Origin of the sequence: Streptomyces orinoci, from assembly GCF_003121295.1 — a bacterium.
GTDB classification, from domain to species: domain Bacteria; phylum Actinomycetota; class Actinomycetes; order Streptomycetales; family Streptomycetaceae; genus Streptomyces; species Streptomyces orinoci.
Map to the genome: position 1 here is coordinate 1 of NZ_PHNC01000003.1, position 57,444 is coordinate 57,444.

Genomic DNA, 57,444 nt, shown 5'->3' on the forward strand with positions numbered 1-57,444 from the left:
AAGTAAGTGGAGCATCTCAGTACCCGCAGGAAGAGAAAACAACCGTGATTCCGGGAGTAGTGGCGAGCGAAACCGGATGAGGCCAAACCGTATGCGTGTGATACCCGGCAGGGGTTGCGTATGCGGGGTTGTGGGATCGCACTTTCATGGTCTGCCGGCCATGAGGCGAGTCAGAAACCGTTGATGTAGGCGAAGGGCATGCGAAAGGCCCGGCGTAGAGGGTAAGACCCCCGTAGCTGAAACATCAGCGGCTTGCTTGTGCGACACCCAAGTAGCACGGGGCCCGAGAAATCCCGTGTGAATCTGGCGGGACCACCCGTTAAGCCTAAATATTCCCTGGTGACCGATAGCGGATAGTACCGTGAGGGAATGGTGAAAAGTACCGCGGGAGCGGAGTGAAATAGTACCTGAAACCGTGTGCCTACAAGCCGTGGGAGCGTCGCCGTCAAGCTTGCTTGGCGGTCGTGACTGCGTGCCTTTTGAAGAATGAGCCTGCGAGTTTGCGGTGTGTTGCGAGGTTAACCCGTGTGGGGAAGCCGTAGCGAAAGCGAGTCCGAATAGGGCGATTGAGTAGCGCGCCCAAGACCCGAAGCGGAGTGATCTAGCCATGGGCAGGTTGAAGCGGCTGTAAGAGGTCGTGGAGGACCGAACCCACCAGGGTTGAAAACCTGGGGGATGACCTGTGGTTAGGGGTGAAAGGCCAATCAAACTCCGTGATAGCTGGTTCTCCCCGAAATGCATTTAGGTGCAGCGTCGTGTGTTTCTTGCCGGAGGTAGAGCACTGGATAGGCGATGGGCCCTACCGGGTTACTGACCTTAGCCAAACTCCGAATGCCGGTAAGTGAGAGCGCGGCAGTGAGACTGTGGGGGATAAGCTCCATGGTCGAGAGGGAAACAGCCCAGAGCATCGACTAAGGCCCCTAAGCGTACGCTAAGTGGGAAAGGATGTGGAGTCGCAGAGACAACCAGGAGGTTGGCTTAGAAGCAGCCACCCTTGAAAGAGTGCGTAATAGCTCACTGGTCAAGTGATTCCGCGCCGACAATGTAGCGGGGCTCAAGCGTACCGCCGAAGTCGTGTCATTGCAGCATGTACATCTAACGGTGGCTGTGATGGGTAGGGGAGCGTCGTGTGCCGGGTGAAGCAGCGCCGGAAGGTAGTTGTGGACGGTTCACGAGTGAGAATGCAGGCATGAGTAGCGATACAAGAGTGGGAAACTCTTGCGCCGATTGACTAAGGGTTCCTGGGTCAAGCTGATCTGCCCAGGGTAAGTCGGGACCTAAGGCGAGGCCGACAGGCGTAGTCGATGGACAACCGGTTGATATTCCGGTACCCGCTTTGAAGCGCCAGCGCTGAACCAGGCGATGCTAAGTCCGTGAAGCCGCCCTGATCTCTTCGGAGTTGAGGGGAGTGGTGGAGCCGACGGACCAGACCTGTAGTAGGTGAGCGATGGGGTGACGCAGGAAGGTAGTCCAGCCCGGGCGGTGGTTGTCCCGGGGTAAGGGTGTAGGACGTCACGTAGGCAAATCCGCGTGACACATAGTCTGAGACCTGATGCCGAGCCGATTGTGGTGAAGTGGATGATCCTATGCTGTCGAGAAAAGCCTCTAGCGAGTTTCATGGCGGCCCGTACCCTAAACCGACTCAGGTGGTCAGGTAGAGAATACCGAGGCGTTCGGGTGAACTATGGTTAAGGAACTCGGCAAAATGCCCCCGTAACTTCGGGAGAAGGGGGGCCATGTCCGGTGATGAGACACGCTCTCTGAGCTGGGTGTGGCCGCAGAGACCAGCGAGAAGCGACTGTTTACTAAAAACACAGGTCCGTGCGAAGCCGTAAGGCGATGTATACGGACTGACGCCTGCCCGGTGCTGGAACGTTAAGGGGACCGGTTAGCTCCATTTCGGTGGGGCGAAGCTGAGAACTTAAGCGCCAGTAAACGGCGGTGGTAACTATAACCATCCTAAGGTAGCGAAATTCCTTGTCGGGTAAGTTCCGACCTGCACGAATGGCGTAACGACTTCTCGACTGTCTCAACCATAGGCCCGGTGAAATTGCACTACGAGTAAAGATGCTCGTTTCGCGCAGCAGGACGGAAAGACCCCGGGACCTTTACTATAGCTTGATATTGGTGTTCGGTTCGGCTTGTGTAGGATAGGTGGGAGACTGTGAAGCATGCACGCCAGTGTGTGTGGAGTCGTCGTTGAAATACCACTCTGGTCGTGCTGGATGTCTAACCTGGGTCCGTGATCCGGATCAGGGACAGTGTCTGGTGGGTAGTTTAACTGGGGCGGTTGCCTCCTAAAGGGTAACGGAGGCGCCCAAAGGTTCCCTCAGCCTGGTTGGTAATCAGGTGTTGAGTGTAAGTGCACAAGGGAGCTTGACTGTGAGACCGACGGGTCGAGCAGGGACGAAAGTCGGGACTAGTGATCCGGCGGTGGCTTGTGGAAGCGCCGTCGCTCAACGGATAAAAGGTACCCCGGGGATAACAGGCTGATCTTCCCCAAGAGTCCATATCGACGGGATGGTTTGGCACCTCGATGTCGGCTCGTCGCATCCTGGGGCTGGAGTCGGTCCCAAGGGTTGGGCTGTTCGCCCATTAAAGCGGTACGCGAGCTGGGTTTAGAACGTCGTGAGACAGTTCGGTCCCTATCCGCTGTGCGCGTAGGAGTCTTGAGAAGGGCTGTCCCTAGTACGAGAGGACCGGGACGGACGAACCTCTGGTGTGCCAGTTGTCCTGCCAAGGGCATGGCTGGTTGGCTACGTTCGGGAGGGATAACCGCTGAAAGCATCTAAGCGGGAAGCCTGCTTCGAGATGAGGGCTCCCACCCACTTGATGGGGTAAGGCTCCCAGTAGACGACTGGGTTGATAGGCCAGGTGTGGAAGACCGGTAACGGTTGGAGCTGACTGGTACTAATAGGCCGAGGGCTTGTCCTCAGTTGCTCGCGTCCACTGTGTTGGTTCTGAAACCACGAACAACCAAAGTGCCGGTTGTCTGTTTCATAGTGTTTCGGTGGTCATTGCGTTAGGGAAACGCCCGGTTACATTCCGAACCCGGAAGCTAAGCCTTTCAGCGCCGATGGTACTGCATGGGGGACCGTGTGGGAGAGTAGGACGCCGCCGAACAATCATTCAGTAGGCCCTGGTGGAAACCCAGTTTCCACCAGGGCCTACTTGCGTTTACCGGCCCCTCCTTCATGGGCTGTGGAACGCTACGGGTAAGGTCGGATGGAATCAGCAGACCCCGTTTCCCACAGGAGGCCCCCGGGTGGAGGTCCAGGAGACGCGCGTTCAGACGGACCGTGTCCTCACCATCCCGAACATCCTCAGCATGGCGCGCCTGGTCGGTGTGCCCATCTTCCTGTGGCTCATTCTCTGGCCCAAGTTCGGCGGCCCCAACTGCGACCTCTGGGCGCTGCTGGTGCTCGCTCTCAGCGGCGTCAGCGACTACCTCGACGGAAAGCTGGCCCGGCGCTGGAATCAGATCAGCAGCCTCGGCCGGCTCCTGGACCCGGCGGCGGACCGGCTCTACGTTCTGTCCACTCTCGTCGGCCTCACCTGGCGGGAGATCCTTCCTCTTTGGCTGACCGCGGCTCTGCTGGCCCGGGAAGCGATGCTGCTGGTCATGGTGTGGATTCTGAGGCGCCATGGCTATCCGCCGCCTCAGGTGAACTTCCTGGGCAAGGCGGCGACTTTCAACTTGATGTACGCCTTCCCCCTGCTGCTTCTCAGCGATAGGACGGGCTGGGTACACGAGGTGGCCGCGGTTTTCGGATGGGCGTTCGCCGGATGGGGTACAACCCTCTATTGGTGGGCAGGAATCCTCTATGTGGTTCAGGTCCGCCGACTGGTCAAGGCGGACGCCACCGCCGACTGATCCCGCCGGGGCGCAGGTCCCTTTGGCGGACAACGGCTGCTCCGCGGACCGTGGGGCCGCCGGATGTTCTTCAGTCGGCATGACCGTCGTCTCGCAAGGAGGACGCTTCCGACATGAAGGCCGTCGTGATGGCCGGTGGCGAAGGCACTCGGCTTCGCCCCATGACCTCGAGCATGCCCAAGCCGCTACTACCGGTCGCCAACCGCCCGATCATGGAGCATGTGCTCCGGCTGCTGAAGCGGCACGGACTGCATGAGACCGTGGTGACCGTTCAGTTCCTGGCTTCCCTGGTGAAGAACTACTTCGGGGACGGCGAGGAGCTCGGCATGGAGCTCACCTACGCCAACGAGGAAAAGCCACTCGGCACGGCGGGCAGCGTCAAGAATGCCGAAGAGGCGCTCCGGGACGACACCTTCCTGGTTATCTCGGGAGATGCCCTCACCGATTTCGACCTCACCGACCTGATCCGGTTCCACAAGGAAAAGCAGGCGATGGTCACCGTCTGCCTCACCCGGGTGCCCAACCCGCTGGAATTCGGCATCACGATCGTCGATGAGGGAGGCCGGGTCGAGCGCTTCCTGGAGAAGCCCACCTGGGGCCAGGTCTTCTCGGACACCGTCAACACCGGCATCTATGTGATGGAGCCCGAGGTCTTCGACTATGTGGCCGCCGATGTGCCGGTGGACTGGTCGGGAGACGTCTTCCCGCAGCTGATGAAGGAAGGCAAGCCCATCTACGGCTATGTCGCCGAGGGCTACTGGGAGGACGTCGGCACCCACGAGAGCTATGTCAAGGCCCAGGCCGACGTCCTGGAGCGCAAGGTCGATGTGGAGATCGACGGGTTCGAGATCTCACCCGGTGTCTGGGTCGCCGAGGGCGCCGAGGTGCACCCCGACGCGGTGCTGCGCGGACCGCTCTACATCGGTGACTACGCCAAGGTCGAGGCCGGAGCGGAGCTGCGCGAGCACACCGTGGTCGGCTCCAATGTGGTGGTCAAGAGCGGTGCCTTCCTGCACAAGGCCGTCGTCCACGACAACGTCTATGTCGGCCAGCAGAGCAATCTGCGCGGCTGCGTCATCGGCAAGAACACCGACATCATGCGCGCCGCGCGCATCGAGGACGGGGCCGTCATCGGCGACGAGTGCCTGGTCGGCGAGGAATCGATTATCCAGGGCAATGTCCGGGTCTACCCCTTCAAGACCATCGAGGCCGGTGCCTTTGTCAACACCTCGGTCATCTGGGAGTCCCGGGGCCAGGCCCATCTCTTCGGTGCCCGCGGAGTGTCCGGCATCCTCAATGTGGAGATCACCCCCGAGCTGGCGGTGCGGCTGGCGGGTGCGTATGCCACCACTCTCAAGAAGGGCGCCACCGTCACCACGGCGCGCGACCACTCCCGTGGCGCCCGGGCGCTCAAGCGGGCCGTGATCTCGGCGCTCCAGGCCAGTGCGATCGAGGTCCGCGATCTGGAGAACGTACCGCTGCCGGTGGCCAGACAGCAGACCGCACGCGGCAGCGCCGGCGGCATCATGATCCGTACCACCCCCGGCGTGCCCGACTCGGTGGACATCATGTTCCTCGACGAGCGCGGTGCCGACCTCTCCCAGGCCGGACAGCGCAAGCTCGACCGCGTCTACGCCCGTCAGGAATACCGGCGGGCCTTCCCGGGCGAGATCGGCGACCTGTCCTTCCCGTCCAGCATCTACGACACCTATGCCGGCGGCCTGCTGCGGTCCGTGGACACCAGTGGGGTGGCCGAGGCCGGCCTGAAGGTGGTGGTGGACACGGCCAACGGAAGCGCCGGCCTGGTGCTGCCCAGCCTGCTCGGCCGGCTGGGCGTGGACGCCCTGACCATCAACTCAGGGTTGGACGAGGCCCGTCCCACCGAGACGGCCGAGTCCCGGCGGTCCGGCCTGGTGCGGCTGGGCGAGATCGTCTCCTCGGCCCGGGCCGCCTTCGGAGTGCGCTTCGACCCGGTGGGCGAGCGGATCTCGCTGGTGGACGAGCGGGGGCGGATCGTCGAGGACGACCGGGCCCTGCTGGTGCTGCTGGACCTGGTGGCGGCGGAGCGGCGCAGCGGCCGGGTGGCGCTGCCGGTGACCACCACCCGTATCGCCGAGCAGGTGGCCGCGTACCACGGTACCCAGGTGGAGTGGACCACCACCTCGCCCGATGACCTGACCCGGGTGGGCCGGGCGGACACCACCATCTTCGGCGGTGACGGGCGTGGCGGCTTTATCGTCCCGGAGTTCAGCAGTGTCTTCGACGGTACGGCGGCCTTTGTCCGGCTGGTCGGCCTGGTGGCCCGGACCCAGCTCACGCTCAGTCAGATCGACGCCAGGATTCCGCGGGCTCATGTGCTGCGCCGTGATCTGGCGACGCCATGGGCGGTCAAGGGCCTGGTGATGCGCCAGGTGGTCGAGGCGGCCGGTGACCGCTCGGTGGACACCACCGACGGTGTCCGGGTGGTGGAGGCCGACGGACGCTGGGTGATGGTGCTGCCGGACCCGGCCGAGGCGGTGACCCATCTATGGGCGGAGGGGCCGGACGACGCCTCCGCGCAGGCGCTGCTGGACGAGTGGTCCGCGGTGGTGGACGGCGCCGGACGCTGATCCCGGGCGAGGCCGAGCCATGGCCCCGCCGGTTTGCCGGTTACGATCCGGCACGCCGGTGGGGCCATTGGGATACATCGCTCCCGACGTGCGACGATGTGCGACATGCCGCAGCAGCCCCCCGTTCGGAGGACACCAGCTCCGCCGTCCCGTCCCGATGCCTCCATGTCGCTGCTGACCAATGTGATGGATCACAGCCTGGACGACGGCTATGCGGAGGCGGCGGCCAGACGGACGGCCGGCGGCAAGGGCCTGCCGGGCAAGCTACGGGCCAAGCTGGGGCTGGCCGCGGCGCTGCTGCTGGCCGCACTGGTGGTGACCCTGGGAGCCGCCCAGGCGCGGATATCGGCGCCGACGCTCGCCAAGGAGCGCCAGCAGCTGATCAACCGTATCGAGAGCGAGACCTCGACGGCCGACTCGCTGCAGAAGAATGTGGACGGGCTGCGTGACTCGGTCAGCGCCACCCAGCGTGAGGCGCTGCACAAACGCGGCGGTGACAAGGCGGAGTTGGTCTCGCTGCTGGCCGGGGCCACCGCGGTGCACGGACCGGGCCTGAAGGTGGTGGTCGATGACGCCAAGCAGGCCAGGACCAGCGGCGGCGGCCCCCGGGAGAGCAGCGGCTTCTCCGACACCGGCCGGGTACGGGACCGGGATATGCAGCGGGTGGTCAACGGGCTGTGGCAGTCGGGGGCGGAAGCGATCTCCATCAACGGCCAGCGCCTGACCGCGCTTTCGGCCATCCGGGCCGCCGGGGACGCCATACTGGTTGACAACAGGCCGCTGGTGCCCCCGTATACGGTGCTGGCGGTCGGGAACGGCAAGCGGATGAACACCACATTCCAGGACAGTGCGGACGGTCAGTACCTGCATGTGCTGGAGCAGAACTACGGGGTCCGGGCGGCCATTTCCGTCGAGGACGACATCCGGCTGCCGGCCGCGCCGAGTCTGATTGTGCGTACCGCGCGGGCACAGCAGGGCAACACAGGGAAGGGCACATCGTGATCGCCGTTTTGGGCCTCATCGTGGGAGTCGTGGTCGGGCTGGTGGTCCGTCCCGTGGTGCCGACGGCGGTTGAGCCCTATCTGCCGATCGCCGTGGTGGCGGCACTGGACGCGGTGTTCGGCGGCCTGCGGGCGATGCTGGACGGGATCTTCGACGACAAGGTCTTTGTGGTGTCCTTCCTGTCGAACGTGGTGGTTGCCGCGCTGATCGTCTTCCTGGGCGACAAGCTGGGGGTGGGCGCTCAGCTGTCCACCGGTGTGGTGGTCGTGCTGGGCATCCGGATCTTCTCCAACGCCGCCGCCATCCGGCGGCATGTCTTCCGGGCGTGAGGCCGATGAGCAACGACGACACTCCCGAGAAGCCCGCCGGTCAGCAGCCGGGCGAGGAGGGTGAGCGGCCGGCCGGGCGCCCCGGGCCGTCCGGAGAACCGGCCGCGCGGCCGGAGCCATCACCTGAGCGCGAGCCGGAGCCCAAAGCTGAGCCGGAACCCGAACCTGAGCCCGAGCCGCGCTCCGCGCCGGAGGGCCGAGGGCCGGAGGAGCCTCCCGCCGGTCCCACTGAACTGACGGGCCGTCAGCGGCTGATGAAGGGCCTCTGGCCGCCCCGGCTGACCCGGGCGCAGCTCACCGTGGCGCTGCTGCTGTGCGTACTCGGCCTGGGCCTGGCCATCCAGGTCCGTACCACCAGCGAGAGCAGCGCACTGCGCGGGGCGCGCCAGGAGGATTTGGTGCGGATCCTCGATGAACTGGACAACCGCACAAAGCGTCTTGAGGACGAGAAGCGGAAGCTGGAGAGCCAGCGGACCGAGTTGGAGAGCAGTTCCAATCAGGCCGCCGAGGCACGCAAGCAGACCGCGCAGAAGGAACAGCAGCTCGGGGTGCTCGCCGGAACGGTGGCCGCCCAGGGGCCCGGCATCATTCTCACGGTGAGCGACGGAAAGGGGGCGGTCGAGCCCGACATGCTGCTGGACGCCATCCAGGAGCTCAGGGCTGCGGGGGCCGAGGCGATCCAGATCAATGACATCCGGGTGGTCGCCAACACCTACTTTTCGGGAGGGGCGGGGAACGTGCAGATCGACGGCAAACAGGTCTCCCAGCCTTATAAGTTCAAGGTCATCGGCAGGCCGCAGGACCTGGAGCCGGCGCTCAACATCCCCGGCGGAGTGGTGCAGACTCTGCAGAAGGAACAGGCCGGAGTGAACATCGAGCGGTCTGAGAAGATCGTTGTTGACGCCTTGCGCCCGGCGAAGCGGCCTGACTACGCTCGGTCGTCATCGCAGTGAGACGGGGTACGCAGGGGCTCTGCGGGGAGGGGCGGCGAGTTGCGGGGGGTCGGCGCACCAAGTTGGGGGTGCGTGATGGAAACTGTCTGTTGGCCATGGACGTTGTAGGGATGTCCAGGTCGGACGGTGTGTGCATCGAGGGTTTGTCCTGCCCCACGGGCGGGTCTGTTTCGGTCAAGGGGAATCGCCCGTGAAGTTGTTTGCGAAGTTGTTCGGCAAGAGCGCACGCCAGAGCGGCGGCGGTTCCGCCCGCCACCGGGCCGCGCACCCGGAGGGGGAGGAGAGGGGCCAGGAGGGCCGCCCCCTGTTCCGGGATCAGAGTGAGGGCGGTCAGAGCTTCCCGGCCGACCCCGCGGCACCGGGCCGCATAGGCGTCGGGACACCACCGACCGCTAACTCGGGCGGAGGGGCTGCCGTGCAGGTGTGTACCAGGTGTGGCCATCAGAACGGTCAGAGCAGCCGCTTCTGCTCCAACTGCGGTGCTCCGCTGCGGGCGGGTGCCGTCGCCGAGCGGGCTTCGGAGACGACCTCCACCATCTCCATCTCCGGCCTTGAGGCCTATGACTCGGAGACCACCGGCCAGACGGCGATTCCCGCCCTGTCGCCGGAGGCGCAGGCGGCCGTCGAGGCGCTGCCGCAGGGTTCGGCCCTGCTGGTAGTGCGCCGCGGACCCAACTCCGGCAGCCGTTTCCTGCTGGACAGCGAGGTGACCACGGCGGGCCGGCATCCGCAGAGTGACATCTTCCTGGACGACGTCACCGTCTCCCGGCGGCATGTGGAGTTCCGCCGGAACCACGACGGTGGCTTCACCGTCACCGATGTGGGCAGCCTCAACGGCACCTATGTCAACCGGGAGCAAATCGACTCGGTGGTGCTCTCCAACGGTGACGAGGTGCAGATCGGCAAGTACCGGCTGGTCTTCTTCGGCAGCCAGCGGGGCTACTGACCCTCTCCCGGACTCCGTCAGCGGGGGACCCAAGGAAGGCCCATGCTTCACACACCGTCGGGCGGCACCGGATCCTCCGGTGCCGCCGGTACGGAAGGCCGGCTGGTCAGCATCGGCACGGTGCTGAATCTGCTGCGCGAGGAGTTCCCCGAGGTCACCATCTCCAAGATCCGCTTCCTGGAGGCGGAGGGTTTGGTGGAGCCGCAGCGCACGCCGTCCGGCTACCGCAAGTTCAGTACGGCGGATGTCGAGCGGCTGGCCCAGGTGCTGAGGATGCAGCGCGACCACTATCTGCCGCTGAAGGTCATCCGGGAGCATCTGGACGCCCTGGCCAGAGGAGAGCGGGTGCAGCTGCCCGCTCCGGGCCAGCCCAGGGACGTACTGGACTTGCCGGAGACCCAGGTTCCGGGAGCACCGGAGCCGGAGACTTCCGGGGCTGCCCGCACGGACCGGGAGGAGCTGCTGGCCACCACCGGGGTGACCGAGGGCGAACTGGCGGAGTGGGAGTCCTACGGCCTGGTCACCGCCCACCCGGACGGCGGATTCGACGCCGATTCGGTGGCCGTGGCCAGGCTGGTCGCCGACCTCGGCCGCTTCGGCCTGGAGCCCAGGCATCTCAGGGCCATAAAGGCGGCGGCGGAGCGCGAGGCAGCGCTGATCGAACAGGTGGTGGCCCCGCTGCGCCGCCACCGGAATCCGCAGACCAGGGCCCATGCCGAGGCCACCGCCCGGGAGCTGGCCGCGCTGTCGGTGCGGCTGCACGCGGCCCTGGTCCAGTCGGCGCTGCGCATCCGCGGCCAGTGACAGGGGCGGCCCGACTACCCAAACCTGCCGAGCACGGCCTAGGGTTGCTGTGTGAACGAGCTCGATGTCGTGGGTGTCCGGGTGGAGATGCCCTCCAACCAGCCGATCGTGCTCCTGCGCGAGGTCGGAGGCGACCGTTACCTGCCGATCTGGATCGGACCGGGTGAGGCGACGGCCATCGCCTTCGCACAGCAGGGCATGGCTCCGGCCAGGCCGCTGACCCATGACCTTTTCAAGGATGTGCTGGAGGCGGTGGGTCAGCAGCTCGCCGAGGTCCGCATCACCGACCTGCGGGAGGGCGTGTTCTACGCGGAGCTCGTCTTCGCCAGCGGGGTGGAGGTCAGCGCCAGGCCGTCCGACGCCATAGCGCTGGCGCTGCGCACCGGAACGCCCATCTACGGCAGCGACGGGGTGCTGGACGACGCGGGTATCGCCATCCCCGACGAGCAGGAGGACGAGGTCGAGAAGTTCCGGGAGTTCCTGGACCAGATCTCGCCCGAGGACTTCGGCACCAGCAACCAGTGAGGCACGCGCCGAAACGGTCCGGCGCATTCGAGTAGCCTTTCCCGCTGCGGAGATACGTAAAACCACTCTCTGGGTGATTATCACTCGGCGTGCCGAGTGTGGCGATCGTTGACGCACCCCGAGCGACTGCCTACCGTCGAGAAGGCAGGTCAAGGACGGAGGTCGGCGTGAGAAGCACGGGCGACGGTACAGCGGTCGGCAGTCCGTATCCGCTGCATGGGGGAACGGTCGAACCGGTGACCCTCCCGCAGAGCCTGAACGGCATGGGTGGCACCCCCGTCCCCGCCGCGGCGGCGGTCACCGCCCCGCGCGGGCACGACTCCAGCACGGCTTCCGGCGCCGACAAGGCGGCCGGCGGCAGCGAGAACATCGGATACCGCGGCCCGACCGCCTGCGCGGCGGCCGGAATCACCTACCGGCAGCTGGATTACTGGGCGCGCACCGGCCTGGTGGAGCCCAGTGTGCGGCCCGCCTATGGCTCGGGCAGCCAGCGGCTGTACAGCTTCCGCGATGTGGTGGTCCTCAAGATCGTCAAGCGGCTGCTGGACACCGGGGTGTCCCTGCAGAACATCCGCACCGCGGTGCAGCATCTGCGCGCCCGGGGCATGGCCGATCTGGCGCAGATGACGCTGATGAGCGATGGCGCCACGGTCTATGAATGCGTCTCGCCCGACGATGTGGTCGGCCTGCTGCAAGGCGGCCAGGGCGTCTTCGGGATCGCCGTCGGTGTGGTGTGGCGGGATGTGGAAAGCGCCCTGTCACAGCTGCACGGCGAGCGGGTGGACACCGGTGAGACCCTGATCGGCCACAACCCGGCCGACGAACTGGCCCGGCGCCGCAACCGCGCCGGCTGACCGTCCCGTTCGCGCGACTGCGCGATTGTCAGTGGTATGCGGCAGCATCGATCTTGTGAGAGGTGCCCCGACCATCCTGCATCTGGACATGGACGCTTTCTACGCTTCGGTGGAGCAGGCGGCCAAGCCCAGCCTGCGCGGAAAGCCGGTGGTGGTCGGCGGCATCGGCCCGCGCGGCGTGGTGGCCACCGCCTCGTATGAGGCCCGGGTGTTCGGAGTGCACTCCGCCATGTCCACCGCGCAGGCCAGACGGCTGTGCCCCAACGCCGCCTACCTCACCCCCCGGTTCTCGCTCTACCAGCAGATCAGCGCCACCGTGATGGAGCTGCTGCGCGAACTGTCCCCGCTGGTGGAGCCGCTGAGCCTGGACGAGGCCTTTGTGGATCTGGAGGCGGGCGGCATCGAGCCCACCTCGGCGGCCGCCCGCGCGGTGGGCGAGCGGCTGCGCCGGGACATCAGGGCGGCGACCGGGCTCAGCGGGTCGGTGGGGCTGGCCGGGGCCAAGATGTTCGCCAAGATCGCCTCCGAGCAGGCCAAGCCGGACGGGCTGGTGATGGTCGAGCCCGGCACCGAGCTCGAACTGCTGGGGCCGATGCCGGTGCGGACCATCCCCGGCGTGGGCCCGGCCACCGCCGAGGTGCTGCGCAAGGCCGGCATCCACACCGTCGGCGAGACCGCCGAGGCGGGCGAGGCGGAGCTGGTGCGGCTGCTCGGCAAGGCGCATGGCGCCGGGCTGTACGCCCTGGCCACCGGGCACGACGACCGTCCCGTGGTGGCCGAGCGGGACGCCAAGTCCATCTCCGTGGAGGACACCTTCGAGGAGGACCTCACCGACCGCACCCGGGTGCAGCTGGAGCTGGCCCGGCTGGCCGACCGCTGCGTCCGGCGGCTGAGGGCCGCGGGCAGATCGGGCCGGACGGTCGTGATCAAGGTGCGGCGCTATGACTTCTCCACCCTGACCCGCTCGGAGACCCTGCGCGGCCCCACCGACGACCCGGCCGTGGTGCGGGAGGCGGCCATCCGGCTGCTGGACGCGGTGGACACCACCGCCGGGGTGCGGCTGCTGGGCGTGGGCGTCAGCGGCCTGGCCGACTACACCCAGGAGGACCTCTTCGCCCAGGCGGCGAGCGAGGCGGAGGCGGCGATACCGGAGCCCACGGAGCCAGAGGTTCCGGAGGGCGCCGCAGTGCCCCGCCCCCGCCGCTGGCTGCCGGGGCTGGATGTCCGGCACCAGGTCCATGGGGCCGGCTGGATCCAGGGCAGCGGGGTCGGCAGGGTCACCGTGCGCTTCGAGGAGCCCTGGTCGGAGCCGGGCCGGGTACGGACCTTCGCAGTGGACGACCCGGCGCTGGAGCCCGCCGACCCGCTGCCGCTGATCCGGCCCGCCGGCGGTCAGCCGGCCGGGGATCCGTCCCCGGACGGGCGGGAGGTGTCCACCGGCAGGTCGAGCCGGTAGTGCTGGTAGAGCCGCAGCTCCTGCTCGGGGGAGAGATGGCGGCCGACGCCCAGGTCCGGGGCCTCCCTGATGAGGGCGCGCTCATAGGGAATGCGCAGGGTGTCACCGACCACCTCGCTCGGTTCCAGCGGTACAAAAGCGTCCCGGCCGAACAGGCCGGTGCGCACCGCCGCCCACTCCGGCTCCCCGGTCGCGTCGTCGAGGTAGACCTCGTCCACCGTGCCGATCCTCGTCCCGTGACGGTCGTATGCCTTGCGGCCGATCAGGCTGCGGGGGTCGATGCCGGTCTGCATGAGTATGTGTCCTCCCATGAGTCACGCCTGCCCCCTGGGGTATCTCGGCGGACGCCGCAAACACCCCTGGACACCCCGAGAACCACAAAAAGCGACAAAGCGTTGTATGGCCACTTGGGAGATCCGGCTGCGCAGACCCGCTGGTAGGCTGGCGATTGGCCGCAGAACCCGTGCGGGAGAGTCCTTCGGAAGGGGCCTTGACGGCACCCACGGAGGCGCCGAAGGAGCAAATCCTCCCCGGAATCTCTCAGGCACCCGTACCGCACGGACGAGGTCACTCTGGAAAGCAGGGCGGGCCCCGGCCAGGCACCATGCGGAGCCCCTCCTCACCGACGGTGAAAGCCGGGCGTGCTCACGTCCGGTGAAGCTCTCAGGTTGAGATGACAGAGGGGGAGGCCGTCCGGGTACCCGCGCCGTGGTACCCCTCGCAGGTCGCAATGACCAGGAGGCCCCCGCAGATGACCGCCCACCGCATCTCCCTTTCCGACCTGGAGCGCGGCACTCCGTTCGCCGACCGCCATATAGGGCCCGATGCCGAGGCCCAGGCCAAGATGCTCGCCCAGGTCGGCTTCGGCTCGCTGGACGAGCTCACCGCCGCCGCCGCGCCCGATGTGATCAAGAGCGTCGAGGCACTCCGGCTGCCCGGGCCCCGTACCGAGGCCGAGGTGCTGGCCGAGCTGCGCGGCCTGGCCGGCCGCAACCAGGTGCTCACCTCCATGATCGGACTGGGCTACTACGGCACCTTCACCCCGCCGGTGATCCTGCGCAATGTCATGGAGAACCCGGCCTGGTACACCGCCTACACGCCCTACCAGCCGGAGATCTCCCAGGGCCGGCTGGAGGCGCTGCTGAACTTCCAGACCGTGGTGGCCGACCTGACCGGACTGCCCACCTCCGGTGCCTCGCTGCTGGACGAGGGGACCGCCGCCGCCGAGGCCATGGCGCTCTCCCGCCGGGTCGGCAAGGTCAAGGACGGCGTCTTCCTGGTGGACGCCGACACCCTCCCGCAGACCATCGCCGTGCTCCGGACCCGCGCCGAGCCCACCGGGGTACCGGTGATGGTCGCCGATCTCGGTGAGGGCATCCCCCAGGAGGCCGCCGAGCGCGGGGTGTTCGGCGTGCTGCTGCAGTACCCCGGCGCATCCGGCGCGGTGCGCGACCTGCGCCCGGTCATCGAGCAGGCGCACGAGCTGGGCGCGGTGGTCACCGTCGCCGCCGACCTGCTCGCCCTCACCCTGCTGGCCCCGCCCGGCGAGCTGGGCGCCGATATCGCGGTGGGTACCACCCAGCGCTTCGGCGTGCCCATGGGCTTCGGCGGCCCGCACGCCGGCTTTATGGCGGTGCGCGAGAAGTTCGCCCGCAGCCTGCCCGGCCGGCTGGTCGGCGTCTCGGTGGACGCGGACGGCGACAAGGCGTACCGCCTGGCCCTGCAGACCCGTGAGCAGCACATCCGCCGGGAGAAGGCCACCAGCAACATCTGCACCGCCCAGGTGCTGCTCGCCGTGATGGCCGGCATGTACGCCGTCTACCACGGGCCGGAGGGCCTGGCCGCCATCGCCCGCCGCACCCACCGCTATGCCGCCGTCCTGGCCGAGGGCCTGCGGGCCGGCGGAGTGGAGCTGGAGCACGAGCACTACTTCGACACCCTCACGGCAAGAACTCCCGGCCGCGCCGCCGAAGTTGTCCGGGCCGCCCGTGAACTCGGCGTCAACCTGCGGCTGGTGGACGCCGACCGGGTCGGCATCGCCTGTGACGAGACCACCACCCGGGACCATCTGGCCGCCGTCTGGGCCGCCTTCGGGGTCCGGGCCGAGGTGGCGGAGCCGGCCGAGCGGGTCGCCGACGCGCTGCCCGGGGAGCTGCTGCGCGAGGCGGACTACCTCGCCCACCCTGTCTTCCACCAGCACCGCTCCGAGACCGCCATGCTGCGCTATCTGCGCCGCCTGGCCGACAAGGACTACGCGCTGGACCGGGGCATGATCCCGCTGGGCTCGTGCACCATGAAGCTCAACGCCACCACCGAGATGGAGCCGGTCACCTGGCCGGAGTTCGCCGCCCTGCACCCCTTCGCCCCCATCGAGCAGGCCGAGGGCTACCGCACGCTGATCGGCGAACTGGAGGAGCGGCTGGCCGAGATCACCGGCTATGACAAGGTCTCCATCCAGCCGAACGCCGGTTCCCAGGGCGAGTTGGCGGGCCTGCTGGCGGTACGGGCGTACCACCGGGCCAACGGTGACGACCGGCGTACCGTCTGCCTCATCCCCTCATCCGCGCACGGCACCAACGCGGCCAGCGCCGTGATGGCCGGGATGAAGGTGGTGGTGGTCAAGACCGGTGAGGACGGCGAGGTCGATGCGGCGGACCTGCGCGCCAAGATCGAGCAGTATCGCGACGAACTGGCCGTGCTGATGGTCACCTACCCCTCCACCCATGGGGTGTTCGAGGAGCACATCAGCGAGATCTGCGACCTGGTGCACCAGGCGGGCGGTCAGGTGTATGTGGACGGCGCCAACCTCAACGCCCTGGTCGGAGTGGCCAAGCCGGGCGAGTTCGGCGGCGATGTCTCCCATCTGAACCTGCACAAGACCTTCTGCATCCCGCACGGCGGCGGCGGTCCGGGTGTCGGCCCGGTGGCGGTCCGCGCCCACCTGGCCCCGTACCTGCCCAATCACCCGCTGCAGCCCGCCGCCGGTCCGGCCACCGGTGTCGGCCCCATCTCCGCCGCCCCCTACGGGTCGGCCGGCATCCTGCCCATCTCCTGGGCGTATATCCGGCTGATGGGCGGCGAGGGCCTCAAGCGGGCCACCCAGGTCGCGGTGCTGGGCGCCAACTACATCGCCAAGCGCCTGGAGCCGCACTACCCGGTGCTCTACACCGGCCCGCACGGCCTGGTGGCGCACGAGTGCATCATCGATCTGCGGCCGCTCACCAAGGCGACCGGGGTGAGCGTGGACGATGTCGCCAAGCGCCTGATCGACTACGGCTTCCACGCCCCGACCATGTCCTTCCCGGTGGCCGGCACCCTGATGATCGAGCCCACCGAGAGCGAGGACCTGGGTGAACTCGACCGTTTCTGCGCGGCGATGATCGCAATCCGTGCGGAGATCGACAAGGTCGGTTCCGGCGAGTGGGACAAGGACGACAACCCGCTGCGCAACGCCCCGCACACCGCCGCCTCGGTGGCGGGGGAGTGGCAGCACTCCTACAGCCGGGCCGAGGCCGTCTTCCCGGACGGGGTCACCCCGGCCGAGAAGTACTGGCCGCCGGTGCGCCGGGTGGACGGGGCCTATGGCGACCGCAACCTGGTGTGCTCCTGCCCGCCGTTGGAGGAGTACGAGGGCTGATCCCCTGACACCGGACACCCTTGGGGGCCGGCTCGGCGAAGCGCCGGGCCGGCCCCTGGTGTTGGTGCGGCGCCCCTTCTTGGTGCGGCCCCTGTTCTTGGTGTGGCCCCGGTTTCCGGAGTTGAGGTGATGCCGTCAGGCAGCGGTCATCACTTGCCCGGTGCCCAGCGGCCGGTGCGGAGCGATGATGCGTCCGTCCGGCAGCAGCTCACCGGTGTCCTCGAAGCAGAGGACACCGTTGCACAGCAGGCTCCAGCCTTGCTGGGGGAAGTGCGCCACGAGCTGGGCGGCTTCCCGGTCGGCGGAGTCGGCTGACGGGCACGCGGGCTGGTGCTGGCACATGGGAGGGTTCTTTCGCTGGGATGTCGGTGATGCTGTCGCTGTGCTGCGGCTCGATGCGGTGGTCATGCCGCCCCCCGTTGCGATTCGTCTTGTGGTTCCCAGTCTTGCCCTACCGGCGTGATTCCGCAGGGATTTCACGTCAGCGGTCCTCACCCGGGGAAGACGCATCACCCGTGCGGGCGGTTGCCCTCAACCACACTGTCCCTTCGGGGGGTTGTGCCCCCGCCACGGACTAGCCCGAGCGGGTGAGGACAGCGTCGGGCGCCCCGCGGCGGGTGCCACGGGGCGCGGTTTCCGGTTGTCTCTCAGGCGGAGGTGCGCAGCAGTGGCGCGGGGGTGAGCCGGAGGGTGAGCACCGGCAGCAGATCGGCGAAGCGGTGCGGGCGGTGGGCGGCGATGCCCGGTGGTGCGGGGGCGAGTGGTACCAACAGGTCCCCGGGGGCGGGCAGTCCGGAGGCGGGGTCGGCGTTGAGGTCGCCGTGCAGCCAGAGGGTGAGCATATAGAGCCCGGGTACGGTCAGCAGCCGGGGCTGGTAGGGGGTGCTCAGTGACTCGGCCTGGCGCAGGGCCAGTTCGGTGGAGGCGACATAGGGTCCCTCGAAGAAGTGCGAGAAGGCCCAGCCATCGGGGGTCAGCATGCTCTCCCCGGCGGCCACCGCGCGGCCGTCCTCCTTCTTGATCAAAAAGCGCCAGCCGGTGAGGCGGGTACGGGGCGTGCTGCCGCCCGCCGCGCCCTGCTCCAACACATGGACGGGCAGCGGAAGTTCGCAGGTGAGCTGGGTCTGGGCGGACTTCAGGGCCGGGGTGCGGGTCTCGCGGACCGCGGTGGGGGAGCCGAGTGCGGTGACGATGCTGCGGAGGGCAGGCGCGGGGGCAGGGGGGAGATGCAGCGGCATGATGGGTCGCCTCTCACTTCGGAGACACGTTTGGTGCTGGGCAGGTGACGACGACGCTGTCGGCGTACGGGGTCAGAGGGGAGCCGGACCGACTGCCGGGGCGCCTACTCTCTGCCTCACCCCGGAGTTTATACGACAGGTGTTCACATGGTGTTTCGGCTAGCTGTCGCCGGCATTACCGGCAAGGGGAAATCCGGGCCGAGTGCGCGGCGGATTTCGGTGATTTCGTGCCCGGCGGGGACGCCTGACCTCAGATTCTTTCCCGTCAGCGGTAGGCCGAAACTCGTCGGTGTTTATCACCAGCGCAATGCGGCAGGCTCCCGATGCACCGTCATGCCATCGGAATGTGCCGGAGTGCACGCGGGTAAGAGCCTAGCGGCAATGCGCGGGGCGTGAGGCGTTTCGATCGCCCCGCCTGGGCATCATCGACCGTGACGAGAGCGGACGGCGCCGCGGGCGGCCCGCTTGAGGAAGGACGCTTCCATGGGTGAGAAGGTCGCGGCCGAGGGGTTCGACCTGGCCGACCGGCACCTCCACCGGGACAAGCTCCGGCAGTGTCTCCAGGCGCTGGCGCGGCTGCTGGAGGAGAAGCGTTTCGACCGGCCCCGCAATCTGGTGGGATTGGAGATCGAGCTGAATCTCGCGGGCTTCGACGGCATGCCGAGCATGATGAATGCCGAGGTGCTGGAGCGTATTGCGAGTCACGATTTCCAGACCGAGCTCGGCCAGTTCAACCTTGAAGTGAACATTGTTCCGCACCGGTTGTCCGGCCGCGTTCTGGATCAGCTCGCCGAAGAGTTGCGCACCGGTCTCGCCTACGCCGACCGAAAGGCCCGCGAAGTCGGTTCCGGAATTGTCATGATCGGTATTCTGCCCACGATCACCCAGGAGCACCTGGTCCCCGCGAACTTCTCCGCCGCCGACCGCTACATGCTGCTCAACGAACAGGTGGTGGCCGCGCGTGGCGAGGACTTCGTCATCGACATCGCGGGAGTGGAGCGGCTGCGGTTCACCGCCGGTTCCATCTGCCCCGAAGCCGCCTGCACTTCGGTGCAGTTGCATCTTCAGGTGACCCCGGGCCGGTTCGCCGCGGTGTGGAACGCGGCACAGGCCGTGGCGGCCGCGCAGATCGCGGTGGGCGCCAACTCCCCCTTCCTGTTCGGCCGGGAGCTGTGGCGGGAGTCCCGTCCGCCGTTGTTCGTCCAGTCCACCGACACCCGCCCGCCCGAACTCCAGGCGCAGGGCGTACGGCCGCGTACCTGGTTCGGGGAGCGCTGGATCGATTCGGCGTATGAGCTGTTCGAGGAGAATCTGCGCTACTTCCCGCCGCTGCTGCCCATCTCCGGGGACGAGGACCCGCTGCGGGTGCTGGACGACGGCGGGGTGCCCTCGCTGGAGGAACTCACCCTGCACAATGGCACGGTCTACCGCTGGAACCGGCCGGTGTACGGGATCGCCGACGGGGTGCCCCACTTGCGGGTGGAGAACCGGGTGCTGCCCGCCGGGCCCACGGTGACCGATGTGATGGCCAATACCGCCTTCTACTACGGCCTGGTCAGGGCGCTGGCCGAGGAGCCGCGGCCGGTGTGGACCCGGCTGCCGTTCGCCCTCGCCGCGCACAACTTCGACCTGGCCTGCCGCCATGGCATCGACGCGGTGCTGCACTGGCCCAAGGCCGGGCGCAATGGAACGCCGGTTCCGGTGCCGGCCGTCCGCCTGGTCTGCGAGGAGCTGCTGCCGCTGGCGGCCGCCGGGCTGGACGCCTGGGGTGTGGAGCCGGCCGACCGCGACCGCTATCTGGGCGTCATCGAGGGCCGCTGCCGACGAGGCGTCAATGGGGCGTCCTGGCAGGCCGCCACCTATCACCGGGCGCGGGCGCGGGGGCTGGACCGGGGCGGCGCACTGGCCGCCACCACGCGCCGCTACTGCGAGCTGATGCGCACCGGAGAGCCCGTACACACCTGGCCGCTGGGGATCACCGACTGACGCCGCCCACCCCGCTGTCGTACCCGTCCCCGGTGGTGCGGCAAGCTGGTCCGGTGCGAAGCGACACCGACTCCCGGTCCGGATCCCAGGCCCTGCCGCCCGTCGGTACCGGGCTGTCGCGGCGGACGCTGGGCAGCGAGGCCCTGCTGGTGCTGGCCCTGTCCCTGGGGGCCAGTGCCGTCTCCGCTCTGATCAGCTTTGTGGGATCGGTCACCAAGCCCGGCGGGCTGAAGCATCAGGCGGCTCATCTCAATGCCTCGCACGCCCCCGGCCGGCCCTGGCTCGACCTGGCCTGGCAGCTGTTCGGCATCGCCACCGCACTGGTCCCGGTCTTCCTGGTGGCCCATCTGCTGCTGCGCGAGGGCTCGGGCCTGCGGGCCATCGGCTTCGACCGCCGGCGGCCCGGCTTCGACCTGGGCCGGGGCGTCGCGCTGGCGGCCGTCATCGGCGGCACCGGGCTGCTGTTCTATCTCGGGGTGCGGGCCGCCGGATTCAATCTGACGGTGGTGCCCGAGTCGCTGCCGCCGGTGTGGTGGAAGTTCCCGGTGCTGATCGCCTCCGCGGTGCAGAACGCGGTGCTGGAAGAAGTGGTGGTGGTCGGCTATCTGCTGCGCAGACTGGGGCAGTTGGGCTGGTCCCCGGCGGCCGCGCTGGGGGCCAGCGCGGTGCTGCGCGGTTCGTACCACCTCTACCAGGGCATCGGCGGCCTGCTCGGCAATATGGCGATGGGCGTGGTCTTCGTCCTGCTCTACCGGCGGTGGGGGCGGGTCGGGCCGCTGGTCGCCGCGCATGCGCTGATCGACACGGTGGCCTTCATCGGCTACGCGCTGCTGGCCGGCAAGGTGGGCTGGCTGCCCACGGCCTGACCCGCGCCCCTACGGGCTGACCCGGGCCTCCTCAGACCAGCAGCTCGCCCTCGATCACCGTGACCGCGGAGCCGGTCAGCAGGGTGCGCTCACCGCGCACTTCGGTACGTACCAGGCCGCCGCGCGCCGATGCCTGAAACCCCGTCAGCTCGGTCCGGCCGAGGCGGGCGGACCAGAAGGGGGCCAGCGCGGTGTGGGCGCTGCCGGTCACCGGGTCCTCGTCGATGCCGGCGTTGGGAAAGAAGCACCGCGAGACATAGTCATAGCCGCGGGACGGGTCCGCGGCCTCGGCGGTGGCGATGACGCCGCGGCGCGACTGCCGGGCGAGAGCCCGCAGATCCGGCGCCAGCCCGCGCACCGTCTGCTCGTCGGCCAGCTCCACCAGCAGATCACCGACGTGTTCGCTGGTGTGGTGGACGGTCAGCGGACGGGCGCCCAGAGCCCCGGCCACATCCTCGCCGGCCTCGGCCGGGGTGAGCGATGAGGTGGGGAAGTCCAGGGTGATGGGGCCGTCCGGGCGGGCGGTGGCGGCCAGTACGCCGCAGCGGGCGGCGAAGCGGACGGTGCCGGCGGTCCGGCCGGTGCGGTGCAGCACATGGGCGGTGGCCAGGGTGGCGTGACCGCACATGTCCACCTCGATGGCCGGGGTGAACCAGCGCAGTGCCCAGTCGGCCCCGGAGGAGTCCGGCAGCGGGTGGGCGAAGGCGGTCTCGGAGAGATTGACCTCGGCGGCGATCTTCCGCAGCCGGTCGTCCTCGGGGAAGGGCCCGTCGTCCAGGAGTACGACTCCGGCCGGGTTGCCGGCGAAGGGGCGGTCGGTGAAGGCATCGACGATTCGGATACGCATGCCTGCACGCTAAGCAACGGGAGCCCTCGGCGGCAGGTGCCAATCGCCGGAGGGTGGACACGAATTGCGTGGGGAACCCTCTTGCCAGCCGATCGGTTCCGATATATCGTCGAACCATCGTGATGGATCGACGATGGAGGTAGTGACTATGCACTCCCATGGGTATGAGCACCACCGGTCCGACCGGCCGGGCTGGGGCGAGCGCGGCGGACGGCGGGCGTTCGGCCCGTTCGGTCCCCCCTTCGGGCGCGGCGGGCGCGGCGGCCCGGGCGGCCGGGCGCGGCGCGGCGATGTGCGCGCCTCGATCCTGGCCCTGCTGGCCGACGGTCCGATGCACGGCTACGAGATGATCCGCGAGATCGCCGACCGCAGCGGCGGCACCTGGCGGCCCAGCCCCGGCTCGGTCTACCCCACCCTCCAGCTGCTGGAGGACGAGGGCCTGATCACCAGCGCCAGTGAGGGCGGCAAGAAGCTGTTCACGCTGACCGAGGAGGGCCGGGCCGAGGCCGCCGCCGGGCCCAAGGCCCCCTGGCAGGAAGCCGGTCGCGCGGGCGACTGGGAGACCATGCAGGAGATCCGGCAGGCGGGCGTCGGGCTGATGGAGGCCTTCAGCCAGGTCTGGCGGACCGGCAGCCCCGAGCAGCGGGAGAAGGCGCTCGCGGTGGTCAATGAGTCGCGCAAGAAGCTGTATCTGATCCTCGCCGAGGAGGGCTGAGGGGCACCCCCCTCAGGCGCCTGGGCTCAACGCGCGGACGCCGCCGCCTGTTTGGCGGCGCCCGCGCGCCCGGCGTCCCTGATGCCGGTGTTGGGGGTGGCTCCTTCTCAAGGATGACTGCTTGGGTCTCATGCCCGACTCGCGCGGTACAGGCGAATGGTCCCCGCCGGGGATGCGGGTGAGGGGCGGTGGCTGATGGGGTGGGAGGGTGCAGAGCAGTACATCCGACACCGGGCAGGTGGACGCCGCTTACGAGAGACCGCTCAGCGCGGAGCTGTCCTCGGTGCTCGCCGGTGCCCGCAGACGTGCGCTGCGCGATGGCGACCGGCAGATCGACACCGCCCATCTGCTGCACAGCCTGCTGGAAGCCGACCCGGCGGTACGGGCGGCCATCCCCGGCGGCGAGGGGCAGCTCGCCCGGCTGCTGGGCTATCTGGTGCAGCGCTCCATCGGCTACGGGCTGCGCTGGCGGGGCTCGGTGGAGGACTCCCCGGCCGTGCCGGCCCGGCGTGCCGGCTGGTCCCCCGCCGCCGCGACGGCCATGGCACGGGCCCGGCTGCGGTCGGGCGAGCGCCGGGGCGAGCGGGTGGAGGGGCTTGACCTGCTGGCCGCGCTGGTGCGTGACCACCGCTGCCGGGCGGCGGATGTGCTGCGCTGGGCGGGAGTGGACGCCGACGCCCTCTTTATGCGCCTGGACGCTCCGGACTCCCCGCCGCCACCAGGTCGTTGAGATAGGACGGGACCGGGATGCCCGGCCGGAGGGACTCGGCCGGAACCGGGGCGCCGTAGTGGGGGTGCACCGGTATGACGCCGGTCCAGTAAGGCAGGGCGAGGTCGTCCGGGTCGTCCTCCGGGCCGGCGTCGCGGACCTTGGCCGAGACCTCGGCCAGATCAAGGCGGAGCACGGCGGTGGCGGCCAGCTCCTTGGCGGTCGGCCGGCGGGAGTCCGCGGAGCGGCCGGGCACCACCTGGTCCACCAGGGCGTCCAGAGCCTCGGTCAGCTCCTGGGGGTCGGTGACCGTACGGGCCGTGCCATGCACCACCACCGAGCGGTAGTTGAGGGTGTGGTTGAAGGCGGAGCGGGCGAGCACCAGCGCATCGACATGGGTGACGGTCAGGCAGACCGGCATTCCGGGATCCTCGGCGCGGGCGGCGGCGTGCAGCGGGCGGGAGCCGGTGGAGCCGTGGACGTACAGCCGCTCGCCGAGCCGGCCGTAGAGGGTGGGCAGCACCACCGGGGCGCCGTCCCGGACGAAGCCGAGGTGGCAGAGGTAGCCGTCGTCGAGGATGGAGTGGACCAGCTCACGGTCGTAGGAGGTGCGGTCGCGGTAGCGGGTGGCGGTGGTGCGCTCGGTCCGCGCATAGGACCCCTGGCCCGCCCCGCCGGCCCGGCCGGCCTGGTCCGTCGGCAAAGACATTGCACCCTCCATTGCACTAGTGCATACTTGGTTTTGTGTCAGGAGGATATCGGATCGAAGGTCGTCGCGCAGCAGAGATCTCGGCGAGCGTGGAACGCGCGGTGGGCGCGGGCAGGCTGGCCCCGGGTGAACTGCTGCCGCCCATGCGGGAGTTGGCGGTGGAGCTGGGCGTCAACCCCAACACCGTCGCGGCCGCCTACCGCACTCTGCGCGACCGCGGAGTGATCGAGACGGCGGGCCGCCGGGGCAGCAGGGTGCGCAGCCGTCCGGCCAGCACCCCGCGTGAGTCGATCGCCGTGCAGGTGCCCGAGGGGGTGCGGGACGCCGCCAGCGGCAACCCCGATCCCGCGTTGCTGCCCCCGCTGGAGCAGGCCCTGGCCGCCGCCGTCGCCGAGCAGGCGGGACGGCCCGTGCTCTATGGCGCGCCCGCCATCGACAGTGAGCTGGAGCGGATGGCCCGGGCCGCCTTCGCGGCCGACGGGGTGCCGGACGGGCCGGTGGCGGCCGCCTCCGGTGCGCTGGACGCCATGGAGCGGGCCCTCTTCGCCCATCTGCGGCCGGGGGACCCGGTCGCCGTGGAGGATCCGGGCTGGGGCAGCCTGCTGGACCTCGTCTCCGCGCTGGGGCTGCGCGCCGTGCCCGTCCCGGTGGACGACGACGGCCCGCTGCCCGAGGTCACCGACCGGGTGCTCGGCCAGGGGGCCAGGGCCCTGGTGGTCACCGACCGGGCGCAGAACCCCACCGGCGCGGCCATCGGCGAGCAGCGCGCCCGCGAGCTGCGCACGGTGCTCTCCCGGCACCGGCGAACGCTGCTGATCGAGGACGATCACGGCCATGGCATCGTCGGTTTCCCGCTGCACCCGCTCGCCGGCGCCACCGATCACTGGATGCTGGTGCGCTCCTTCGCCAAGGTCTTCGGCCCGGATCTGCGCCTCGCCCTGTTCACCGGTGACGCGCTGACGGTGGACCGGGTCCGCGGCCGGCTGCGGCTGGGGCCCGGCTGGGTCAGCCATCTGCTGCAGGACGCCGTGCTGCACCTCTGGCGCACCGGCACGGTGGATTACGGCGAGGTCGCCGCCTCCTACAACCGCCGCCGCCAGGCGCTGATCCGCGAGCTGGCGGAGCGGGGGCTCACCGCCCGGGGGCGCAGCGGAATGAATGTATGGCTGCCGGTGGCGGACGAGACCGGAGTGGTGGCCGGGCTGCTGCGCTCGGGCTGGGCGGTGGCCCCGGGCGCCCGCTTCCGCCTGGCCGCCCCGCCCGGGATCCGGCTGACCGTCTCCGCGCTGGCCATGGAGGAGATACCGGCCCTGGCGGACGCGGTGGCGGCTGCCACCGCGCCACTGCAGGCCGGGCGTTATGCCTGACCGGCCTTGGCCCGGGGCCGGCTCTGGGTGAGGGCCGCCCCGGCCAGCACGATCACCGCGCCCACCGGGGTGTTCCAGGCCAGCCGCTCCCCCAGCAGGACGGCACCGGCCGCGGTGGCGATCACCGGGATGAAGTAGGTGGTCAAGGTGGCCGTGGTCGGGCCCACTTCGGCCACCAGACCGTACTGGACCAGCATGGCGAATCCGGTGCCCAGCGCCCCCAGGGCGAGCACGGCCAGCACCGGCACGGCGTGGAAGGAGGTGGGCAGCGGGCTCGACAGCGGGGCGGCGACGGCCAGTTGGAGGGTGCCCAGGAGCAACTGGGTGCTGGTGAGCGACAGATGGGAGTCACCGGTGCCGGACAGGGTGCGCCGCACATAGATCCAGCCGACCGCATAGCTGGCGGAGGCGGCCAGCGCCATCAGGGTGCCGGCCGGGTCCTGACCGGAGAAGCCCTGCCAGGCGCCCAGCACGGTGAGCACCCCCAGAAAGCCGAGCCCCAGCCCGGCCAGGCGGCGCCGGGTCGGCCGGTCCTCGGAGAGCGCCACCAGGGAGAGCACCATCCCCCACAGCGGGGTGGTGGCATTGCAGATACCGGCCAGGGTGGAGGAGATGGTCAGCTCGGCATAGGCGAAGAGGGTGAAGGGGAGCGCGTTGAGCAGGAAGGCGGCAACCGCCAGATGGGCCCAGGTGCGCGGGCTGCGCGGCAGCCGGCCGCGCTTGGCGGCCAGCGTGGTGAGCAGCACCAGGGTGCCGAAGAGCATCCGGCCGAAGGAGACATAGGCCGGTGCATAACCATCCGTGCCCAGCTTCATAAAGAGGAAGCTGAACCCCCAGATAAGGGCCAGCGCGGCAAAGCGCAGCCGCCAGTCCACCGCGCGGCGCCGCCGGTCGGAAGGCCGGGCCTCGGGCTGGGAACGAAGGGTGGGGGAGGGCGGCGCTGAGGGCCGGGACGCAGTGGTGCTCATGGTCATCCACCATGCCGGGTGCCCACTCATTAGGGCAAGCAAATAAATCTATGGAGGATCGCGTAGCATCGCTTACATGTTGAACTTGGAGCGCCTGAGGACCCTCAGTGCGGTCGCCCGTCATGGCTCGGTCAGTGCCGCCGCGGACGGGCTGCATGTGACGACCTCGGCGGTCTCCCAGCAGCTGGCCAAGCTGGAGCGGGAGACCGGCCAGCAACTGCTGGCCAAGCAGGGGCGCGGGGTGCGGCTGACCGACGCCGGGCGGCTGCTCGCCGATCATGCCTCGCGCATCCTCTCCCAGGTCGAACTGGCCCAGGCCGACCTGGAGGCACAGCGCGGCCAGGCCGTCGGTGAGGTGCTGATCAGTGCCTTCCCCACCGCCGCCCGGGGCATGCTGCCCGAGGCACTGGCCGGGCTGCGCCGGACACACCCCCAACTGCGTTCCCGCCTGGAGGAGTTGGACCCCGATGACGCGGTGGTCCGGGTGCTGCGCGGTGACCTCGATGTGGCGGTGGTCCTGGACTGGAGCAACAAGCCGATGCCGCTGGCGGACGGGCTCTGCCGGGTCCGGCTGCTGGACGACCCGGCCGATGTCGCCGTGCCCGCCGGGCACCGGCTGCAGGACAGGGCGGAGGTCGCGCTGGAGGACTTCGCCGAGGACGACTGGGTCTCCTGGCCGCGGGGTGCCTTCTGCCACGACTGGCTGGTGTCCACCTTGCGGGCCAAGGGAGTTGAGCCCCGTATCGCGCATATGGCCGATGAACACCACACCCAGCTCGCCCTGGTCGCGGCCGGCCTCGGTGTGGCCGTGGCGCCCCGCCTGGGCCGGGGTCCGCTGCCCGAGGGGGTACGGGTGGTACCGGTCCAGGACGCCATGTGCCGCCATGTCTATGCGATCTGGCGCCAGGACGCCGACCGCAGGCCCTCGGTGAGGGCGGTGGTCGAGGCGCTGCGCCGGGCGGGCGGTGCGGTGGCGGGCTAGGTTCTGTCCGGCGGATCATGTTCGGAGCCAGAGCCGGATCGCGGCGACGGTGACGGTTCCGTGGAAGACGTAGGCCCGTTTGTCATAGCGTGTAGCCACGGCCCGGAAGTGCTTTAGCCGGTTGATGGTCCGCTCGACCTCGTTGCGGCGCTTGTACATCTCCTTGTCGAAGCCGGCGGGCCTGCCGCCCTTGCTGCCACGGCGTTTGCGGTTGGCCCGCTGGTCCTTCGGCTCGGGGATGGTGTGCTTGATCTGCCGCCTGCGCAGGTAGCGGCGGTTGCGGCGGGAGCTGTAGGCCTTGTCTCCGCCCAGATGGTCCGGGCGGGTGCGCGGATGCCCGCCGACCGGGCGCGGGACGCGGATGCGTTCCAGGACGGGGATCAGCTGTGGTGAGTCGCCCCACTGGCCCGGCGTGACCAGCAGGGCCAGTGGTCGGCGCCCGCCTTCGGCGGCGAGGTGAATCTTGCAGGTCAGCCCGCCCCGGGACCGTCCGAGTCCCTCATCGGGCCTGTGCTGCCGGGGCGTTGATCTTTTTTCGGGACACGAGGTGCCTTCTTGTGGGCCCCGGCGGCATGCTGGTGAGCGCGGCACGAGGTCGAGTCCACGCTCACCATGCTCCAGTCGATCCGGCCGTCCGCGTCGGCCTCGGCCTGGACAGCCCGCAGGATCCGGTCCCACGTGCCGTCCGCCGACCAGCGACGGTGCCGCTCGTAGACGGTCTTCCACGACCCGAAACGCTCCGGCAGGTCCCGCCACGGGACACCAGTCCGCTCACGGAAGAGAATCCCGTTGATCACCCTGCGATGACTGGCCCACCGGCCGCCCCGCTGCCCGGACTTGGGCAGATGCCGCTCCAGCCGGGCCCACTCGTCATTCGTCAGATCACCCCGCCCCACACAAGACCTAACGTCCCGAACGCAGAGCGGTCACATGATCCGCCGGACAGACCCTAGGGTCCGCCCGGCGCACCGGTGCTGCCGTCGGGGTGCGCCGCCTTGCGGAAATCCCAGGAGACCACCGACTCCGGGCGCAGCCGAAGCCAGGCGTGCCGCCCGTCATGCGGCAGCGCGGAAGTCCCGAAGTACTTTTCCGCGAACAGCCGCTCCACAAAGGTGAGTCGGTCATGGCAGGCACCGGTGCGTGGTACCTCGCCGACCGTGCCGACCGTTCCCGACAGTTCCGCGCCCCGGAGCTCTCCGTACGCCACTCCGTCGTCCACCACCGCCGCCGCCCGGGCGTCCTGCCGCAGATCGGCCCAGCGCCGGCTACGGGTCAGTGAATAGAGCCACAAGGACCCGTCGTGCCACAGGAACCACAGCGGGCTGATATGCGGCCGGCCATCCGGGCCGGTGGTGGCCAGCCGGCAGACGCGCTGCGCGGTGAGGAAGGCGTCCAGCTCCGGCCCGGACATCATCAGCCGGCGGCCGCGCCGCTGACTCTTCACCATGTCTGACGTCACGTCAGAAAGCGTCAGCCCCGGGGCCGGAATGGCGCAAGACGGATGCTGCGGCTTATCGGCCGCTCATTCCAGCAGCAGCGAGTCCCCGCGCTGGGAGACATTGTGCGGGGGCAGCGGCTTCCGGGCCGGGCCCTGTCGCACACTGCCGTCCTTGATGTCGAACTCACTGCCGTGGCAAGGGCACTTGATCACCCCGCCGGTCACCGACCCCACCACGCATCCCTCATGGGTGCAGACCGCCGAGAAGGCCTTGAACTCGCCTTGGGACGGCTGGGTCACCACCACCTTGCGGTCGGCGAAGACCTTTCCACTGCCCACCGGGATCTGCGCCGCGGGGACCGCGTCCGCCCCCGAGGGTGCCTCACTGGCCGGCGCCCTGTCGGTGGGAGCCGCGGTGGACGCTGTCCCTCCGGTCGCCGACGGCCGCGGTCCGGCGGTGGTGGCGCTCGCGCTTCCCTTGCTCTCCTGGCCGCCGCCGGAGTCGCCGCATGCTGCCAGCAGAGCGGCCAGCGAAGCCGCGCCCGTTGACAACACCATGGTCCGCCGGGTGGCGCCTTCCCGTTCTCCCGAGGCCGGTGAAACGGACATAAATCCTCCTTGGGGTTCCGGCCGGTTGTACAGCCGGTCATACGCACTGGGACCTCCCTGTGTTCAACGACCGCTGCGGCTTGTGGGCGGACACCCTTGAGGCGCGGAGTCACAAGTTCCGAATAGTTGGCCGAGCGTGTATGCCTGTACCAGCCAACTCGGTACGTTGTGCGCATGGATCAATCGAGATCAACAGGCGGGATCGACAGGAAGGCTCTCCTCGCGGCCTCCGTCACCGTGGTGTTGTGGGCATCGGCCTTTGTTTCCATTCGTGGTTCGGCGGACTGGTTCGGCCCCGGAGCGCTGGCGCTGGGGCGGCTGCTGGCGGGCTCGGTCGCCCTGGGCCTCATCCTTTTAATACGGCGTGGCGGTCTCCCGCCCCGTGCGGCATGGCCCGGCATCCTGGGCTCAGGAATCCTGTGGTTCGGCGTCTATATGGTCGTGCTCAACTGGGGTGAGCACGGGGTGGACGCGGGCACCGCGGCCATGGTCGTCAATGTGGGCCCCATGGTGATCGCGCTCCTCGGCGGCTGGCTGCTCAAGGAGGGCTTCCCGCCCATGCTGCTCGCGGGGATGGCGGTGTCGTTCGCGGGGGCGGTCGTCGTGGGCATCTCACAGTCCGACGGCGGCGGTTCCTCGCTCGGCGGCGTGCTCCTGTGCCTGCTGGCCGCCGTGGCCTATGGCGGGGGAGTGGTCAGCCAGAAGCCCGCGCTGAGACATGCCTCGCCGCTGCAGGTGACGACCTTTGGTTGCATGGTGGGTACCGTCATGTGCCTGCCGTTCTCGGGGCAGTTGGTGTCCCAGGTGTCCAAGGCGCCGGTCTCAGCCACCCTGAACATGCTCTACCTGGGCGTCTTCCCGACCGCCATCGCATTCAGCACCTGGGCGTACGCACTGGCCCGGACGACCGCGGGGAAGATGGGGGCCACGACTTACGCCGTTCCGGCGCTGGTTGTGCTCATCTCATGGGCCACGCTGGGTGAGGTTCCCGGGCTGCTGACGCTCTTCGGCGGGGCGCTGTGTCTGGGGGGCGTGGCCGTCTCGCGCATGCGCGGCACGCGGCGTGCGCAGGTTGCGGCAGCCGTACCGGAACCAGCCGGGATGCCGGATACGGCGGCGCCGATGACGTCCCTCGACTGAGCCCTGTCCGGCGGCAGTACGGCTCGTACCCGGTGCGGCTGCGGCAGCGCTTGGAGTCGGCGAGAGGGTGCTCGGCGTACCTCGCCGGGCTTCGTCGGCCGGCCCGCTGCCGCCCGGGCTGGTGGGGCTGGTGATGTCCCGGGGCCCGGAGCAGATCACCGGAATCCTCGCCACGGTGCTGGCGGGCGCGGCCTACCTGCCCATTGACGCCGGCCTGCCCGCCGAGCGCCGGCAGTACATGCTGCGGGACGGCCGCGTCCGGTGCGTACTCACCGACACCGCCCGGCCCGAGGACCACGGGGACCGGAACGTCCTCACCCTGGACGCACCGGGCGAGCCGGACGCGCTGCCCGGCGAGGCCCCGGCGGCGCTGCCCGGCGCCGGTCCCGACGACCTGGCCTATGTGCTCTACACCTCCGGCACCACAGGCGAGCCCAAGGGCGTCATGGTCACCCACCGCAATGTGGCCAATGTCGTCGCCGACTGCCGGGACCGCTTCGGCATCGGCCCCGCCGACCGGTTCTTCGCCATCAGCGCCTTCAACTTCGACCTGTCGGTGTGGGACGTCTTCGGCGCCCTCTCGGCCGGCGCGGCGCTGGTGATGCCGGACCCGGACAAGGCCGTGGACCCCGCCCACTGGCTGGAGTTGAGCACCGCGGCCGGGGTCACGGTCTGGAACTCGGTGCCGGCCATCGTCTCGCTGCTGCACGACCAGGCGCTCGCCGAGACCGGCCTTCCGCCGGCGCTGCGACTGGTGATGATGAGCGGCGACCGGATCCCGCCCGCCCTGCCGGCCGCGCTCCGCCGCCTGAAGGACGACCTGGAGGTCATCTCCCTGGGCGGCCCGACCGAGACCACGATCTGGAACATTCTGCACCCGGTGGGCCGCCATGAGGACGGCAGCGAGTCCATCCCCTATGGACGCCCCAACGCCAACAACCGGGCCTACATCCTGGATCAGGACGGCCTGGACGCGCCGGACTGGGTCACCGGCGAGATCTGCGCCGCCGGCACCGGCCTGGCCCGGGGGTACTGGGGCGACGAACAGCGCACCGCCGAGCGGTTCTTCCACGACGCCCACCGGGGCGAGCGGCTCTACCGCACCGGCGACCTCGGCCGCTATCTGCCCGACGGCGAGATCCAGATCATGGGCCGCAGCGACTTCCAGATCAAGGTGAACGGCTACCGCATCGAGGCGGGCGAGGTGGAGACCCGGCTGGTCGCCCATGACGCGGTCCGCCAGGCCGTGGTCACCAAGGCCTCCGGCGCCCGGGGCGACCTGCTGGTCGCCCACCTGGTGCCGGCCGGCGACGCCCGGCCCGGCCAGGCCGAGCTGCGCCAGGCGCTCCGCCGTGACCTGCCCGACTATATGACCCCCTCGGCGGTGGTCTGGCACGAGGAACTGCCGCTGACCCGCAACGGCAAGGTGGACCGGACCAGGCTGACCACCATGGCGACGGACGCCCCGGCGGCCGCCGCCGGCCCGGCCCCCGCGCCCGGCGCCGCGCCCGCCTCCCCGCTCGAGAGCCAGGTTGCCGGGATCTGGTCGGCGGTCCTCAAGGGCACCGAGGTGGGCCTCGACGACAACCTGCGCGACCTCGGCGGCGACTCCATCTCCGCAGCCCGCATCCTCACCTCGGTACGCAAGGAGTTCCGCACCACCATCCCCCTGGACGCGATGTACGAGATGGGGACCGTACGGGCCATGGCCGGCCACCTCGCCGCAGTACTGGCCGAGCGAGCCGAGAAGGAGAGCGCCCCATGCCCCAGTCGGTGATCAACGACATCGTCTCCGCGCCACCCGCTCACAATGGGCGGATCTCCTTCGCCCGCCTGGACGGGACCGAGACGCTGACCCTGGCCGAACTGTACGAGCGGGCCGGGCGGGTGGCATCCGGGCTGCGCCGGATGGGCATCGCGCCGGGGGACCGGATCGGCATCCTGGCCGCCAACTGCCTGGAGTGGGTGCTGCTCGACCTCGCTGCCCTGCGCCTGAAGGCGGAGACCGCCGGCTTCGAACCCGGCAAGTTCCGGCCGGACGCCGAGCTGCTGGCCCGCTATGACATCAAGCTGCTGTTCAGCGACCGCCCGTCCGAGGCCTCCGGCGTGGTGCCGGTCGCCGAAGTCCGACTGCTCTCCGAGCAGCACGACGACGAGCCGCTGCCCGTGGTCCACTACGGACCGCAGGACACCACCACGGTGAAGTTCACCTCCGGCAGCACCGGAACGCCCAAGGGGCTCGCGGTGACCGCCGGCAGCATCGACAGCTCCCTGCACGCCGTGCAGGAGATCTTCGCGCACCGCCCCGGTGACGACCTGTTCGTCTTCCTGCCGCTCTCCCTCCTCCAGCAGCGCTACTGGATCTATTCCGCACTGCGGCACGGACATGACGTCACCATCAGCACCTATGAGGCCGCCTTCGCCACCCTGGGCAGGGTCCGGCCCACGGTCGTCATGGGGGTGCCGGCCTTCTTCGAGACCGCCAAGCGGCACATCGAGAGCCGGGCCCGCCGTGCCACAGCGGCGTCCTGCCCCGAGGACGCCGTCAAGGAGGCCGCCCGCCGCCTGTTCGGCGACCGCATCCGCTATCTGTGGACGGGCTCCGCGCCGGCCCGCGCCGCGATGCTGCGCTTCTTCGACGAGGCCGGGCTGCCCATCTACGAGGGCTACGGGCTCAACGAGACCTGCATCGTCACCAAGAACCACCCGGGAGCCAGCCGGGCGGGCAGCGTCGGCAAGGTCCTCGCCGGCAAGCAGGTACTGATCGACGAGGACGGCGTCATCAGCGTCCGGAGCGACCATCCGGTCAACCGTCGCTACGCCTACGCCGCACCCGGTGACTCCGAGCGCGTCTTCGGCGCGGACGGCACCGTACGCACCGGCGACCTCGGCCATCTCGACGAGGACGGCTTTCTGTTCATCCGCGGCCGGGCCGATGACGTCATCGTCCTGGACAACGGCAAGAAGGTCATCGTCCGGCCCATCGAGGAGCAGATGAAGAGCGACCCGGCGATCGCCGAGTGCGTCCTGTTCTGCCCCGCGCAGACCGACCTGGTGGCCGTGGTCTCCCCGGCGGCCCTGCCCGCCGACACCGAGGCGATCGCGGCCCGCCTCGCCGATACCAACGCCGGTGCCGAACCGGACGAGCGGATCCGCCGAGTCGTGGTGGCACGCGAGCCGTTCAGCATCGACAACGGCCTGCTCACCTCACAGTTCAAGCCCAAGCGCAAGCAGATCCTCGCCGCCTACGAGCGGGAGATCCATGACATCAAGGAAGGCATCCATGCAGCCTGACACGGAGACAGCGGTCCGCGAGAACCTTTCCGCGGTGCTCACCACCGAGATCGCCCCCGAGGATCTCGACCCCGACCTCGACATGGCCGGGAGCTATGGACTCACCTCCCTCAACAAGGTCCTCTTCCTCACCTCGGTGTGCGAGGAGACCGGGGTGGACCTGGGGCACTTCACCGAGCACGACCTCGCCGGCATGCGCACCCTGCGCGATGTGGCAGCAGCCCTTTCCCGTTACACCGACAAGGCGGTATGAGATGAGCTGGGCACAGAACGCTCCGGCGGTCCTGGAGAACGAGCACCTGGTGCTGCGGCCGGTCTCCCCCGGGGACCGCGAACGCGTCCGTGAGATAGCGATGGCGCCGGAGATCTGGCGCTACTTCGTCTCGGTGATCGAAACCGACGCCGACTTCGAGGCGTTCTTCGACGCCACCCTCGCCGACCACGAGGCCGGGCGGCGCGCGGTCTTCGTCATCACCGACAAGTCCACCGGCCGCACCGCCGGCAGCATGAGCTTCGGCAATATGGCCGAGGCCGACCGGCGCCTGGAAATCGGCTGGTCCTGGCTGGGCCTGGACTTCCAGGGCAAGGGCATCAACCGCTGGGCGAAATACCTGCTCCTGGAGCACGCCTTCGAGACCCTGGGCGCCGAGCGTGTCGAATTCAAGACGGACATCCTCAACAAGCAGGCGCGCAGCGGACTGCGGAACATCGGCGCCGTGGAGGAGGGCACGCTGCGCAGCTTCAACTTCATGCCCGGCGGCCGCCGCCGTGACGCCGTCTTCTACAGCGTGCTGCGTGCGGAATGGCCGCGGGTGAAGCGGGAACTGGCCACCAAGCCCAAGGTCTCGCCGCTGGACACGGCCGGATGACCGCCGGCCGGGACATCCGCTTCATCCGTGCCGGCGGCGATCCCTTCGCCATCGGGCACGCGCACGGCGAGGCCCTGGCCACCCCGCTCAGGGGCTTCCTCGACGACTCGCTCTGCCGGCTGAACAAGGTCATGCAGCCGCCGGTCTCCATGGACGCCCTGCTGCCGACGATCGCCGCCTACCGGGCGGCGGTCGTGGCGGCCACCCCGGACCTGGCCGAAGAGGTCCGCGGCCTGGCCGCCGGAGCGGGGATCGGGGAGGACGAGGCCTGGCTGCTCCAGCTGCGCCGGGAGATCATGGGCTACCGCAAGGTGCCCACCATGGGCGACTGCACCACCTATGCGCGTACCGGGGCCGCCGCCAACGGCCACCCGGTGCTGGCGCAGACCATCGACCTCAATGGGGACCTGGACGATCACATCAGCGTCCTGGAGATCGCCCGGACCGGCTCCGGCCGCCGGTCGCTCGTCCTGTCCTTCGCCGGTCTGCTCGGCTATCTCGGCATCAACAGCGACGGTCTCGCCATCGGCCTCAATCTGGTGCTGGGCGGAGAGTGGCGTCCCGGTCTGCCGCCCTACCTGGCGATCCGTCACCTGCTGGACAGCGCGGGCAGCGTCGCCGAGGCCCTGGAGATCCTGCGGGACTTGCCCCTGGCAAGCTCCCGCACCCTGATGCTCTGTGACCCCGAACGGGCCGCCTGGGCCGAGGTCCTCGGAGACGAACTGCGCATCACCGAGGCCGGGCAGGCGGTGCACACCAACCACTTCCTCCACCCCGACTTCGCGCCGTCCGACGAGATCAATGTCTTCGCCCGCAACTCCTCGTTGCGCCGGCTGAAGGCGGGCACCGCCGGTCTGGACGGGCTGCGGCCCGAAGCGGACCCGGAGGAGCACTTCGCCCTGCTGTCCCGGGCACCGATCTGTGTCCCCGACCGCGGAGACATCAGGAGCGAACGCACCGTCGCGGCCGTGGTGATGCGGCCCGCACTCGGTGAACTGCATGTGCGGCCCGGAGACCCCTCGCTCTCCCGGACCCGGACCTTCAGGCTCCAGCGGGGGAGAAAGACGCCCATGGCGGTTCCCACAGTGAGGAATTGACGACAGTGAACCCGGACCACCGCACCGTCCCGCTCCTGCGCCTGCACGCGATCGCACCGCATCTGACCACCGATGAATTGCTCCGGGCGGTCTCCCGCGTGCTCACGGGCGGCGACACCCCGCCCGGGGGATGGCGGGCGGCGGGGTCCGGCCGGGCGCTGAGGCACGACGGCTTCTCGGCCGTGGTCACCAGTGCCTGGGACGGGCCGGAGCTGCGACTGCGCTGGTCGGCGGCGCCATCCCTGGCGCCGGGCGCGGACCGGCTGCTGTCCCGCATCGCGGCGGCCGCCGGGGACCGGACACCGGCCGGCGAGGAGCGGAGCCGGCCGGCGGAAGGGAACGGCTACCGGGCCTGGCAGGCCCTGATGAGCCACTGGGGCGTCACCGAGGACGCCCTCGCGGAGGTCCGCCGGCCGGGCCGTCTGGACCGCGCCCGGGCACTGCCCGCCCCGGCGGCACCGGGGAACGACGGCACCGCGATGTTCGTCTTCGACCACCTCGGCCCGCCCAAGCCGCCGCCCGGCTGGCTGCTCCGCTCCTGGCTCGCCCCGGACACCGGCGGGTTCCACTGCTCGGTCCGCCCCTCGGCGACGGGCCCCCGACTGCGAGTGGAGACCGGGCACTCCGCCCGCCGCGAACAGGTCCCGGCGCTGCTGTCCGCCTGGCAGACGGTGACCGACCAACTGACGGCGACCCCCGCCCGCCCGCTCTCCGCGCTCCACCTCCCGCCCCGGATGCACTGACCGCCGACGGCATCACGCTCGGTTACTACGCTGACTTCATGCCAGAGGCCGGAAACCAGGGTCGCACCACCAGCGACGGACCGCCGGACAGAAGAGGGATCAGCATGCCGGCCCAACTCTCCCGGTTCCCCGCGGAGTTGATTCGCGGCCGGCTTCTCATGAAGTTGTCCACCAGCCGATCCTCCCCACGCGCTCCCCAGAGGGATGGATACTCCCCAGATTCTCCCCAGGGAGCATGGACGTTTCGGCCAGGCAGTGTCTGATGGCTCTTTGATGAGGTCGCGGAGCCGGATCACGATCGCCGCTGTGGCCAGGGTGCCGTGGAAGATGTAGTCGCGTTTGTCGAAACGGGTCGCAACCGCCCGGTGCTGCTTCGATTTGTTCACGCAGCGTTCCACCGTGTCGCGTTGGCGGTACTGCGCTGGGTTGAAGGCCGGGGGACGGCCGCCGGCCCGGCCTCGCCGGCGGCGGTTGGCTCTTTGGTCGTCCGGTTCGGCGATCGTCGCCTTGATATGCCGTCGCCGCAGGTAACTGCGGTTGGCGCGGCTGGAGTAGGCCTTGTCGCCGCGGACCCGGTCCGGGCGGGTACGCGGGCGTCCGGGTCCGGTGCGGGCCACCTTCAGGGCCTGAGCGGGATGAACATGGGGCTGTCCCCGAGCTGGCCGGGCGAGGTCAGCCAGACCAGGGGCCGGCAGCGGTCATCGGCCAGCAGGTGGATCTTGCAGGTCAGTCCGCCTCTGGAGCGTCCCAGGGCCGCACGGCCCTCCGCTTCCTCACGGACGCCACCCCCTTTTGCGGGTGGTCCAACGGCGGGCGGCGCCGTGCCCCGGCCGCGTGCTGGTGGGCCCGGCAGCTGGTGGAGTCGGCACTGACCGCCCACGAGCCGTCTATGTCCCGGGTGGCGTCGGCGCCGGCCTGCAGCACGCGCAGGATCTTTGCCCAGGTGGCGTCGGCCGACCAGCGGCGGTGGCGTTCGTACACGGTCTGCCAGGGACCGTAGCGTTCGGGGAGGTCACGCCAGGGAATCCCGGTCCGGGTCCGGTAGAGCACCCCGTTGACCACCGTGCGGTGGTCGGCCCACCGCCCACCCGGCCCGCAGACTTCCGGCAACAGCGGGGCTATGCGCTCCCATTGCGCGTTGGCCAGTTCATGCCGCCGCACCATGCCAGGCTCCTGCCCGCAACAGCGCCAGATCCACCACCCGGGCAAGAACCATCAGACACTGCCTGGCGGCGTGACGAAATCCATCACTGCCGTAGGCACGCCGAGCCCGTCGGCCGGGTGGGCCGGCCGGGTGCTGTGCGGTCTGTCAGCCCAGGTCCGCCAGGAGGGTGTTCAGTTCACTCTCCTGCTGCGCCGGTGGCATTGGCGGGTTCGGGTGGTCGATGCCGAAGGTCTTGAGCATTTTGTCCATCTGGGCGTCGATGGAGGTCCAGCCGGTTTGGTCCAGCGGCTGGAGCGAGGACTGGTCGGCATCCCACAGGTCACGCAGCGACTGGGCGGCTGCGTGGGCCCCGGCCGCGTCTCCCGAGCGTGCGTCCTTGAGCGAGGTGGATGCGAGGGTCCGCAGCGCGCCGACCTTGGCGGGCGGGAAGTTCTTCACCGCCTGGCCGGGAGGCAGCTGGATGGCGGAGGTGGTCTCGGTCTCCGGCGCCGGGCCGACGTGCGGCTGACCGTGGGCCCAGACCAGCAGGGCCGCGGTGGCGACGGCCAGCACTCCGAAGCCGCCCAGCGCGATGCGCTCCTTGCGCGGGTTGCCGGTGACCTGTGCGGCGTGGGCCGCCTGGTGGGTCTCGGTCACGTCCGAGCGCGTCACTGTCAGGTAGACCACCGTTGCCAGGATCAGGGCGAGGAAGATCAGGCTGGTGGTGAGCGTGCCCAGCGCGAGACCGGTCGGGTCGCCCGGGCTCTGGGCGACCTTGGGGGAGGCGAGCCAGTCGCCGATGTTGGCGCCCAGCGGGCGGGTCAGGATGTAGGCGAGCCAGAAGGACAGCACCGGGTTCGCGGCGAACCTCCACAGCGCTGTGATCGCCGCGATGAGGCCGAGCGGCAGTAGCACCGAGACGCCCGGGCTCCAGCCGGTCAGTTCCAGAGTCCAGTCGCCGGTCGCGGTGCCGAGCGCGAAGGTGACCAGGACGGTCAGCCAGTAGAACGACTCCCGTGAGAGCGTGGTGACCGAGTGGATCGACAGCGTGCGCTCACGCAGCCACCACACGCCGAAGACCACCGCGAGCAGTACCGAGAAGACCGCGGAGCTGATCCACAGCGGCACGTTCAGCTGGTCGGTCAGGATGTCGGTGTACAAGGTGCCCGTGACGCTGACAACGACCACGGTCAGCCAGTAGGCGAACGGTACGTACCGCTTGAGCCGCAGCTGGACGGCCAGGACCACCACGAGGACCGCGGTGAAGATCCAGGCCGTGTTCACCAGGCCGACGCCCAGCCGGGTGTTGATCCAGTCGGCGAAGCTCTCACCGACCGTCGTGCACAGGACCTTGATCACCCAGAACCAGATGGTGACCTCGGGGACCTTGTTGAGCATGAGCCGCCCGTTGCGCGTGCGTGCTTCGGCTGTCGTCGTCATGCGGGGAGGTTTGCGCGGGGAACCTGCAAGCAACCTGACTACGTGGCCGCAAGCGCGGCCGGGAGCGTCACCTCGACGTGACCGCGGCCGTCCGCGATCGCGCGGACCTCCACCCCGGCCGAGGCGGCGATGCGCCGGACCACCGGCAGCCCCAGGCCGTACCCGCCGCCGCCGGTCACACCCGCTTCGAAGACCCGGTCAACCTCAGCGGGATCGAACCCTGGACCGTCGTCCAGGACATCGACCACGATTGCCTCACCCTGGATGCGCGCGGTGATCCACACACGTGACCGCGCATGCCGCAGGCCGTTCTCCAGCAGGGGCGACAGCAGCGATACGGCGACATCGGCCGCCACGGCGACCTCGGCCTTCGCGGGAAAGGCGACCTCGACCGCGCGGCCGGCGATCGCCTGCCGCGCGGCGGAGCGCAGATCGCACCGGGTCCCAGCGTCACTCCGTGCGCGCGCGGCGCGCAGAATCGTCGTGATCGCCGCATTGAGGCGGTCGACCTCGCTCAGCACCGCCTCCGGCGCCACCGGCTCGCCGGACAGTTGCGCCAGTTGTGCCTCGCCCCGCAGGACCGTGAGTGGTGTCCGCAGCTCGTGGGCGATCTCATCGGTGAGCCGGCGCTCGTCCGCCAGCGCGGCCTCGACGCGCTCCAGGAGGTGGTCCAGGGTCCGCCCCAGTTCCCCGAACTCGTCGCGGGGGACTCCGAGGTTGAAGCGGCGCCCGGGTTCGTGATGGCCCCAGTCGTCGGCGAGGGCGGCCATCTCGTGCACGACCCGCAGCGCGCGGCGCACCACCAGGTGCGCGACACCGCCGGCGAGGAGGATGGTGAGGCCGCCCAGTATCAGCGACAAGGTCAGGCTGTGTTGCTCGGATGTCTCGTAGGGCGTGAGGTCCACCCGGACGATCACCATGACGTGGTGGCCGTCGATCGGGACCTCCTGCGCATACAGGAGGTAGTTGCCGACGGCGGCGGTCTGCGATCGCCGTGAGCCTGCCAGCGCCTCGACGCGCTCGACCACGCTTGCCGGTACGTTCCCGTCGATCAGGCGGCCGTCGGCATACACCCAGGCGACCTTGTCCAGCGCCTCGCTGGTGTTCTCGGTCAGTACGACACGGCCGCCCACGGTGGTGACGTTCGCCGCGACCGCCTCGGCGCGGGTATGCGCCAGATCGTGCGCGTCGGCGTCGGTCACCCGGCTCAGCAGCACATGCGAGACCACGACCAGTATCGCGACCACGGCGGTGGCGATCAGCACAGTGAGCGCGACGACCCTCCCGCGGAATCCCGTCACTGCCACCGGTAGCCCACGCCGCGGACGGTCGCCAGACGCTCGGCCACACCCAGCGGACCGAGCTTGGTCCGCAGCCGGCGCACAAAGGAGTCGAGGGTGTTGTCGCTGACCTGCGCTCCGTGTGGCCAGCCGGCAGCGATGAGGGCGTGGCGGCGCACCGCGTCGCCCTGCGAGGCGATCAGGCGGCCCAGCAGCCGGAACTCGGTCGGGGTCAGGCTCTTGCTCACCGAGTCGTAGGTCACCACGTGCTTCGCCGGATCGAGGACGACCTCGCGCGGTGCGGGCGCCACGGTGGCCCGGCGCAGCAGGGCTCGGACGCGGACCAGCAGTTCCGGGAGGTCGAAGGGTTTGGTCAGGTAGTCGTCGGCGCCGGCCTCGAAGCCGCCCACCTTGTGATGCAGGCCGTCCAGGGCGGTGAGCATCAGCACCGGCGCATCGACGCCGCGAGCCCGCAGGGCCAGGCAGACGTCGCGGCCATCGGCGTCCGGGAGTCCGAGATCCAGGACGACCAGCTGGGGCGCCGGTGCGAGCTGCCGCAGCAGGCTGCCGGCCGTGGCGGCGACGGAGACGGTGTGGCCGTCGTGCTCCAGGGCGCGCTTGAGGACGCCGCGGACCGCCGCGTCGTCTTCGCACACCATGATGAAAGCCACGCGCTGACCCTAGACACTCCCGTCCCAGTTCTCCATCTGCCCTGATCAGCCGCCTGACGGCCGGGATCGGGCCGCTGGGGCCGCACGCCCCTGCCCTGCCACGAAGCCGTGACGGTCGGGCGCGACCGGCCGAGCCGCTGCATCGGGGGCCCGCCTACCGGGTCGAAAAGCGCAGGCTGCACATCGGTGTCCGGCAGCACGGCGTCTCGGTCTACGGGCGGGGGAACAGACCGCAATGGTGGCTTCAGCTTCCGCCATCCCACGCTCATCAGCGGAAAGGCCACCATTCGGCTGCGGTCCATGGACATGGCGGCCGTCGCTGACGATGAAACGTCCTCAACTGTCAGGGATTTGTGGCGCCTTGTTGTCCTCGGTCGGCCCGTTGGGTGGTTGGGTCGTGCCCGCGATGAATGATTCGGGTAGCCACCGGGACATGGCCCACAGGCACATCCCCAGCCAGCCGGTGGCGAACAGCCAGCCGCCGACCACGTCGGTGGACCAGTGCACCCCGAGATAGACGCGGGTCAGCCCGACGAGTACGGCCCAGCAGCCGACGGCCAGCCGCAGCGGCGTCGCACCGCGCGGGGCGCGCACGGAGACAGCAACGATCAGCAGGCCGGCGGCGAGGGCCGACGTCGTGGTGTGCCCCGACGGGAACGACCAGCCGCTCGCATGCGCCGCCCAGTCGCCGCGCGGTGGGCGGGCCCGGTGGGCGAGCTCCATCACGCCGTACCGCAGCGCCTGCCCCGCCCCGAGGCAGGCGGCGCAGAGCGCGGCGGCGAGCAGCCGGTGTCGTGGGGTCCGTCCTGCCACCAGGCCGGCCAGCGCGGCGAGGAGGTAGGGGACGACGCCGGTGCCGGTGTCGGTCACCCAGCGGGCCAGGGTCAGTGCCGTCGCCGGGCGGTGAGCGACCGACCACGACAGGAGGCCGTTGTCCGGCCCGAGCGGCCCACCGGCGCCAGTGGCGACGACCACGGTCAGCACGCCGAACGCCGTCCACGCGCCGAGGCCGGCACGCCCGGCCGGCTTGGCGACGGTGCGGCGGTTCATGAGGTCAAGCCCTTTCCTGCGGACGGTTGAGGGTAGAAGAGCGATTGGCTATGCGTCTGTAGACGGCCTGCGGAACTGTAGACGATCGAGGGGCGGGATTGCTCCCGGCCAGGGCCGGCCATGGCCGCGCAACGGGACGACGGCGTGGCCGCGTTGGGCGCAGGTGTCGAGGATGCGGGGAAGGACGCCCAGGGCCGAGCACCAGGCGCCCGGGGCGGAGGTGCAGTCGGAGCCGTGGAGCAGATGGTGCCGCCGCCGAGGCCGGCGGTGACGGTGCGGTGGACGGAGCCGGGGGTCGCCCGGGCCGTCCAGCTCAGCACCTGCGGTAGATACGGCTGTATGACCAATGCTCCGTTTGGGCGGTGATGGCCTCAGGAGTCTTGTTCTTACTTACCGATGGTGGGTTACTTGGTCCATAACTCCGATAACTAGCCAGTTATTTAACCGGAGTTGATCGATCTCCGACCGCTTGCAGGCGCCTGGCGCCGTAGTTGACGGGCGTGGCCCAATGACCGGTCGGCGCGGTCGGCCTGTTGCGCGTACACCCATAGCGATGAGAGTGATATGCGGCAGAGCGCGTCCGCCTTCCAGCGATTCCTCCAGGCTTAAGGGCGCATCATGGCCAGTGCTGTTGAGAAGAAATGGCGTCAGCTCATCGGGCAGCGGGAAGGAAGCGGTTCCGCCGGCCACGCGGCCCCGGCCGACCCCATCGTGCGGGTGGGCAGCATGCCAACCGGGGTGGTGGTCAACCCGGTTGGCGGAGCAAGCGCCTATGTCCTCAATGAGGGGGACACTCCCGGTACGGTGAGCGTGATCAGCACCGCGACCAACGCCGTCCTCACGACAATCCGGGTGGGGTCATTTCCCTTTGGGGCGGCGGCGACGCCAAACGGCGCTTCCGTCTATGTCACCAACACCGCTGACGGCACCGTCAGCGTGATCAACACCGCGGTCAATGCGGTGACCGCCACCATCACCGTGGGCTCCGGACCCCTGGGAGTGGCCGTTTCTCCCGACGGCCGGCAGGCGTATGTCGCCAACAGCGACGGCCCCGGGACCGTGAGTGTCATCAACACCGCGACCAATGCCGTGACCGCCGGCATCACGCTGGGCGGCGGCCCCATGGGAGTGGCGGCCGCCGTGACGCCGGACGGCAGCAATGTGTATGTGACCAACAACGTGGACGACACCGTCAATGTGATCAGCACGGTCAGCAATGCACCGATCACGACCATCCCGGTGGGTACCGGGCCAACCGGCGTGGCCTTCACCCCGGACGGGCTGAGCGCCTATGTGGCCAATGGCATGGACAACACCGTCAGTGTCATCAACACCGCGAACAACACCGTGACCGCCACCATCCCGGTGGGCATGTCACCGGTCGCCGTGGCCGCCTCGCCCGACGGCCGGCATATCTTTGTGGTCAACAACGGCGATGACACGGTGAGCGTCATCTCAACGGTCACCAACACCGTCACCTTTGTGATTCCTGTGGGACGGCAGCCCGTGGATGCGGCGGTCACGCCGGACGGCACCACTTTGTACGTCACCAACAACGGCGACAACACGGTGACCATTACCCCGGCCGCGCCGTTCCCCACCACGACCACGCTGACCACGGCTCCTGATCCGACGGTCTTCGGCCAGCCCAAGGTCTTCACCACGACGGTGAGTTCACCGCAAGGGGTCCCGACGGGCACCGTCACCTTCCTCGACGGCCAGAGCCCCGTGGGCAGTGCCACCCTGGGCCCGGCCGGCCAGGCCGGCTTCACCACCGCTGCCCTGTTGCCCGGATCCCACTCGCTGACCGCCGTCTACCAGGGGGACAACAACTTCCGGCAATCCTCCTCACCGGTCGATGTCCAAACCGTCAACAAGGCCGTTTCGACGACCGTGCTCACCGCCGTGCCCGACCCCGCGACGGTCGGCCGGCCGGTCAGGCTGACCGCGAGAGTCATCGTGCTCCCCCCGGGCAGTGGCACGCCCACCGGAACGGTGACCTTCCTCGACGGCCACACGGCTCTCGGTACCACGCCCCTGGACGGCTCGGGGACCGCCGCACTGCCCCTCCAAGATCCCACCGCGGGCTCCCACGCGCTGAGCGCCGTCTACAGCGGGGACGCCGAATTCCTCGGCTCGGCAGGGCAGTTCAACCTGTTCGTCAATGGCCTGCCGACCAGGATCACCGCGGTTCCGGCCGTCATCCGGTTTGACCTCTCCCACTTCCAGTTCTACATCCCGACACTGACCGCCACCCTCACCGACCAGACCGGGACCGGCATCCCCGGCCGGCTCATCACCTTCAGCGCCATGCCGCTCACCGGTCCCCTCACCCTGGGTACGGCGGTCACGGACGCGCATGGCACGGCGGTTCTCAGCAATGCGGTCGTGCCACCGACGTTGATCACCACCAACCAGTACCTGGCCGTGTTCGCCGGGGACGCCACGCTGAGCCCGGCGAACACCACGGCCGCGCTGGCCTTTGAGATTTTCGCCCGGCAGCCCGGGTGATGAGCCCGGGTGATGAGCCTGGGTGACGAGCACCGGGGCTCGTCACCCAGACGTTTCACGGAGCGCCTTTGGACAGGGACTCCGTGAAGGCGCAACAGGTGGTGTATTCGGGCAGCAGGCCGCGTGAACGGGCATCGGCGAGCGACGGCGCGGCCTGGTCCCGGGCGGACAGCCGGAGAGGGTTCTCCGGCCAGCGGATGCCCAGTTGCGGGTCGAGCGGATGAACGCTGTGTTCCCCCGCCGGGTTGTAGGGCTGTGAGCACAGATAGGCGAGGGTCGCCCGGCCGGTGAGGGCGCAGATACCGTGTCCCAGGCCCTCCGCGACATACAGGGCCTTGCGGTCGATGTCATCGAGCCGGACCGATTCCCACTGTCCGTAGGTGGGGGAGCCCACCCGGAGATCGGCCACCACATCGAGCACCGCGCCCCGCACACAGGTCACATACTTCGCCTGGCCTGGCGGTACATCGGCGAAGTGGATGCCGCGCACCACACCCCGGTGGGAGACGGACATGCTCGCCTGGGCCAGTCGCAGCGGATGACCGGTCCGCTCGGCCAGCCGGTCGAAGCGGTACCACTCCAGAAACAGCCCGCGGGAGTCCCCATGCTGCTGGGGCGTGATCTCCCAGGCGCCGTCAATGCCCAGCTCGCGAATGCGCATCGCGCTCACCTCTCGCTTTCCAGAAGGCCGAGCAGATAGCGGCCGTAGCCGCTCTTGAGGAGCGGCTCGCTCAGCTCACGGAGCTTCTCGTCGCTCAGGAGCCCTGAGCGCCACGCGGCCTCCTCCACACAGCCGATCTTGAGCCCCTGGCGTTCCTCGATCACCCGGACATATTCCGAAGCCTGCACCAGGGAGACAAAGGTGCCGGTGTCCAGCCATGCGGTGCCGCGGTCGAGCACGGTCACCCGGAGCTCGCCGCGGCGCAGATAGACCTGGTTGACCGCGGTGATCTCCAACTCGCCGCGCGCGCTGGGCAGAAGGGTCCGGGAGATCTCCACCACGCGCTTGTCGTAGAAGTACAACCCGGGTACCGCATAGCGGGACTTGGGTCTGGCCGGCTTCTCCTCGATGGACACCACCCGGCCCTCGGGGGAGAACTCCACCACCCCGTAGTCCATGGGATTGGCCACCGGGTAGGCGAAAATGCGGCCCCCCGCCGGGTCGTTGTGCTGCCGCAGCCGAGTGCCCAGCCCGCCGCCGTGGAAGATATTGTCGCCGAGGATCAGCGCCACCGGCTCGTCACCGATGAAATCGGCGCCGATGACAAAGGCCTGGGCGATTCCCTCGGGACGCTGCTGCGTGGCGTACTGCAGGCGCAGACCGAGGTGTGAACCGTCACCCAGGAGCCGCTCGAACTGCGGGCGGTCCCCGGGAGTTGTGATGAGGAGGATATCCCGTACACCCGCGGCGATCAGGGTGGAGAGTGGGTAATAGATCATTGGTTTGTCATGCACGGGCATGAGCTGCTTCGACACCGCTTTTGTAAGCGGCCAGAGCCTCGAACCGGTGCCCCCGGCAAGGACGATTCCGCGCATGGACCGATTCTAGGAACACCGTCGGTGCGCGGGCGGCCTCCGGACGGAAAAGAGGCGGCGGCTGAATCACATGGTTGCACCGGAAGTCAGGCGTATCGCCCGGGACTTGTGTTCACACCATGGAGCACCACCGGATACCCCTCAAGCTTCCCTTCGACCGGAACTGCTACCCACACAACGGCACATGGCCTTGAGCGGAGGATTCTCAGGCCAGTAAATGGAGCCATGCGCTTACTCGTCACCGGCGGCGCCGGATTCATCGGTTCAGAGTTCGTCCGGCGCCTGCTGCGGGACCCAGAAGCCCGCGGCCCACGGGTCACCGTGCTGGACAAGCTGACCTATTCCGGGGTGGCGGCGAACCTCCAGCCGGTCACCGCCCATCCCGGATACTCCTTCGTCCACGGCGACATCTGCGACGCGGACTTGGTGGACGACGTCATGCCCGGTCATGACGTGGTGGTGCACTTCGCCGCCGAGTCCCATGTGGACCGTTCCATCATCGGCGCGGGACCGTTTGTGACCACCAATGTCCTGGGCACCCAGGTGCTCCTGGACGCGGCCCGCAGACACCGGGTGAGCCGCTTTCTCCAGGTGTCGACGGATGAGGTGTACGGCTCCATCGCCCATGGCTCCTGGACCGAGGAGTCCCCGCCGGCGCCCAACTCGCCCTATGCGGCCTCCAAAGCCGGGGCCGATCTGCTGGCCCTTGCCCACCACCGGACGCACGGCATGGATGTGGTGGTCACGCGCTGCTCCAACAACTACGGGCCCTATCAGTTCCCGGAGAAGGTCATCCCGCTCTTCATCACCCAGTTGCTCAAGGGACAGCGCGTGCCCCTGTACGGCGACGGCCGCAATGTCCGTGACTGGCTCCATGTCTCGGACCACTGCCGGGGCATCGAGCTTGTGCTCCACCGTGGCCGCGCCGGCCAGGTCTATCACGTGGGCGGCGGAACCGAGCTGACCAATGAGGAGCTGACCGGGCTGCTGCTGGAGGCGACCGGGAGCGGCTGGGACATGGTGGACCGGGTGGCCGACCGCAAGGGCCACGACCTGCGGTACTCCCTGGACATCAGCAAGATCGGCGAGCAGCTGGGCTATCGCCCGCGGATCGGCTTCCAGGAGGGGCTGGCCGCCACCGTCGCCTGGTACCGCGCCCACCGCGACTGGTGGGAGCCGCTCAGGGCCAGGGCGGCGCTGCCGTCATGACATCCCAGGTCGCTGCCGCCCGGCGGGACGGACCCGTCCGGTGGCTGGTCACCGGCTCCGGAGGGATGCTCGGCCATGACCTCGTCCGGGTGCTCGGCGCCCATCCGGCGGCCGAGGTGACCGCGCTGAGCCGGGGCCTGCTGGACATCACCGATCCCCGGGCGGTGCATGCCGCCGTCGGGGGACATGACATCGTGGTCAACGCCGCGGCCTGGACCGACGTGGACGGCGCGGAGAGCGCGGAGCCCACCGCGACGGCGGTCAATGGCACGGGAGTCCGCCACCTTGCCGCCGCCTGCGCAGACGCCGGCGCGCGTCTGATCCATGTCTCCACGGACTATGTCTTCCCCGGCGACGCGGCCGCCCCCTACCCGGAGGACGGGCCGACCGCACCGCTGAACGCCTATGGCCGCAGCAAGCTGGCCGGTGAGCGAGGAGTGGCCGAACTCCTCCCGACGACCGGGTACACGGTCAGAACGGCCTGGCTCTACGGAGAGCACGGTGGCGGGTTTGTCGCCACCGTGCTGCGGCTGGCACGCCAACGGAATACCGTCGAAGTCGTCAATGACCAGCAGGGGCAGCCCACTTGGTCCCTGGTGCTGGCCGGCCGGCTGGTGCGGCTCGGGAACAGAGCCATGGCCGGTACCGCACCGGCGGGGATCTACCATGCCACCGCGTCCGGCCGCACCACCTGGTTCGGATTCGCCCATGCCGTCTTCGAACTCAGCGGCCTTGATCCTCGGAGAATTCGCCCGGTCCGCTCCTCGGCTTTCCCGCGCCCGGCCACCCGTCCCGCCTTCAGCGTGCTCGGTCATGAGCGATGGGCGGCGGCCGGCCTCGATCCGCTTCCGCATTGGCGGACCTCGCTTGCCAAGGCCCTCCGCCGCCCGGCATTTCGCTCACTGGTGATGAGTGTGCCCTCCGGCGATGAGCCCGGAGACATGAACCGTCATAACAAGCCTGTTTAGCTACGGGTGTCTCAACTCAGCGTATTCGCTACGGTATTCACTCCTTCTCCGGGCCCTGCCGGCGGGGATATGTTCGCCGTTACTCATCGCCCCACAATTCTTAGCCGCAGGGCACGCGTGATGTGAGAAGGCGTCGTGACCAATTTGATTCAAGAACGACCGCGTCCACCAGGCATGATCAAGGAAACCGCCGTAAAAAGACGGCCGGCCGGGCGAGGAATGCCGAGCGCCGTCGTCCTGGAGGGCGGCATGTGGCCGGAAGCCGACGAAGACCGCCTCGACGACGAACTCATCATTGTCGAGCGCCTATCCGTCCCCGTGGACCTGGCCCAATTGGACGTGGTGCTGACAATTCGCCGGCCAAGCCTGCTGCTTGTGAAATCCTCCCTGGAATATGTGGACGCCAGGCTGCTGAAGCTGTCCATGGTCCACGGCGTCGAAGTGCTCGTACTGGCGCGCCCGGCCTACGGTCTGCTCGGTACGGTGCGTCTGCGGCGGCTCGGCGGACTTCCCTGGCTGTGCCTGCGGCTTCCGGTGCGGGACCGCGGCCGGGCACTGGTACGGCGGACCACCGAACTGGTACTGATCGTCCTTGCCGCGCCCATGGTGGTTCCGCTGGTCCTGCTGATCTCCCTGGTGGCTTGCCGGGGCGGCCATCCGTTCTATGTCCAGAACCGGGTGGGCGAAGGCGGGCGCATCATCCGCCTGGTCAAGTTCCGTACCATGTACGTCGGTGCCGAGCGGGAGACCGGTCCGGTACTGGCCGCGGCGGATGACCCCCGGGTGACCCCGGTCGGGCGCCTGCTGCGCCGGACCCGGCTGGACGAGCTGCCGCAGCTGTGGAACGTCCTCCGCGGTGAGATGAGCCTGGTCGGACCGCGCCCGGAACGCCCGGAGTTCGTCAGGCAGTTCCGCTGCCTGCCCGACTACGACCTCCGCCATGCCATCCGGCCGGGACTGACCGGAATCGCCCAACTCACCCATGGCTACCGGGCGTCGGCGCAGCAGAAGATCCGCTGCGACCTGCTCTATCTCAACTGCCGGTCACTCCGCTTCGACCTGCGGCTGCTCCTGTTGACCCTCCGCGACCTGGTACGGGGCTTTCCCCATGGCTAGGCCGGTGAACGGAGTGGCCTCCCGGGTGGCACGCAACGCCGTCAGCCTCTGCACGGCGCGCATCATCACCGCGGCGGCCGGTGCGCTCACCCTCCCCGTGCTCTACGGACGCCTCGGTCCGCGCCAGTTCGGGGTGTGGGCGGTGCTCAGCGGTGCCATGGCCGTCCTCGCGCTGATGGACATGGGCCTCGGCTCGTCACAGGTCCGCGAGGTGGCCCGGGCCGTGGGCGGGGGAGGCCACCGCCGCGCCCGCGCGGTACTGGGGCTCGGTGTGCTGTGGGCCGTGGGCTTTGGGGCGGTGCTGGCCGCCGCGACCGTGTGGTGCTGGCCCTGGCTGGCGCGCGGATTCCACCTGGGGGAGCTCAGCGGCCGGGCCCGCGACGCAATGCTGCTGTTGCAAGGGGGCCTTGCGCTGGACAACCTGGCCATCCCCTGGCAGGCGGTTCTGGAGGGCCATCAGCGGTACGCGGTGGTGGCTCGGGTCAATGGCGTCTCGCTGACCTGCGGAGCGGGCCTGGCCGTGCTGATGGTCCTGCGCGGCGGCGGGCTGGTGGCGCTGGGCGCCGCCTCGGTGGCCACCAGCGCGGTGCGCGGCCTGCTGCTGGTGCTCGCCGCCCGCCGCTGTGCTCCATGGCTCGCCCCCGGTCCGCGGGCCATCCGCCGGGAGGACCTGCCGGCCGTGCTCGGATACGGCGCTCGGGTACAGCTGTCCAATGCCGCGGCGGTCATCAACAGCGAGACCGACCGGCTGGTGCTGGCGGGGTTCACCACGCCCGGCACCGTCTCGGGATTCGACCTGGGAAACCGCCTGGTGAACATGGCGCGCCTGCCTGTGGAGGCGCTGCTGACCACGCTCTTCCCTGCGGCGGTCACCACCGCCTGCGCCGCTTCCCGGGACCGGCTGGACCGGCTCTATCTGCGGATGACCCGGTGTCTGTCCCTCTATGCCGCCGCGGCGACTACGGCACTGGTGGTGTCGGCGGACCCGCTGGTACGCCTGTGGCTGGGCCTGCGGGTGCCCATGGCCGCCCCCACCGTCGCCCTTCTCTCGATCGGCTGCGGGGTCAACCTGCCCGGCGGTGCGGCGGCCACGGTGACCCGGTCGGAGGGCCGCCCAGGCCGGGAAACCCGGTATGCGCTGGTCGCCGCCTGCCTGAACATCATCCTCACACTGCCCTTGCTGAAGCTGTGCGGCCCCACCGGAGTGCCGTTGTCCACCGCGCTGGCCGCCTCGGCCGCCACCGGCTACTTCTTTGTCCACTTCCATCGCAGTTCCGGCCGGCCGATGGCACCGCTGGTGCGCATCATGCTTCCGCCGGCCACGGCCGGTCTGTTCGCCGGCACGCTCACCTGGGCGGCCGCCGGACACCTTCCCGACGGCCCCGGGCGGCTGAACGCGGCGCTCGCGGTGGCGAGCCGCAGCGCGCTGGCCTTGGCAATCATGACCGGGGTCCTTGTGGTGCTGGGCTTCTTCGAGCGCGCCGACTGGGTACGGCTGCGGGCCCTGGCCTCCCGGCCGCCGCGGCCGCATGACACCGATCACCAACTGGAACGGAGAAACCGGTGAAAGGGCCGCTGCACGGAGACACCTGTCCGGTCTGCGGCAAACCGCCGCAAGCCCAGCCGATGCTGGACGGCGTGCTGCACCGGTGCCGCCACTGCGGCTTCGCCTGGACCGCGGCGACGACGGAAAGCGGTGAATCCTCCGCGCGGCTGTACACCGCCGAGTACTTCGATTCCGGCGGCTACCGTGACTACTTCCGTCACACCGCCCAGTGGCGTTACGAGGCACGCCGCCGGCTGCGCTGGCTGCTGTCGGCCACCAGGCCCGCGACGCTGCTGGAAGCGGGCGCGGCGGGCGGATTCTTCCTCGAAGCGGCTCGCGCGGCCGGCATTGTGGTGCGCGGGGTCGAGACGTCGGAAACCTGCGCGCGCTACGCCAAGGACCATCTGGGCCTGACGATCTGGCACGGCACCTTCGAAACCGCTCCGCTGGACGATCCCGTGGAGGCCGTCTGCGCGTTCCATGTGCTCGAACACGTCGATGACCCAAGGGAGTTCCTCATCACCGCCAGATCGGCGCTGATCCCCGGCGGCTGGCTGGCCATCGAGGTGCCGAACATCGCTTCGGCCGCCGCGCGACGGCAGGGGCGCTCCTGGCCCTGTCTGCAACCGGAGTACCACCACTGGCACTTCGACCGGCAGACCCTGGAGACGCTGCTGACCACGTGCGGCTTCCGGACCGAGGCCATCGGCACGGTGTTGCCCCACCACTACACCAGACCCCGCCACCTGCTCCGCCCGGCCGCCGCATCCACGCTGGTCACCAACTGGGCGGCGTGCGGGCCGTTCCGTTCCACACATCCGCGCCTGGGCGACTACGTGCGCGTACTGGCCCGGCGCCCGGTACGAAGGCGGTGGCCGTGATGAACGTGGAGGTGTCCGTACTCATGGTGAGCTGGAACACCCGCGAGGAGACGTGGCGCTGCCTGGATGCGCTGCCCGCCGCGGCCGCCGGGGTGCGCTATGAGGTGATCGTCGTCGACAACGGGTCGCGGGACGGCTCGGCCGAGATGCTGGCCGCCCGGGACGACGCCCGCGTGGCGCGCAATGCGCGGAACCATGGGTTCGCGGCGGCCGTCAACCAGGCTTGCGCATACGCGTCCGGAGAGCTGGTCCTGCTGCTCAACAGCGATGTGCGGATGCACCCCGGCGCGCTTGCGACCCTCGTACGGTTTCTGCGCGAGCGGCCGGAGGCGGCCGGCGTGGCACCGCTGTACCTCAACCCCGATGGCACCCTTCAGCGGCACTATATGCGGCTGCCTACGCTCGGCCGGGCACTGGCGCTGGCCACCGCGCTGCGCAAACTGCCGTGCTTCCGGCGGGAGATGCGCCGGTACCTGATGACCGGGGAGGACTTCACCGCGCCCCGTCCGGTGGAACAGCCCTCGGCGAGCTGTCTGTTGCTGCGCAGCGACGCCTTTCCCGGACACCAGGTGCTCGACGAGCGGCTGCCGGTCTACTTCAATGATGTCCTGCTCGCCCATCAGCTGGCGGTTCGCGGGCGGCGATTGTGGATGACGCCCCAGGCGGTGGTGACCCATACCCTGGGCGCCTCCACCGCCCTGCTGGCCCCCGCCGTCCGTGCCCGCATCCACCTGGCCGGACTGGTCCGCTATCTCCGGCTCACCCAGCCCGGGTGGCGGGTGGCGGTGTTCCAGGCGGTCACGTTCTGCGACCGGGTGGCGCGGCGACTGCTGCGGCTGGGTGGCCGGCTTTCCCTGCCGGAGCTTTGTGCGGCGCTACGCGGCGACGGTGGCCCGCTTCCGGACGGTGACCGCCGCGACTGGGTCATCATGTTCAGCGGCGTGGGCTGGTCGGTGGGTTCCCACCGGCAGCACGCACTGGCCCGCGAAATCGCCACGGGCTACCGGGTGTTGTTCGTCGATCCACCGCCGCGGCGGCCCCGCTGGCGGTTCACGGTACGGCCGGCCGCACCGTCGGTGTGGCAGGCCGCACCGCCCGCAGTGCTCCCCTTCGGACGCCATCTGCCGTTCGCCAACCGGGTCAACCGCCGGGTGGCCGGCGCATATGTGCGCCGCTGGCTCGACCGGCATCCCGGGCGACGGGTGCTCTGGCTGGACGAGGACCTCGCCGTGCGGGCGGCCGGCCGGCTGGGGGAGTACGCCACGGTGTACGACGTCGCCGATCTGGACTGGACGTTCACCGGTCCCTGGAACCGGCGCCACTTGCGGCAGGCCGCCCGGACCGCGCTGCGTGTCGCCGACCTGGTGCTGGTCTCCTCACCCGCGCTGCCCGAGCGGCTGCCCGCCGCCCGGCACGCGCCCGTGCTGCTGCCCAACGGCTGTGATCCCGACCTGTTCGCCGTGCGGGGCCCGGTCGCCGACTGGGTGCTCCGGCTGCCCGGGCCACGGCTGGGCTATGCCGGCGCGGTGGACACCCGGGCGTTCGACGGTGAACTGCTGGCGGCCGTGGCACGGCGCCACCCGGAGTGGACGTTTGTCCTGGTGGGGCCGTCCACCAGGGCCGGTAGCCAAGCGGTGCGCGATATGCCCAACGTGGTCCGGCACGGCCCGGTCCGCCTCGCCGAGGTCCCCGCGATCCTGCGTGGCTGCGATGTGTGCCTGCTGCCGTACCGGGTGGGCGGCCTGATCGACTACGTCCAGCCGAAGAAACTCTATGAGTATCTGGCCCTGGGCAAACCGGTGGTGGCCACTTCGCTGCCCGCCCTGACCGGTCTTGAGCCCGGTCTGGTCCAACTGGCCGCCGGTCCCGAGGCCTTCGGCGCCGCCATTGAACAGGCCCTGACCGGCCACCCCGCACACCGGACGGCCCGCAGAGCGGCGGCGGAGGCCAACAGCTGGTCGGCGCGCGGAGAGAAGCTGCGCGGTCTCCTTGTGGGTCTCGCGGAGGGCGGGCCGCGATGAGGCCGGCGCCAGCTTCCCTCGTCGCCGGCGCCGCGCTGGCCGGCCTCGGTGCCATGACGATGGCGCTGCTCCCGGGGCTGCCCGGAATCCTCGCGGTCGGTGCCCAAGTCACCCTGATCACCTTTGTGTTGTGGCCACATGCGATCCTCCCCGTGGGCATCGTGGGCGGGACGGCGGCCTCCGGCATGCTCGCCGTCGGCCGGGTCGGCCTGATCGTCGCCGTGCACTCCGGCATCCTCGCCACCGGCTGCCTGGCGCTGCTGCTGCGCCGTGCCGCGGGGCACGGTACGGCGTCCCGGGCGCGTACCGCGGCCGACGGGCCGATGGCGGTGCTCACCGCCTTTGTACTGGCCGGCGCGGTGTACGGGCTCGTCCAGGGCAACGCCGGTCACCGGATCGCGGTGGCCGCCTATGAGTTCGCCGTCATCCCCGCCTACTACTTCCTTGCGACCCGTACCCTCGGCGAGCCACGGGCATTGGCGAAGGCATCGCACTGGTACCTCGCCGGGACCACCGTGCTGGCCGCGACGGAGCTGACGGCACCAGGGCGGCACGGTGGGCTGCTGTCCACGCTCGCCCTGCCGCCACTGCTGGTGGCCGTCGCCCGTAGCCGGGGGTGGCGGCGGGCCGGACTGGTCGCGCTGACCGCCGTCATGGGCACCGATGTGGTGCTCGCCGCCTACCGGGCGGTCTGGCTGGCGGCGGGGATCGCCCTGGTGCTGATGCTGGTGCGCTGCACCGGGGCGGTGCGCGGCGCCGTAGCGGCGGCCATGGGCATCGGCGCCGTGCTGCTCCCGCTGACCGTTGCCGCCCTTCCCATGCTGCAGCAGCGGGCATCGCTGGTGGGGGAGGAGTTCGAGCAGTCCTCCGGTTACCGGCTGCCCGAGGCGGCGATCGGCCTGGACGTCTTCACCGCCCATCCGTTCCTCGGTGCGGGGACCGGACAGGTCACTCCTGGGGTGTTCGTCCCGGACTTCGGCGTCACCACGGTCGGGCCGGTCTACCACGTCTTCTATGTGATGATCCTGGCCAACACCGGCCTGGTAGGGCTGCTGCTGATCCTGCGGCCCCTGCTACGGGCGGTGCGGACCGGACTGGCCGCGACCGACCCCCAGGCCATCGCCTTCGCTGCGCTCACCTGCGGTTTCATGGCCGCCGCGGGCTTCGCCGGGCCCACCGACGGCCACTGGGAACTCGGCCTGCTGCCCGCCCTCACCCTGCTGACCGGCCGCCGGGCCGCACAGCCGGCCCGACCGCACCTCTCTGCGAGGAATTCGCCATGAACGAGACGGAGGCCACCGCCGTTGTCGTCACTCACAACTCGGCTGCCCATATCGCCGATTGCCTCACCGCGCTGCGCCGGTCGGGCGCGGAGGTGCGAGTGGTGGACAACGCGTCCCGCGACGGCACCCCCGACCTGATCGCCACCGCCTTCCCCGAGGTCACACTGATGACCAACACGGTGAACAGGGGCTTCGCCGCCGCCGTCAACCAGGCTCTGGCGGGGGTCAGGACCGATGTGGTGATCCTGGTGAACCCGGACTGCGTCATGCCCCCGGTCACCGCGCACGCACTCATCCGCACGGTGGGCACCCAGCCGCAGGTGGGCATCGCCGGGCCGCGCATCCTCGGCCCGGACGGCCGGACGGCCGGCAGCGCGCATCCCTTCGAGACCTGGTTCTCCGTACTGGCCGGCCGGTTCGGGGGCGGTCTGCTGCCCGCCGGGCTGTGCCGGCTGCTCGGCGGCAGGCAGCGGCGGCGAATCCACGACGCCTGCCTGGAGCCCGGCCGCCCGGTCGCCGTGGACTGGGTCTCCGGGGCCTGCCTGGCCGTACGGACCTCTCTGCTGCGTGAGCTCGGCGGCCTCGACGAGAGCTACTTCATGTTCTACGAGGACGAGGAGCTGTGTCTGCAGGCATGGCGGCGCGGGGCGCAGGTGCTGTACGTGCCTGCGGTCCGTGCCACCCATGTGGGCGGGGCCAGCAGCGCCGCCGACCCCACACAGGTATGGCCATATCTGTACGACAGCATGCTGCGCTTCTTCGCCCGGCACCGCCGCCGTAGCCATCCGGCGGTGCGGGCCGTGGTGCTGCTGCGCGCCGCCATCGGGATCGGCCTGGCGCTCATCCGCCTCCCCCGCCACCGCGCCACCGCCCTCACTCGTGCCCGGGCCTGGTCGCGCGTGGCGCGGCTCGCGGCCACCTCTCGCACCTCACCACCCAAAGGACAGCAGTCATGCGCATCCTGATCACCGCGGTCGGCAAGCGGACCGAGCACTGGACCAGTCTTTTCACCGAGCTGACCGACCGTCCCGGCACCGAGGTCACCGTGCTCGCCGCCGATATCTCGCCGATCACCGTCCGGGCCCTTGGTGAACTGTCCCGGCAGCACGAGAACTTTCGCTTCCAAGTGGTCCCGCACCTCATCGGTGAGGAGCGCAGCGGTCATATGGCATCCGTGCTGTTCGGTCCGGGCGCCGGGAGACGGGTGCGGAGCAAGCGCCCGGACATCGTGCACATCATCGGCGAGGCCGCCTATCTCTCCACCTGGCAGGCGATCCGGATGCGCGACCGCCGCTGGCCGGGCACTCCCGCCACCCTGTACGCCGCCCAGAACATCGTGATGCGGTTCCCGTTCCCGTTCCCCCTGCTGGAGCGGGAGTCCTACCGGTCGATCAGCCACGCGTTCCCGATCACCCCGTCCGCGCTCGGCGTGCTGCGGGCCAAGGGGTACCGCGGGCCGGCCACCGTGATTCCCCTGGGGGTGGACACGGATCACTTCCGCCCTGCCGCCGGGCCGCGGACACACCCCTTCACCGCGGGATTCGTCGGCCGCCTCGAACCCCACAAGGGCATCGGTGATCTGCTGCGGGTGACCGAACTCCTCGACTGCCGGCTGCTGCTGGTCGGCGACGGCAGTCTGCGCGGCCTGGTGGAGAAGGCACAGGCCGACCGCCCCGGCAAGGTCCGGCTGCAGCGATGGGTCGACCATGGCGAACTCCCCCGTCTGCTCAGCCAGATGCACGTGGTGGTGCTGCCGTCGCGGGAGGTCGTCCAGCGCAACGTCGTTCCCTGGGTCGGCATTCCGCTGCGGGAGCAGTTCGGCCGAGTCCTGGTCGAGGCGATGGCCTGCGGCGTCCCGGTCGTCGGCAGTGACACCGGCGACATCCCGCATGTCATCGGAACGAGCGGACTGGTTTATCCCGCGGGTGATACCGCGGCCCTCGCCGAGTGCCTGTGGCGACTCCGCGACGACCCCGCTCTCGTGGCGCGGCTCTCGCTCAGCGGTCGTACCCGCGCCTGCCAGGAGTTCAGCTGGCGCGGTATCGCCGACGCGCTGCTCGCGGTGTGGCGGGGCCTTACTGCCACCGGCAACGCTCCCGCTCCGGCTCCCACGGCGGCCTCGCCCCTGGAACGCACCGAGCCTTCGGCGACGGGCCCGGACGGCGAGAGGAGCGACAGGTGAGGCTGCTCCGTTTCCCCGCCGCGCTGCGCGGCCTCGGCCT

At 69.7% G+C, this 57,444-nt stretch carries 50 protein-coding genes, 2 rRNA genes, 1 pseudogene and 1 riboswitch (1 of these 54 only partly in view); of the genes and pseudogenes, 37 read left to right on the forward strand and 16 right to left on the reverse strand.

The window, feature by feature from the left end:
- The 12 genes from CV755_RS00085 to CV755_RS00140 form a co-directional block, all read left to right on the forward strand.
- Positions 1–2,934: ribosomal RNA gene (locus CV755_RS00085) — 23S ribosomal RNA — on the forward strand; the annotation flags it as partial.
- A 72-nt stretch (positions 2,935–3,006) separates the two neighbouring features.
- Positions 3,007–3,123, forward strand: a 5S ribosomal RNA gene (rrf, locus tag CV755_RS00090).
- 142 nt (positions 3,124–3,265) lie between these two features.
- Entirely contained in the window at positions 3,266–3,874 is a 609-nt protein-coding gene (clsA, locus tag CV755_RS00095) for a cardiolipin synthase ClsA (RefSeq protein WP_161968561.1), read from the forward strand.
- Between the two features lie 113 nt (positions 3,875–3,987).
- Positions 3,988–6,483 (forward strand): mannose-1-phosphate guanyltransferase, encoded by a 2,496-nt coding sequence (locus CV755_RS00100; RefSeq protein ID WP_109278023.1) that lies wholly within the window; start codon positions 3,988–3,990, stop codon positions 6,481–6,483.
- A gap of 105 nt (positions 6,484–6,588) precedes the next feature.
- Positions 6,589–7,485 (forward strand): DUF881 domain-containing protein, encoded by an 897-nt coding sequence (locus tag CV755_RS00105; RefSeq protein WP_109278024.1) that lies wholly within the window; start codon positions 6,589–6,591, stop codon positions 7,483–7,485.
- Positions 7,482–7,814 (forward strand): small basic family protein, encoded by a 333-nt coding sequence (locus CV755_RS00110; protein WP_004947174.1) that lies wholly within the window; start codon positions 7,482–7,484, stop codon positions 7,812–7,814. The genes CV755_RS00105 and CV755_RS00110 overlap by 4 nt, the downstream gene beginning before the upstream one ends.
- Positions 7,815–7,819: 5 nt before the next feature.
- Positions 7,820–8,767 (forward strand): DUF881 domain-containing protein, encoded by a 948-nt coding sequence (locus tag CV755_RS00115; protein ID WP_109278025.1) that lies wholly within the window; start codon positions 7,820–7,822, stop codon positions 8,765–8,767.
- A gap of 130 nt (positions 8,768–8,897) precedes the next feature.
- On the forward strand, positions 8,898–9,713 hold the full coding sequence (locus CV755_RS37025) for an FHA domain-containing protein (RefSeq protein WP_422070491.1): 816 nt from the start codon (positions 8,898–8,900) through the stop codon (positions 9,711–9,713).
- 42 nt (positions 9,714–9,755) lie between these two features.
- Entirely contained in the window at positions 9,756–10,517 is a 762-nt protein-coding gene (gene ftsR / locus CV755_RS00125; RefSeq protein ID WP_109278026.1) for a transcriptional regulator FtsR, read from the forward strand.
- Positions 10,518–10,568: 51 nt separating this feature from the next.
- On the forward strand, positions 10,569–11,042 hold the full coding sequence (locus CV755_RS00130; RefSeq protein WP_109278027.1) for a bifunctional nuclease family protein: 474 nt from the start codon (positions 10,569–10,571) through the stop codon (positions 11,040–11,042).
- Positions 11,043–11,209: 167 nt separating this feature from the next.
- Positions 11,210–11,896, forward strand: coding sequence for a MerR family transcriptional regulator (locus CV755_RS00135; RefSeq protein WP_109278028.1), 687 nt, complete (start codon positions 11,210–11,212; stop codon positions 11,894–11,896).
- A gap of 55 nt (positions 11,897–11,951) precedes the next feature.
- On the forward strand, positions 11,952–13,352 hold the full coding sequence (locus CV755_RS00140) for a DNA polymerase IV (protein WP_109278029.1): 1,401 nt from the start codon (positions 11,952–11,954) through the stop codon (positions 13,350–13,352).
- On the opposite strand, the gene CV755_RS00145 is transcribed toward CV755_RS00140, so the two are convergent.
- On the reverse strand, positions 13,289–13,645 hold the full coding sequence (locus CV755_RS00145) for a PRC-barrel domain-containing protein (protein ID WP_109278030.1): 357 nt from the start codon (positions 13,643–13,645) through the stop codon (positions 13,289–13,291). The two genes, CV755_RS00140 and CV755_RS00145, sit on opposite strands and share 64 nt — an antisense overlap.
- Before the next feature lie 163 nt (positions 13,646–13,808).
- A riboswitch (glycine riboswitch) is annotated at positions 13,809–13,918 on the forward strand.
- Positions 13,919–14,103: 185 nt separating this feature from the next.
- Here CV755_RS00145 and gcvP point away from each other — a divergent pair.
- Entirely contained in the window at positions 14,104–16,989 is a 2,886-nt protein-coding gene (gene gcvP / locus CV755_RS00150; protein WP_109278031.1) for an aminomethyl-transferring glycine dehydrogenase, read from the forward strand.
- 135 nt (positions 16,990–17,124) lie between these two features.
- On the opposite strand, the gene CV755_RS00155 is transcribed toward gcvP, so the two are convergent.
- Positions 17,125–17,331 carry a DUF5999 family protein gene (locus tag CV755_RS00155; protein WP_193553318.1) on the reverse strand — a complete coding sequence of 69 codons (207 nt, stop codon included), beginning with the start codon at positions 17,329–17,331 and terminating at the stop codon, positions 17,125–17,127.
- A gap of 305 nt (positions 17,332–17,636) precedes the next feature.
- Positions 17,637–18,227, reverse strand: a complete 591-nt coding sequence (locus CV755_RS00160) for a hypothetical protein (protein WP_109278033.1) — start codon at positions 18,225–18,227, stop codon at positions 17,637–17,639.
- 483 nt (positions 18,228–18,710) lie between these two features.
- On the opposite strand from CV755_RS00160, the gene CV755_RS00165 reads away from it, so the two are divergent.
- Complete coding sequence (locus CV755_RS00165) at positions 18,711–20,213, forward strand: glutamate-cysteine ligase family protein (RefSeq protein ID WP_109278034.1); 1,503 nt, start codon at positions 18,711–18,713, stop codon at positions 20,211–20,213.
- A gap of 32 nt (positions 20,214–20,245) precedes the next feature.
- Positions 20,246–21,079 carry a CPBP family intramembrane glutamic endopeptidase gene (locus CV755_RS00170; protein ID WP_422070492.1) on the forward strand — a complete coding sequence of 278 codons (834 nt, stop codon included), beginning with the start codon at positions 20,246–20,248 and terminating at the stop codon, positions 21,077–21,079.
- Between the two features lie 31 nt (positions 21,080–21,110).
- Here the strand turns inward: CV755_RS00170 and CV755_RS00175 are convergent, their stop codons facing one another.
- Positions 21,111–21,926, reverse strand: coding sequence for a PhzF family phenazine biosynthesis protein (locus CV755_RS00175; RefSeq protein WP_109278035.1), 816 nt, complete (start codon positions 21,924–21,926; stop codon positions 21,111–21,113).
- 133 nt (positions 21,927–22,059) lie between these two features.
- On the opposite strand from CV755_RS00175, the gene CV755_RS00180 reads away from it, so the two are divergent.
- Both CV755_RS00180 and CV755_RS00185 read left to right on the forward strand, forming a co-directional pair.
- On the forward strand, positions 22,060–22,641 hold the full coding sequence (locus CV755_RS00180; RefSeq protein ID WP_109278036.1) for a PadR family transcriptional regulator: 582 nt from the start codon (positions 22,060–22,062) through the stop codon (positions 22,639–22,641).
- A 208-nt stretch (positions 22,642–22,849) separates the two neighbouring features.
- On the forward strand, positions 22,850–23,371 hold the full coding sequence (locus tag CV755_RS00185) for a Clp protease N-terminal domain-containing protein (protein ID WP_109278037.1): 522 nt from the start codon (positions 22,850–22,852) through the stop codon (positions 23,369–23,371).
- Here the strand turns inward: CV755_RS00185 and CV755_RS00190 are convergent.
- Positions 23,325–24,059 carry a pyridoxamine 5'-phosphate oxidase family protein gene (locus tag CV755_RS00190; protein ID WP_109278038.1) on the reverse strand — a complete coding sequence of 245 codons (735 nt, stop codon included), beginning with the start codon at positions 24,057–24,059 and terminating at the stop codon, positions 23,325–23,327. The two genes, CV755_RS00185 and CV755_RS00190, sit on opposite strands and share 47 nt — an antisense overlap.
- A 35-nt stretch (positions 24,060–24,094) precedes the next feature.
- Here CV755_RS00190 and CV755_RS00195 point away from each other — a divergent pair, with 35 nt between their 5' ends.
- Entirely contained in the window at positions 24,095–25,426 is a 1,332-nt protein-coding gene (locus tag CV755_RS00195) for an aminotransferase class I/II-fold pyridoxal phosphate-dependent enzyme (protein WP_109278039.1), read from the forward strand.
- On the opposite strand, the gene CV755_RS00200 is transcribed toward CV755_RS00195, so the two are convergent.
- On the reverse strand, positions 25,417–26,394 hold the full coding sequence (locus CV755_RS00200) for a DMT family transporter (RefSeq protein WP_109278155.1): 978 nt from the start codon (positions 26,392–26,394) through the stop codon (positions 25,417–25,419). The two genes, CV755_RS00195 and CV755_RS00200, sit on opposite strands and share 10 nt — an antisense overlap.
- A gap of 76 nt (positions 26,395–26,470) precedes the next feature.
- Between CV755_RS00200 and CV755_RS00205 the strand changes: the two genes are divergently transcribed.
- Complete coding sequence (locus tag CV755_RS00205) at positions 26,471–27,376, forward strand: LysR family transcriptional regulator (RefSeq protein ID WP_109278040.1); 906 nt, start codon at positions 26,471–26,473, stop codon at positions 27,374–27,376.
- Between the two features lie 15 nt (positions 27,377–27,391).
- Here CV755_RS00205 and CV755_RS00210 read toward each other — a convergent pair.
- From CV755_RS00210 to CV755_RS00220, 3 genes are all read right to left on the reverse strand, one after another.
- Positions 27,392–28,272 (reverse strand): IS5 family transposase gene (locus CV755_RS00210; protein ID WP_109278041.1). Its coding sequence is split into 2 segments (ribosomal slippage): positions 27,392–27,912 and positions 27,912–28,272, totalling 882 coding nucleotides; the frame shifts between segments, so codons are not numbered across the junction.
- A 53-nt stretch (positions 28,273–28,325) separates the two neighbouring features.
- A complete protein-coding gene (locus CV755_RS00215) occupies positions 28,326–28,823 on the reverse strand; it encodes a pyridoxamine 5'-phosphate oxidase family protein (protein WP_109278042.1) in 498 nt (165 codons plus the stop codon).
- Positions 28,824–28,898: 75 nt separating this feature from the next.
- Complete coding sequence (locus tag CV755_RS00220) at positions 28,899–29,423, reverse strand: Rieske (2Fe-2S) protein (RefSeq protein WP_109278043.1); 525 nt, start codon at positions 29,421–29,423, stop codon at positions 28,899–28,901.
- Positions 29,424–29,597: 174 nt separating this feature from the next.
- On the opposite strand from CV755_RS00220, the gene CV755_RS00225 reads away from it, so the two are divergent.
- The 7 genes from CV755_RS00225 to CV755_RS34890 all read left to right on the forward strand — a co-directional run bounded on the left by CV755_RS00225 (position 29,598) and on the right by CV755_RS34890 (position 36,566).
- Positions 29,598–30,563, forward strand: coding sequence for a DMT family transporter (locus CV755_RS00225; protein ID WP_109278044.1), 966 nt, complete (start codon positions 29,598–29,600; stop codon positions 30,561–30,563).
- Positions 30,564–30,630: 67 nt separating this feature from the next.
- Positions 30,631–32,340, forward strand: coding sequence for a non-ribosomal peptide synthetase (locus CV755_RS00230; protein ID WP_241560876.1), 1,710 nt, complete (start codon positions 30,631–30,633; stop codon positions 32,338–32,340).
- Positions 32,325–33,857, forward strand: coding sequence for an AMP-binding protein (locus CV755_RS00235; RefSeq protein WP_109278045.1), 1,533 nt, complete (start codon positions 32,325–32,327; stop codon positions 33,855–33,857). Before CV755_RS00230 ends, CV755_RS00235 begins: the two co-directional genes overlap by 16 nt.
- Positions 33,847–34,110 (forward strand): acyl carrier protein, encoded by a 264-nt coding sequence (locus tag CV755_RS00240; RefSeq protein ID WP_109278046.1) that lies wholly within the window; start codon positions 33,847–33,849, stop codon positions 34,108–34,110. The genes CV755_RS00235 and CV755_RS00240 overlap by 11 nt, the downstream gene beginning before the upstream one ends.
- A 1-nt stretch (position 34,111) precedes the next feature.
- Positions 34,112–34,726: a GNAT family N-acetyltransferase gene (locus tag CV755_RS00245; RefSeq protein WP_109278047.1), complete on the forward strand. Its 615-nt coding sequence runs from the start codon at positions 34,112–34,114 to the stop codon at positions 34,724–34,726.
- On the forward strand, positions 34,723–35,823 hold the full coding sequence (locus tag CV755_RS00250; protein ID WP_109278048.1) for a C45 family autoproteolytic acyltransferase/hydrolase: 1,101 nt from the start codon (positions 34,723–34,725) through the stop codon (positions 35,821–35,823). Before CV755_RS00245 ends, CV755_RS00250 begins: the two co-directional genes overlap by 4 nt.
- Entirely contained in the window at positions 35,820–36,566 is a 747-nt protein-coding gene (locus CV755_RS34890; RefSeq protein WP_162605212.1) for a hypothetical protein, read from the forward strand. Before CV755_RS00250 ends, CV755_RS34890 begins: the two co-directional genes overlap by 4 nt.
- Before the next feature lie 281 nt (positions 36,567–36,847).
- On the opposite strand, the pseudogene CV755_RS00255 reads toward CV755_RS34890, so the two are convergent.
- The 5 genes and pseudogenes from CV755_RS00255 to CV755_RS00275 all read right to left on the reverse strand — a co-directional run.
- Positions 36,848–37,730: pseudogene (locus tag CV755_RS00255) on the reverse strand (IS5 family transposase); the annotation flags it as partial.
- 145 nt (positions 37,731–37,875) lie between these two features.
- A complete protein-coding gene (locus CV755_RS00260) occupies positions 37,876–39,150 on the reverse strand; it encodes a COG4705 family protein (protein ID WP_109278049.1) in 1,275 nt (424 codons plus the stop codon).
- A 38-nt stretch (positions 39,151–39,188) separates the two neighbouring features.
- Positions 39,189–40,415, reverse strand: coding sequence for a sensor histidine kinase (locus tag CV755_RS00265; RefSeq protein WP_241560877.1), 1,227 nt, complete (start codon positions 40,413–40,415; stop codon positions 39,189–39,191).
- Positions 40,416–40,447: 32 nt separating this feature from the next.
- On the reverse strand, positions 40,448–41,101 hold the full coding sequence (locus tag CV755_RS00270) for a response regulator transcription factor (RefSeq protein WP_109278051.1): 654 nt from the start codon (positions 41,099–41,101) through the stop codon (positions 40,448–40,450).
- A 336-nt stretch (positions 41,102–41,437) separates the two neighbouring features.
- The gene (locus CV755_RS00275) at positions 41,438–42,151 is read right to left on the reverse strand and encodes a phosphatase PAP2 family protein (protein WP_109278052.1); all 714 of its coding nucleotides are present in this window, start codon (positions 42,149–42,151) and stop codon (positions 41,438–41,440) included.
- 618 nt (positions 42,152–42,769) lie between these two features.
- Between CV755_RS00275 and CV755_RS00285 the strand changes: the two genes are divergently transcribed.
- Positions 42,770–44,662, forward strand: a complete 1,893-nt coding sequence (locus CV755_RS00285; protein ID WP_109278053.1) for an Ig-like domain repeat protein — start codon at positions 42,770–42,772, stop codon at positions 44,660–44,662.
- 55 nt (positions 44,663–44,717) lie between these two features.
- On the opposite strand, the gene CV755_RS00290 is transcribed toward CV755_RS00285, so the two are convergent.
- On the reverse strand, positions 44,718–45,317 hold the full coding sequence (locus CV755_RS00290) for a dTDP-4-dehydrorhamnose 3,5-epimerase family protein (RefSeq protein WP_206608378.1): 600 nt from the start codon (positions 45,315–45,317) through the stop codon (positions 44,718–44,720).
- Positions 45,318–45,328: 11 nt separating this feature from the next.
- Complete coding sequence (rfbA, locus tag CV755_RS00295; RefSeq protein WP_109278055.1) at positions 45,329–46,198, reverse strand: glucose-1-phosphate thymidylyltransferase RfbA; 870 nt, start codon at positions 46,196–46,198, stop codon at positions 45,329–45,331.
- A 225-nt stretch (positions 46,199–46,423) separates the two neighbouring features.
- On the opposite strand from rfbA, the gene rfbB reads away from it, so the two are divergent.
- The 10 genes from rfbB to CV755_RS00345 form a co-directional block, all read left to right on the forward strand.
- Positions 46,424–47,407, forward strand: a complete 984-nt coding sequence (rfbB, locus tag CV755_RS00300) for a dTDP-glucose 4,6-dehydratase (RefSeq protein ID WP_109278056.1) — start codon at positions 46,424–46,426, stop codon at positions 47,405–47,407.
- On the forward strand, positions 47,404–48,375 hold the full coding sequence (gene rfbD / locus CV755_RS00305; protein ID WP_109278057.1) for a dTDP-4-dehydrorhamnose reductase: 972 nt from the start codon (positions 47,404–47,406) through the stop codon (positions 48,373–48,375). Before rfbB ends, rfbD begins: the two co-directional genes overlap by 4 nt.
- A gap of 219 nt (positions 48,376–48,594) precedes the next feature.
- On the forward strand, positions 48,595–49,491 hold the full coding sequence (locus CV755_RS00310; protein ID WP_161968562.1) for a sugar transferase: 897 nt from the start codon (positions 48,595–48,597) through the stop codon (positions 49,489–49,491).
- Positions 49,492–49,516: 25 nt separating this feature from the next.
- On the forward strand, positions 49,517–51,058 hold the full coding sequence (locus CV755_RS00315; protein WP_206608374.1) for a lipopolysaccharide biosynthesis protein: 1,542 nt from the start codon (positions 49,517–49,519) through the stop codon (positions 51,056–51,058).
- On the forward strand, positions 51,055–51,918 hold the full coding sequence (locus CV755_RS00320) for a class I SAM-dependent methyltransferase (protein WP_109278060.1): 864 nt from the start codon (positions 51,055–51,057) through the stop codon (positions 51,916–51,918). Before CV755_RS00315 ends, CV755_RS00320 begins: the two co-directional genes overlap by 4 nt.
- Positions 51,918–53,939: a glycosyltransferase gene (locus CV755_RS00325; RefSeq protein WP_206608375.1), complete on the forward strand. Its 2,022-nt coding sequence runs from the start codon at positions 51,918–51,920 to the stop codon at positions 53,937–53,939. Before CV755_RS00320 ends, CV755_RS00325 begins: the two co-directional genes overlap by 1 nt.
- On the forward strand, positions 53,936–55,222 hold the full coding sequence (locus tag CV755_RS00330) for an O-antigen ligase family protein (RefSeq protein WP_109278062.1): 1,287 nt from the start codon (positions 53,936–53,938) through the stop codon (positions 55,220–55,222). Before CV755_RS00325 ends, CV755_RS00330 begins: the two co-directional genes overlap by 4 nt.
- Entirely contained in the window at positions 55,219–56,187 is a 969-nt protein-coding gene (locus CV755_RS00335; protein WP_109278063.1) for a glycosyltransferase family 2 protein, read from the forward strand. The genes CV755_RS00330 and CV755_RS00335 overlap by 4 nt, the downstream gene beginning before the upstream one ends.
- The gene (locus CV755_RS00340; protein ID WP_109278064.1) at positions 56,175–57,404 is read left to right on the forward strand and encodes a glycosyltransferase family 4 protein; all 1,230 of its coding nucleotides are present in this window, start codon (positions 56,175–56,177) and stop codon (positions 57,402–57,404) included. The genes CV755_RS00335 and CV755_RS00340 overlap by 13 nt, the downstream gene beginning before the upstream one ends.
- Positions 57,401–57,444: the beginning of a hypothetical protein gene (locus CV755_RS00345; protein WP_109278065.1), read on the forward strand. 2,047 nt of this gene lie beyond the right edge of the window; the window shows 44 of its 2,091 coding nt (coding positions 1–44); it begins with the start codon at positions 57,401–57,403; its stop codon lies off the right edge, out of view. The genes CV755_RS00340 and CV755_RS00345 overlap by 4 nt, the downstream gene beginning before the upstream one ends.

Bases quoted from the DNA above. Each gene is read 5' to 3' on its own strand.
- rfbB (WP_109278056.1), top strand. From the start codon at position 46,424: ATGCGCTTACTCGTCACCGGCGGCGCCGGATTCATCGGTTCAGAGTTC.
- CV755_RS00165 (WP_109278034.1), top strand. From the start codon at position 18,711: ATGGGTGAGAAGGTCGCGGCCGAGGGGTTCGACCTGGCCGACCGGCAC.
- CV755_RS00285 (WP_109278053.1), top strand. From the start codon at position 42,770: ATGGCCAGTGCTGTTGAGAAGAAATGGCGTCAGCTCATCGGGCAGCGG.
- CV755_RS00250 (WP_109278048.1), top strand. From the start codon at position 34,723: ATGACCGCCGGCCGGGACATCCGCTTCATCCGTGCCGGCGGCGATCCC.
- CV755_RS00180 (WP_109278036.1), top strand. From the start codon at position 22,060: ATGGAGGTAGTGACTATGCACTCCCATGGGTATGAGCACCACCGGTCC.
- CV755_RS00205 (WP_109278040.1), top strand. From the start codon at position 26,471: ATGTTGAACTTGGAGCGCCTGAGGACCCTCAGTGCGGTCGCCCGTCAT.
- CV755_RS00160 (WP_109278033.1), bottom strand. From the start codon at position 18,227: ATGCCGCTGCATCTCCCCCCTGCCCCCGCGCCTGCCCTCCGCAGCATC.
- CV755_RS00240 (WP_109278046.1), top strand. From the start codon at position 33,847: ATGCAGCCTGACACGGAGACAGCGGTCCGCGAGAACCTTTCCGCGGTG.
- CV755_RS00330 (WP_109278062.1), top strand. From the start codon at position 53,936: ATGAGGCCGGCGCCAGCTTCCCTCGTCGCCGGCGCCGCGCTGGCCGGC.
- CV755_RS00235 (WP_109278045.1), top strand. From the start codon at position 32,325: ATGCCCCAGTCGGTGATCAACGACATCGTCTCCGCGCCACCCGCTCAC.
- ftsR (WP_109278026.1), top strand. From the start codon at position 9,756: ATGCTTCACACACCGTCGGGCGGCACCGGATCCTCCGGTGCCGCCGGT.
- CV755_RS00340 (WP_109278064.1), top strand. From the start codon at position 56,175: ATGCGCATCCTGATCACCGCGGTCGGCAAGCGGACCGAGCACTGGACC.
- CV755_RS00115 (WP_109278025.1), top strand. From the start codon at position 7,820: ATGAGCAACGACGACACTCCCGAGAAGCCCGCCGGTCAGCAGCCGGGC.
- CV755_RS00225 (WP_109278044.1), top strand. From the start codon at position 29,598: ATGGATCAATCGAGATCAACAGGCGGGATCGACAGGAAGGCTCTCCTC.
- CV755_RS00245 (WP_109278047.1), top strand. From the start codon at position 34,112: ATGAGCTGGGCACAGAACGCTCCGGCGGTCCTGGAGAACGAGCACCTG.
- CV755_RS00310 (WP_161968562.1), top strand. From the start codon at position 48,595: ATGCCGAGCGCCGTCGTCCTGGAGGGCGGCATGTGGCCGGAAGCCGAC.
- CV755_RS00215 (WP_109278042.1), bottom strand. From the start codon at position 28,823: ATGGTGAAGAGTCAGCGGCGCGGCCGCCGGCTGATGATGTCCGGGCCG.
- CV755_RS00325 (WP_206608375.1), top strand. From the start codon at position 51,918: ATGAACGTGGAGGTGTCCGTACTCATGGTGAGCTGGAACACCCGCGAG.
- CV755_RS00100 (WP_109278023.1), top strand. From the start codon at position 3,988: ATGAAGGCCGTCGTGATGGCCGGTGGCGAAGGCACTCGGCTTCGCCCC.
- gcvP (WP_109278031.1), top strand. From the start codon at position 14,104: ATGACCGCCCACCGCATCTCCCTTTCCGACCTGGAGCGCGGCACTCCG.
- CV755_RS00190 (WP_109278038.1), bottom strand. From the start codon at position 24,059: ATGTCTTTGCCGACGGACCAGGCCGGCCGGGCCGGCGGGGCGGGCCAG.
- CV755_RS00200 (WP_109278155.1), bottom strand. From the start codon at position 26,394: ATGAGCACCACTGCGTCCCGGCCCTCAGCGCCGCCCTCCCCCACCCTT.
- CV755_RS00105 (WP_109278024.1), top strand. From the start codon at position 6,589: ATGCCGCAGCAGCCCCCCGTTCGGAGGACACCAGCTCCGCCGTCCCGT.
- rfbD (WP_109278057.1), top strand. From the start codon at position 47,404: ATGACATCCCAGGTCGCTGCCGCCCGGCGGGACGGACCCGTCCGGTGG.
- CV755_RS00335 (WP_109278063.1), top strand. From the start codon at position 55,219: ATGAACGAGACGGAGGCCACCGCCGTTGTCGTCACTCACAACTCGGCT.
- CV755_RS00145 (WP_109278030.1), bottom strand. From the start codon at position 13,645: ATGCAGACCGGCATCGACCCCCGCAGCCTGATCGGCCGCAAGGCATAC.
- rfbA (WP_109278055.1), bottom strand. From the start codon at position 46,198: ATGCGCGGAATCGTCCTTGCCGGGGGCACCGGTTCGAGGCTCTGGCCG.
- CV755_RS00155 (WP_193553318.1), bottom strand. From the start codon at position 17,331: ATGTGCCAGCACCAGCCCGCGTGCCCGTCAGCCGACTCCGCCGACCGG.
- CV755_RS00220 (WP_109278043.1), bottom strand. From the start codon at position 29,423: ATGTCCGTTTCACCGGCCTCGGGAGAACGGGAAGGCGCCACCCGGCGG.
- CV755_RS00175 (WP_109278035.1), bottom strand. From the start codon at position 21,926: ATGCGTATCCGAATCGTCGATGCCTTCACCGACCGCCCCTTCGCCGGC.
- CV755_RS00275 (WP_109278052.1), bottom strand. From the start codon at position 42,151: ATGAACCGCCGCACCGTCGCCAAGCCGGCCGGGCGTGCCGGCCTCGGC.
- CV755_RS00260 (WP_109278049.1), bottom strand. From the start codon at position 39,150: ATGACGACGACAGCCGAAGCACGCACGCGCAACGGGCGGCTCATGCTC.